55 protein-coding genes (2 of these 55 running past the window's edge) are annotated in these 56462 nt (G+C 58.7%); 20 read left to right on the top strand and 35 right to left on the bottom strand.

Annotated elements, in window-relative coordinates; all coding sequences use genetic code 11:
* The 9 genes from KGB25_RS11570 to KGB25_RS11530 form a co-directional block, all read right to left on the bottom strand.
* Positions 1-37, bottom strand: partial view of a hypothetical protein gene (locus KGB25_RS11570; RefSeq protein ID WP_223434999.1) — the beginning only. It extends 1016 nt beyond the left edge of the window; the window shows 37 of its 1053 coding nt (coding positions 1-37); it begins with the start codon at positions 35-37; its stop codon lies off the left edge, out of view.
* A 22-nt stretch (positions 38-59) separates the two neighbouring features.
* Complete coding sequence (locus KGB25_RS11565; RefSeq protein WP_317850747.1) at positions 60-1154, bottom strand: DUF6708 domain-containing protein; 1095 nt, start codon at positions 1152-1154, stop codon at positions 60-62.
* 26 nt (positions 1155-1180) lie between these two features.
* Positions 1181-2233 carry a DUF6708 domain-containing protein gene (locus KGB25_RS11560; protein ID WP_223434998.1) on the bottom strand — a complete coding sequence of 351 codons (1053 nt, stop codon included), beginning with the start codon at positions 2231-2233 and terminating at the stop codon, positions 1181-1183.
* 22 nt (positions 2234-2255) lie between these two features.
* Complete coding sequence (locus tag KGB25_RS11555) at positions 2256-3353, bottom strand: DUF6708 domain-containing protein (RefSeq protein WP_310650443.1); 1098 nt, start codon at positions 3351-3353, stop codon at positions 2256-2258.
* A gap of 4 nt (positions 3354-3357) precedes the next feature.
* A complete protein-coding gene (locus KGB25_RS11550) occupies positions 3358-5112 on the bottom strand; it encodes a hypothetical protein (RefSeq protein ID WP_223434997.1) in 1755 nt (584 codons plus the stop codon).
* 183 nt (positions 5113-5295) lie between these two features.
* Positions 5296-6708, bottom strand: coding sequence for a toxin VasX (locus KGB25_RS11545; protein WP_223434996.1), 1413 nt, complete (start codon positions 6706-6708; stop codon positions 5296-5298).
* Positions 6705-7604 carry a DUF4123 domain-containing protein gene (locus KGB25_RS11540; protein ID WP_223434995.1) on the bottom strand — a complete coding sequence of 300 codons (900 nt, stop codon included), beginning with the start codon at positions 7602-7604 and terminating at the stop codon, positions 6705-6707. Before KGB25_RS11540 ends, KGB25_RS11545 begins: the two co-directional genes overlap by 4 nt.
* The gene (gene tssI, locus KGB25_RS11535) at positions 7597-9639 is read right to left on the bottom strand and encodes a type VI secretion system tip protein VgrG (RefSeq protein ID WP_223434994.1); all 2043 of its coding nucleotides are present in this window, start codon (positions 9637-9639) and stop codon (positions 7597-7599) included. The genes KGB25_RS11540 and tssI overlap by 8 nt, the downstream gene beginning before the upstream one ends.
* A gap of 131 nt (positions 9640-9770) precedes the next feature.
* The gene (locus tag KGB25_RS11530) at positions 9771-10286 is read right to left on the bottom strand and encodes an Hcp family type VI secretion system effector (protein ID WP_007919523.1); all 516 of its coding nucleotides are present in this window, start codon (positions 10284-10286) and stop codon (positions 9771-9773) included.
* 409 nt (positions 10287-10695) lie between these two features.
* Between KGB25_RS11530 and KGB25_RS11525 the strand changes: the two genes are divergently transcribed.
* Positions 10696-11373: a type 1 glutamine amidotransferase domain-containing protein gene (locus KGB25_RS11525; RefSeq protein ID WP_223434993.1), complete on the top strand. Its 678-nt coding sequence runs from the start codon at positions 10696-10698 to the stop codon at positions 11371-11373.
* Between the two features lie 101 nt (positions 11374-11474).
* On the opposite strand, the gene KGB25_RS11520 is transcribed toward KGB25_RS11525, so the two are convergent.
* From KGB25_RS11520 to KGB25_RS11510, 3 genes are all read right to left on the bottom strand, one after another.
* Positions 11475-12851, bottom strand: a complete 1377-nt coding sequence (locus tag KGB25_RS11520; RefSeq protein ID WP_223434992.1) for a VOC family protein — start codon at positions 12849-12851, stop codon at positions 11475-11477.
* Positions 12852-12960: 109 nt separating this feature from the next.
* Entirely contained in the window at positions 12961-13917 is a 957-nt protein-coding gene (locus KGB25_RS11515) for an alpha/beta fold hydrolase (protein WP_008044917.1), read from the bottom strand.
* A gap of 22 nt (positions 13918-13939) precedes the next feature.
* A complete protein-coding gene (locus KGB25_RS11510) occupies positions 13940-15394 on the bottom strand; it encodes a flavin-containing monooxygenase (RefSeq protein ID WP_223434991.1) in 1455 nt (484 codons plus the stop codon).
* A gap of 186 nt (positions 15395-15580) precedes the next feature.
* On the opposite strand from KGB25_RS11510, the gene KGB25_RS11505 reads away from it, so the two are divergent.
* On the top strand, positions 15581-16654 hold the full coding sequence (locus KGB25_RS11505; RefSeq protein ID WP_008026745.1) for a diguanylate cyclase: 1074 nt from the start codon (positions 15581-15583) through the stop codon (positions 16652-16654).
* A 124-nt stretch (positions 16655-16778) separates the two neighbouring features.
* On the opposite strand, the gene KGB25_RS11500 is transcribed toward KGB25_RS11505, so the two are convergent.
* From KGB25_RS11500 to KGB25_RS11480, 5 genes are all read right to left on the bottom strand, one after another.
* On the bottom strand, positions 16779-17420 hold the full coding sequence (locus tag KGB25_RS11500; RefSeq protein ID WP_223434990.1) for a transposase: 642 nt from the start codon (positions 17418-17420) through the stop codon (positions 16779-16781).
* Positions 17417-18196 (bottom strand): hypothetical protein, encoded by a 780-nt coding sequence (locus KGB25_RS11495; protein ID WP_008044921.1) that lies wholly within the window; start codon positions 18194-18196, stop codon positions 17417-17419. Before KGB25_RS11495 ends, KGB25_RS11500 begins: the two co-directional genes overlap by 4 nt.
* 627 nt (positions 18197-18823) lie before the next feature.
* Positions 18824-19693, bottom strand: a complete 870-nt coding sequence (locus tag KGB25_RS11490) for an oxaloacetate decarboxylase (protein ID WP_008026744.1) — start codon at positions 19691-19693, stop codon at positions 18824-18826.
* 146 nt (positions 19694-19839) lie between these two features.
* Positions 19840-20874, bottom strand: coding sequence for an arginine N-succinyltransferase (gene astA / locus KGB25_RS11485; RefSeq protein WP_008026743.1), 1035 nt, complete (start codon positions 20872-20874; stop codon positions 19840-19842).
* 61 nt (positions 20875-20935) lie between these two features.
* Positions 20936-21952 carry an arginine N-succinyltransferase gene (locus tag KGB25_RS11480; protein ID WP_223434989.1) on the bottom strand — a complete coding sequence of 339 codons (1017 nt, stop codon included), beginning with the start codon at positions 21950-21952 and terminating at the stop codon, positions 20936-20938.
* A 542-nt stretch (positions 21953-22494) separates the two neighbouring features.
* Between KGB25_RS11480 and KGB25_RS11475 the strand changes: the two genes are divergently transcribed.
* Both KGB25_RS11475 and cobF read left to right on the top strand, forming a co-directional pair.
* On the top strand, positions 22495-23067 hold the full coding sequence (locus tag KGB25_RS11475; RefSeq protein ID WP_223434988.1) for a histidine phosphatase family protein: 573 nt from the start codon (positions 22495-22497) through the stop codon (positions 23065-23067).
* Entirely contained in the window at positions 23067-23822 is a 756-nt protein-coding gene (cobF, locus tag KGB25_RS11470; protein WP_008044931.1) for a precorrin-6A synthase (deacetylating), read from the top strand. The genes KGB25_RS11475 and cobF overlap by 1 nt, the downstream gene beginning before the upstream one ends.
* 117 nt (positions 23823-23939) lie before the next feature.
* On the opposite strand, the gene ftrA is transcribed toward cobF, so the two are convergent.
* Positions 23940-24914 carry a transcriptional regulator FtrA gene (gene ftrA / locus KGB25_RS11465; RefSeq protein ID WP_223434987.1) on the bottom strand — a complete coding sequence of 325 codons (975 nt, stop codon included), beginning with the start codon at positions 24912-24914 and terminating at the stop codon, positions 23940-23942.
* 101 nt (positions 24915-25015) lie between these two features.
* On the opposite strand from ftrA, the gene KGB25_RS11460 reads away from it, so the two are divergent.
* Positions 25016-25444 carry a rhodanese-like domain-containing protein gene (locus KGB25_RS11460; protein ID WP_223434986.1) on the top strand — a complete coding sequence of 143 codons (429 nt, stop codon included), beginning with the start codon at positions 25016-25018 and terminating at the stop codon, positions 25442-25444.
* Between the two features lie 108 nt (positions 25445-25552).
* On the opposite strand, the gene KGB25_RS11455 is transcribed toward KGB25_RS11460, so the two are convergent.
* A complete protein-coding gene (locus KGB25_RS11455; protein ID WP_223435008.1) occupies positions 25553-26212 on the bottom strand; it encodes a type 1 glutamine amidotransferase in 660 nt (219 codons plus the stop codon).
* 174 nt (positions 26213-26386) lie between these two features.
* Here KGB25_RS11455 and KGB25_RS11450 point away from each other — a divergent pair, with 174 nt between their 5' ends.
* The 3 genes from KGB25_RS11450 to KGB25_RS11440 all read left to right on the top strand — a co-directional run bounded on the left by KGB25_RS11450 (position 26387) and on the right by KGB25_RS11440 (position 29395).
* Positions 26387-27166, top strand: coding sequence for an ABC transporter substrate-binding protein (locus tag KGB25_RS11450; RefSeq protein WP_008026734.1), 780 nt, complete (start codon positions 26387-26389; stop codon positions 27164-27166).
* Positions 27167-27379: 213 nt separating this feature from the next.
* Entirely contained in the window at positions 27380-28492 is a 1113-nt protein-coding gene (locus KGB25_RS11445; protein WP_223434985.1) for a succinylglutamate desuccinylase/aspartoacylase family protein, read from the top strand.
* 186 nt (positions 28493-28678) lie between these two features.
* A complete protein-coding gene (locus KGB25_RS11440; protein WP_223434984.1) occupies positions 28679-29395 on the top strand; it encodes an alpha/beta hydrolase in 717 nt (238 codons plus the stop codon).
* A 3-nt stretch (positions 29396-29398) separates the two neighbouring features.
* Here the strand turns inward: KGB25_RS11440 and KGB25_RS11435 are convergent, their stop codons facing one another.
* On the bottom strand, positions 29399-29959 hold the full coding sequence (locus tag KGB25_RS11435; RefSeq protein WP_223434983.1) for a hypothetical protein: 561 nt from the start codon (positions 29957-29959) through the stop codon (positions 29399-29401).
* A 490-nt stretch (positions 29960-30449) separates the two neighbouring features.
* Here KGB25_RS11435 and KGB25_RS11430 point away from each other — a divergent pair, with 490 nt between their 5' ends.
* Complete coding sequence (locus tag KGB25_RS11430) at positions 30450-30821, top strand: DUF6124 family protein (protein ID WP_192228760.1); 372 nt, start codon at positions 30450-30452, stop codon at positions 30819-30821.
* A gap of 49 nt (positions 30822-30870) precedes the next feature.
* Here the strand turns inward: KGB25_RS11430 and KGB25_RS11425 are convergent, their stop codons facing one another.
* From KGB25_RS11425 to KGB25_RS11415, 3 genes are all read right to left on the bottom strand, one after another.
* The gene (locus tag KGB25_RS11425) at positions 30871-31197 is read right to left on the bottom strand and encodes a putative quinol monooxygenase (protein ID WP_192418420.1); all 327 of its coding nucleotides are present in this window, start codon (positions 31195-31197) and stop codon (positions 30871-30873) included.
* A gap of 29 nt (positions 31198-31226) precedes the next feature.
* Complete coding sequence (locus tag KGB25_RS11420) at positions 31227-31901, bottom strand: glutathione S-transferase family protein (protein ID WP_008026724.1); 675 nt, start codon at positions 31899-31901, stop codon at positions 31227-31229.
* Between the two features lie 84 nt (positions 31902-31985).
* Positions 31986-32777 (bottom strand): hypothetical protein, encoded by a 792-nt coding sequence (locus KGB25_RS11415; protein ID WP_008044943.1) that lies wholly within the window; start codon positions 32775-32777, stop codon positions 31986-31988.
* A gap of 157 nt (positions 32778-32934) precedes the next feature.
* On the opposite strand from KGB25_RS11415, the gene KGB25_RS11410 reads away from it, so the two are divergent.
* Both KGB25_RS11410 and KGB25_RS11405 read left to right on the top strand, forming a co-directional pair.
* Positions 32935-33468, top strand: coding sequence for a chalcone isomerase family protein (locus tag KGB25_RS11410; RefSeq protein WP_192228764.1), 534 nt, complete (start codon positions 32935-32937; stop codon positions 33466-33468).
* 227 nt (positions 33469-33695) lie between these two features.
* Positions 33696-35015 (top strand): Nramp family divalent metal transporter, encoded by a 1320-nt coding sequence (locus tag KGB25_RS11405; protein WP_223415672.1) that lies wholly within the window; start codon positions 33696-33698, stop codon positions 35013-35015.
* A gap of 91 nt (positions 35016-35106) precedes the next feature.
* On the opposite strand, the gene KGB25_RS11400 is transcribed toward KGB25_RS11405, so the two are convergent.
* Positions 35107-36000, bottom strand: a complete 894-nt coding sequence (locus KGB25_RS11400) for a LysR family transcriptional regulator (protein WP_223434982.1) — start codon at positions 35998-36000, stop codon at positions 35107-35109.
* Positions 36001-36112: 112 nt separating this feature from the next.
* On the opposite strand from KGB25_RS11400, the gene KGB25_RS11395 reads away from it, so the two are divergent.
* Positions 36113-36715, top strand: coding sequence for an NADPH-dependent F420 reductase (locus KGB25_RS11395; RefSeq protein WP_223434981.1), 603 nt, complete (start codon positions 36113-36115; stop codon positions 36713-36715).
* Between the two features lie 180 nt (positions 36716-36895).
* Here KGB25_RS11395 and KGB25_RS11390 read toward each other — a convergent pair whose 3' ends face one another.
* Genes KGB25_RS11390 through KGB25_RS11380 form a run of 3 tightly spaced genes read right to left on the bottom strand, consistent with a single transcriptional unit; the run spans position 36896 to position 39489 of the window.
* Positions 36896-38077 carry an acetyl-CoA C-acetyltransferase gene (locus KGB25_RS11390; RefSeq protein WP_207286150.1) on the bottom strand — a complete coding sequence of 394 codons (1182 nt, stop codon included), beginning with the start codon at positions 38075-38077 and terminating at the stop codon, positions 36896-36898.
* 11 nt (positions 38078-38088) lie between these two features.
* Positions 38089-38754 carry a CoA transferase subunit B gene (locus tag KGB25_RS11385; protein WP_008026717.1) on the bottom strand — a complete coding sequence of 222 codons (666 nt, stop codon included), beginning with the start codon at positions 38752-38754 and terminating at the stop codon, positions 38089-38091.
* A gap of 36 nt (positions 38755-38790) precedes the next feature.
* Positions 38791-39489: a CoA transferase subunit A gene (locus KGB25_RS11380; protein ID WP_008026716.1), complete on the bottom strand. Its 699-nt coding sequence runs from the start codon at positions 39487-39489 to the stop codon at positions 38791-38793.
* A 228-nt stretch (positions 39490-39717) separates the two neighbouring features.
* Here KGB25_RS11380 and KGB25_RS11375 point away from each other — a divergent pair, with 228 nt between their 5' ends.
* On the top strand, positions 39718-40617 hold the full coding sequence (locus KGB25_RS11375; protein ID WP_223434980.1) for a LysR family transcriptional regulator: 900 nt from the start codon (positions 39718-39720) through the stop codon (positions 40615-40617).
* A gap of 12 nt (positions 40618-40629) precedes the next feature.
* On the opposite strand, the gene KGB25_RS11370 is transcribed toward KGB25_RS11375, so the two are convergent.
* From KGB25_RS11370 to KGB25_RS11360, 3 genes are all read right to left on the bottom strand, one after another.
* The gene (locus tag KGB25_RS11370) at positions 40630-42345 is read right to left on the bottom strand and encodes an amidase (RefSeq protein WP_223434979.1); all 1716 of its coding nucleotides are present in this window, start codon (positions 42343-42345) and stop codon (positions 40630-40632) included.
* A gap of 134 nt (positions 42346-42479) precedes the next feature.
* The gene (gene mug / locus KGB25_RS11365; protein ID WP_207286180.1) at positions 42480-42998 is read right to left on the bottom strand and encodes a G/U mismatch-specific DNA glycosylase; all 519 of its coding nucleotides are present in this window, start codon (positions 42996-42998) and stop codon (positions 42480-42482) included.
* 8 nt (positions 42999-43006) lie between these two features.
* Entirely contained in the window at positions 43007-43630 is a 624-nt protein-coding gene (locus KGB25_RS11360; protein ID WP_207286147.1) for a TetR/AcrR family transcriptional regulator, read from the bottom strand.
* 226 nt (positions 43631-43856) lie between these two features.
* Here KGB25_RS11360 and KGB25_RS11355 point away from each other — a divergent pair, with 226 nt between their 5' ends.
* The 5 genes from KGB25_RS11355 to KGB25_RS11335 all read left to right on the top strand — a co-directional run bounded on the left by KGB25_RS11355 (position 43857) and on the right by KGB25_RS11335 (position 49971).
* On the top strand, positions 43857-44993 hold the full coding sequence (locus KGB25_RS11355; RefSeq protein WP_223434978.1) for an HlyD family secretion protein: 1137 nt from the start codon (positions 43857-43859) through the stop codon (positions 44991-44993).
* Positions 44993-46486: a DHA2 family efflux MFS transporter permease subunit gene (locus tag KGB25_RS11350; protein WP_223434977.1), complete on the top strand. Its 1494-nt coding sequence runs from the start codon at positions 44993-44995 to the stop codon at positions 46484-46486. The genes KGB25_RS11355 and KGB25_RS11350 overlap by 1 nt, the downstream gene beginning before the upstream one ends.
* A 19-nt stretch (positions 46487-46505) precedes the next feature.
* Positions 46506-47984 (top strand): efflux transporter outer membrane subunit, encoded by a 1479-nt coding sequence (locus KGB25_RS11345; protein WP_223434976.1) that lies wholly within the window; start codon positions 46506-46508, stop codon positions 47982-47984.
* Between the two features lie 31 nt (positions 47985-48015).
* A complete protein-coding gene (locus tag KGB25_RS11340; RefSeq protein WP_223434975.1) occupies positions 48016-48966 on the top strand; it encodes an aldo/keto reductase in 951 nt (316 codons plus the stop codon).
* Positions 48967-49032: 66 nt separating this feature from the next.
* Complete coding sequence (locus KGB25_RS11335) at positions 49033-49971, top strand: LysR family transcriptional regulator (protein WP_223434974.1); 939 nt, start codon at positions 49033-49035, stop codon at positions 49969-49971.
* Between the two features lie 48 nt (positions 49972-50019).
* Here KGB25_RS11335 and KGB25_RS11330 read toward each other — a convergent pair whose 3' ends face one another.
* Entirely contained in the window at positions 50020-50292 is a 273-nt protein-coding gene (locus tag KGB25_RS11330; RefSeq protein ID WP_223434973.1) for a DUF2790 domain-containing protein, read from the bottom strand.
* Positions 50293-50539: 247 nt separating this feature from the next.
* Between KGB25_RS11330 and solA the strand changes: the two genes are divergently transcribed.
* Both solA and KGB25_RS11320 read left to right on the top strand, forming a co-directional pair.
* Positions 50540-51700: an N-methyl-L-tryptophan oxidase gene (gene solA / locus KGB25_RS11325; RefSeq protein WP_223434972.1), complete on the top strand. Its 1161-nt coding sequence runs from the start codon at positions 50540-50542 to the stop codon at positions 51698-51700.
* Positions 51701-52211: 511 nt separating this feature from the next.
* A complete protein-coding gene (locus KGB25_RS11320) occupies positions 52212-52547 on the top strand; it encodes a hypothetical protein (RefSeq protein ID WP_008033343.1) in 336 nt (111 codons plus the stop codon).
* Positions 52548-52598: 51 nt separating this feature from the next.
* On the opposite strand, the gene KGB25_RS11315 is transcribed toward KGB25_RS11320, so the two are convergent.
* The 4 genes from KGB25_RS11315 to KGB25_RS11300 all read right to left on the bottom strand — a co-directional run.
* The gene (locus KGB25_RS11315; RefSeq protein ID WP_223434971.1) at positions 52599-53018 is read right to left on the bottom strand and encodes an organic hydroperoxide resistance protein; all 420 of its coding nucleotides are present in this window, start codon (positions 53016-53018) and stop codon (positions 52599-52601) included.
* A 219-nt stretch (positions 53019-53237) separates the two neighbouring features.
* Positions 53238-54794, bottom strand: coding sequence for an amino acid permease (locus tag KGB25_RS11310; RefSeq protein ID WP_223434970.1), 1557 nt, complete (start codon positions 54792-54794; stop codon positions 53238-53240).
* Between the two features lie 108 nt (positions 54795-54902).
* Positions 54903-56063, bottom strand: a complete 1161-nt coding sequence (locus KGB25_RS11305) for an iron-containing alcohol dehydrogenase (protein WP_223434969.1) — start codon at positions 56061-56063, stop codon at positions 54903-54905.
* A 3-nt stretch (positions 56064-56066) separates the two neighbouring features.
* Positions 56067-56462, bottom strand: partial view of an aldehyde dehydrogenase family protein gene (locus KGB25_RS11300; protein ID WP_223434968.1) — the 3' portion only. The gene runs 996 nt beyond the window's last position; 396 of the gene's 1392 nt are visible here — the last part of the coding sequence; the start codon falls outside the window, past its right edge; the stop codon is at positions 56067-56069.

The raw sequence follows: 56462 nt of genomic DNA, 5'->3' as shown, positions 1-56462 counted from the left end.
CTCCGGCATGAGGTAGTCGGTCGTATTTATGCTTCAAGGACGTGGCTCATCGTTTCCATTCAGTTATTTATCGATTCTTCTGTCTTGTTTGCGTTTAGATTTGCCTTGAAGTAAGTCATGAAATCTTGTCCCTGAGCAAAAGCCTTCTCGATCTTGGCGCTTTGCTCTTTCAAAGCTTGGCTCGGCTTGGCCCATTGCTCAGACGGTAAAGGTTTAGACCACTCAGCAATGGATTCAGGTAGAGACTTCATGCTGAAACGATGGTCCCATTCCGCTACCCAGTACGGAAAACGCCACCAAGTGATCAGGTGTGTCAGGTACCACCAGCCAACGCCTAAAGCGGAACGCTCGTTGTGCTGGTATTCCTCATGCATGTCTTGTCGTTCTTTATCGAAGGTGTGACGACCCTCGTAGGGTGCTTTGCCAGGGCAGAATTCTGGACCTTTTTCCATGTAGACACGTATGGCTTCCCATTTGCCTAGTCCATGAATAGGAGTCATGACCTCTTGTACAAAAAAGTGCACCGTATCGGCCTTGGGATTATCTATGGCCATGCCAAAGGTGTAGCTACTGATTACGCCTACTCCTGTAAATCCGGTGCTGACTGATATCCACGCAACCGTGTCTTCCCAAGGCTGGATCATTGGTTCGTCGGAACCATCCGGGAAGTAACAGACCTCTCGGCGTTGACGGTTAAATCGAATAGGTCGGGTACGGGCTTTGCTTCTGGTGGTGCTGATAATCGCGTACAGGCCGATCAGCGCTGCTCCTCCTCCACACCAGAGCGCTAGTGATAGTCCAAACTCAAAAAAATCGCTGAAGTAAAACCAAAAGCTTCTACCGAATGGATTTATGAATGCTGCGAAGCCCATCAAGGTTGGGAGAACAAACAGACAAACGAGAACTACGACTGTAGGAAGCGAAACAGCTAAACGTGCTTGGAAAGATTTGGTGGGGTTGCTGCTGCCCAAGTCCAGGTAGGTGTCGTTGACTTCAACGAAGCTGCCGCCGAGATCCATTGGGATTTGCCCGGTAGGCACCGGCAGTGGCGAAAAAAATAGAGCCTCTCCTGTAGCAAAACGACGAGTTTCACCGGCAGCAGGGCGCTGCTGTTTAATATCGAACTCGTCGTGCTGCGCAGAGATAGGTGTCATTCGGAAAGCCATAAACGGTATTCGGCCTAGGATGCATCCACTGTGGGCTCGTTAGCCGGTTCGGAAAATTTCACCTTGAAGTAATCCAGCAGGTTTTGCCCTTTGGCAAAGGCCTTCCGGATTTCAGCGCTTTCCTCGAGCAACGCTTCGCTCGGCAGAGCGTGTTGCTCAGTGGGGAGAGGTCTTGACCATTCCAGGACTTCTTTAGGAAAACCTGCTTTTGGCCGACGGTTCACCCAACCAGATATGTAGCACGGTATTGTCCAGCCGCTAAAAAATTGTATTGTCAAAAAGCCCCAGGTGTAACGTAGAAATGAGTGATTTGCTCGATAACTACGACGACACAGATGGAAGAATTCGACGGAGCCTTCCTCTAGTTCGTCCGATTGATCTGGGGGGAGGGCAGACATACCTTCCTCCATATAGGCACGAATTGCCTCCCACTCAGAAACGGCAAGGCTCAAATTACTGCTGGGTATAACGGACCACAATACATTTCCGGTGCCGGCATCCCGCAGGCCAATCATAAGTTTGTATTCTGGCATCACTGCATATTGGGTAATGAGTTTTCCCACTGAGACACAGGCTATAACATCTTCCCAAGGTACATATCGTGGTTTATGGCCCTTTTGAGGTACAAATACGACTTCGCGGCGCTGCCTGTTAAAGCGAACAGGTGGGTGTGCTGAAACTTGTCGAGCGGCTTGATGGAAGAAATAAATATAGGTAAGTGCGATAGCGCCAATAATCAACCAAAGTACAGGGTTGAAAAAAAAGCTGAGCCAACCACTCAAAAATGGCTCTGCGTTTCTTCTAAGGTAAGAGGCGAAAGCAGAGAAAAAAAATAGCAAAGTGACAATGAGTATGACCGCGCCGATACCAATTCTAGCCATAAATTCAAAATTGCCTTGCCCGACAGCAAAGTCTAGAAAGGTTTCATTGGTGTTACGGTGCAGTTGGCGCGCACTGAAAAGCGGCAGACCTGTAGGGACGGGCCTAGGTGATAGGTAGACAATCTCTGTGCCGGATTCACTTTCAAAGTCTCCGGCATGAGGTAGTCGGTCGTATTTATGCTTCAAGGACGCGGCTCATCGTTTTCATTCAGTTATTTATCGATTCTTCTGTCTTGTTTGCGTTTAGATTTGCCTTGAAGTAAGTCATGAAATCTTGTCCCTGAGTAAAAGCCTTCTCGATCTTGGCGCTTTGCTCTTTTAGAGCTTGACTCGGCTTGGCCCACTGCTCAGGCGGTAGAGATTTTGACCATTCAGCAATGGAGTTAGGTAAGGACTTCATGCTGTAGCGGTGGTCCCATTCCGCTACCCAGTACGGAAAGCGCCACAAGGTGATTAGATGGGAAAAGTACCACCAACCAACTCCAAGCGCGGAGCGGTCGCCTTCGCGGTATTCCTGACTAATGGTTTCGCGTTGTTGATCGAATGTGTGTCGACCTTCATATGGCGCCTTGCCGGGGCAAAATTTCGGGCCTTTTTCCATATAGATACGTATTGCTTCCCACTTGCTTAATGCATGCGTCGGCGTCATAACTTGTTGGTTAACGAAGTGCACTTTATTACGTTTTTGGTCGTCGAATGCCATTCCAAAAGTGTAATTGCTCATGACGCCTACACCTGTAACACCCGTGCTGACGGAAAGCCATGAGACCATTTCTTCCCATGGCTGGATGACCTGCTCGTCGGACCCGTTGGGAAAGAAGCAAACCTCACGTCGTTGTCGATGGAAGCGGATTGGACGGCTTCGAGTTTTATTAAAAGTACTGCTGAGAATTACGTAAATCCCCATAGCTGAGAAACCCAAGGCCCCCCACATAGCAAATTCCAATCCTGGAAAGAAAAACTCTAAAAAATTATCTGAAAAGCTTCGGCCATAAGGATCCCCAAAAGCTGTTAGGCCAATGATAAGGGGGCCGATCACAACGCATGTAATTATAAAAGCCATGACGAGTCCAATCATGGCTTGTGTTTGAAATGCCTTGTTGAAATTACTGCTTCCAATGTCGAGAAAAGATTCATTGATTTCTATGAAACTTCCGTCTAAGTCCATAGGGGTGTCGCCAGTAGGGACGGGGAGTGGAGCCAGAAATACGGCCTCACCCGTCGCAAATTTACGTACTTCTCCGGCTGTCGGTCTTTGAAGTTTTATATTGATTTCGTCGATTATGTTATTGTCAGGTGCTGGCATCTGATTAACCGGATATTTGAGATTGGGTGGATGTACTTAAATAGTCATGGGTTATGAGTGCCCAAGGAGAGTTTTCCTTGCGAGTCCGCAAAATCGATGTTGGGGGTATTTCCTTATCATTGCCAGCATTCAATGTCAGTGTCTCGAATTTTTTCTCTCGTATAACATCCGAGCTTGGAAGTGGTCGATAGCGAAGCTTAATAGCAAGACCGCTCTGGGCATTTGCTTCATGCTGAAATATTTCCAAGCCTAACTCTAGTGGTGCATCTTGGTCGCTGATAAGGTTTAGCTGATATAGCATCGGCTCAGTCCAGGCCTCCCAGTCGTTTCGCTGGAGATTATTCATCCAGTAGGCGGAAATTCCAAGACCTGCTGCATCTAACTCTCGAGCCGTCATGCTTGGGATGCTAAGCACAGCCATCGATTGATTATTGATTTTTCGTAATGTGACTTTGGGGGCGCCAGTAATGTCCGCTAAGAGTAGGCGCTCCTTATCTAAGCTGTTATTGTTGCTTTTTTTTCCCCAGGCACCTTTTTGTAGCCAGTTATCTAATTCAGTTTTGTTGTTGCGGTTATAGATCCATTCTCCGCCCAACTGCAAACCTGTCAGCACTAAACCGATTAAGTTTGCCCTTGCTGCGATGCTCAATACCCTTGCTCCTGCAGTTGCCCAAGCCACCGCTCTAGCTTCATTAAGTGTAGTAGTTGCTTTGAATAGACTATGAGCTGTCTGAGTCGTTGCCCAACCGTTTACCACAACTTGTCCAGAATCACCAGCCAAAGTCATGCTTGCACCTGCCAGCTTGGCACTATCGCCAGTTCTCATTGCTTCAGTCCATCTTGCAATCGACCCTTTTTCTCCTGATAGGCTAAGTACAGCTGCTGCTGTGCTAAATCCATAGCCTCCAAGCCCCAGGAAACCAGTCAGCTTGCCAAGGCGCGCGGCATACTTAATTTTTCCTGCAACACTAGTGTAATTGTTTACCGCGACCGAAAGGCTGGTACTTGCTATACCTTGAAGCGCTGCAAATCCTCCCCCAACGGTGGAAAATAGCGCATTAAAAAATGATATGACATCTGATCTATCCCTGGTTTCTTTTCTTCTTACTTCTCCGAGAACTACAATAAAATTAATCGCCTGCATAACAAAGGCCGCAGAAGCGAACAAGTCGCCGCCAGCGGATTTGTAGACATCTGCGCTCAGGCCTTTGTATTGCTTTCTCAGTCGGCTATCTTCAGCCATTCGGTGGAATTCAGTTACTTGTGAACTATTTAGACCGGCTATTTTTATTCCGGTCTTTCCTGGTGCTTCTCCAATCGGACTCATAGCTTGCGCTACTTTTGATTCCAATGGTGCTACTGACTGTTGTATCGCTTTTCGTTGAGAAACTAGCGAACGATGACTACCTTTGGGAGCTCTCCCTTTTCGTTCGCTTGCTAAAGTTTGTTTGATTTTGTTTTTGAGAGTTGACATCTCTTGACGAAGCTCCGAGAGCTTTTCCATGTCGGCTTCGAAGCGTCGAATTTGATCGGCGGAAGCAAAGGATAGTGTGATTCCACCTTGATTAAATGCTCGGAATATATCAATCCAAGCAGCGCCGGGAATCCGTCGAAGGAATTTGGCGGGGTCAATGGTGCGTCCGTTACCAAGGCCCTGCATGGCCTCTTCCATTGCATCTGCAAGTTTCAATTGCTTCGCTGGGTCATAGGCAGTGTTGCGGAGTTGATCAAAGGTAATGCCGTCAGGACCCAGATTCATAGTTGCAGCTAGTTTGCTGCTTACTAGTTCTTTGTATTCTTCTATGGTTTTTTGTGCTGCTTTAAAGTCTTTGTTTGCTTTCCAGCCATCCCGTGCATATTTGAAAAGTGATGCTAGTTTGGCTTGAAAGTCTTTTCGATCAGATAGGCTAAGTGTGAAGAACGTAGGAACGGTAAAGCCAGGCTATTTTTCTATTAGGTCTGCAATTGCTTTGGTAGCTTTGTCGGTTCGACAAATATCTTTCATGCATGCATATTCAGCACTCAAGGAGCTTTCCAATTGGTTGCTGAAGTTTGGGTCATAATACCAGGCGGAACGATAGAATCGACCTTCGCAAACTAGCTTGATTCGATCGTCGGTGATTAGGTCGAGACGATTATTCCAACGATTGAGTTGAGCCCTTTGTTGTTTAAGGAATGCCTCCATTGCAGGGCGGTCAATCAGGTCATTGATGCCTTGTTGCCCCATCTTGGCGCCATTAAGTGCATCATCAGCATTATCTTCGATTGATTCAATCAGATCCTCGTAACGAGGATACAGGGGGCCAAGATTTGTGCGCATCCGCATTTTTGCAGTGGTGATAGCACTTTTATGAGTACCTACACCAGACCATTGTGTTTGGTTTTTTACATTCACGTAGTCGACGATGTTTTGTCGCTGCTCAGGGCTTGTCTCGTCATTAAGCTTTGCGAAGCGAGGATCTGCTTTTGCGGCATTGGAGAGATTTGCGGTCGTAACGGTGTACAACGATTCGATGTAGCAACCAAACACATACTTCTTTTGATTGGCCTCAGCGTCACTCCAGTCACTGATCCAGCCAGTTACCAAATCCTGATGCTCGGCAAGGTCGCGCAGAACACCTAAATCGTCTTGCACAACCAGGTACAGGTGATCACGCTCGTTTTCCGCGTTCACTTGTTTTTTCAGCGCACCCAGCTGAGTTTTCTTGAAGTGCGACGCTTGTTCCCAGAGATAGTCTTTGCTTTCCTCTGGTTTAGCCCCTGCAGCTGCCGGTGATTTGCTCGGCTGCTCCGCCACTTCCGCAATCCACTTCTCCGCCTGACTCGGCGTCAGCAGATTAGCCGCGCCTTTCTCCGGATCAGCCTTGGTCAGGTCCACTGCCTGCATGAAGTATTCACGCTCGGACTTGTGCTTGATGACCTGCGCGCATTTGGCGGCGGTCCATTGCACTTCGGAGTAGTTGACGTAGAGCTTGCTCGAACGCGGGAAGACCAACACGGCTTCGCCTACGTTGCTTTCGCGTTTGTTGGCGGTGATTTCGCCTTTTTCCCACAGCAGTTGGGTCACGATGCCGTTCTGGATGCGGTATTCGTGCATGACGGCTTGAGGTTTTTTGTCGACGATGACGTAGAGCCAGCCGTCGCGGATCAAGCGAATGCCCAGTGGACGGGAAGTGGTTTTGTATGGCATCGCCAATGCACTGGATGGGTCGAGCCGTTCGACGAGGCCATAACGCAGCGGGATGAGCTGGATCTTGGCCTTCATCAGGGGGCAGCCACCCAGGGAGCACTTGCCGTCGTCCTGGCTTTTTGCAACGTTGTTTGGGCTTTTGCCGGCCGATGTTGGCGTGGTCATCCTTGATTCCTGTGCAGGGTTTCGGCCCGTTCCTGGGCAATATCAGCGACCCGTTCGAGTCTCTGAGCGGGCGTTTGTTCCGACGGGGTCTTGAGTATTGCATCCAGGTCCGGATGCTCCTCCAGCGCTCGCTCGCCGAGGAACCCGTGAATGTTGGCGTAGAGGGTGATGTCGAGTTCGCTGTTGAAGCCGCGATCGTAGGAGGTCGAGGCCAGTGCGTGCAGGTGTTCCCAGCGGTGCAGCGGCATCGATTGTGCCTGATAGGACGGGAAGTATTCGTGCATGTGCTGGTCGAGACGCAGGACGATGCTGCGGAAATTCACTTCATCCAGTTGGCTGAGTTGCTCGTCGCTCAAGCGATAGCGTTTGCTGTGGTTCGGCTCAGGGGCTTTGCCCGGTCGCTGGTTGATGTGCCAGCAACCCAATGCCGCGTCGGCGGCGACGATCTGCGAGCAGGGGCCGAACAGGGTAGGGTCCTTGATGCTCTCGGCGTGACTGAGCAATGCGTGGGCCACTGCTGGGTCGGCGATGCGCAGCAGGACTTCTTCACCCTGAGGGTGCATGACGCTGGTCAGCCAGCGGAAGTGCTCGACCATTTGTGTCCAGGGTTGATCGCTGAACACCAGGTAGCCCCACTCTTGGCGGGGCTCGGCGAGAAACTTCGCGAGGATGGGGTTGTTCTGTGCATTTATCTGAACCAGGCACGGCGAGACGTCGCCCAATTCCGCCCACTGTGTGCCGAGGTAGAGCGGCTCGAACACCGGGTCATCCGACCATTGATAAAGGTGCTGGGGCAGTTTCTCGACGCTGACGCCATCCAGCAACAATCCGACGGTGCCATTCCACGGCAGGCCTTGGGGCAATCCGTTTTCCAGCGTCCAGTCGGACTTAAGCATTTTGCGCCTCCAGTTTGGCCTTCTCGCAAATCGCGCAGATCGGCTTCTTCTGCATCAACGCTTGGCGCTGCGCGGGCACCAGCAATTGCCCGGCCTTATCCGCATCCGCCTGCTTCAACGGCCCCGGCAATATCGGCGCCGCCCCCGTCCCGCTGCCCGGTCCGCCACCGGAGTTCATGTTGATCGCCGGCCCGCTCAGGGTGACGCCACCTGCATCGATCTTGATGAAGCTGCCGCCGCCGATCAGGGTCAGTTCGCTGCCGGCTTCGAGCACGATTTTCATGCCGCTGCTCAGGTGGATTTCCTGGCCCGCGTCGATGAATTGCCCGGTGCCGATCTTGATGTGCTGGTTCACGCCCACGGTCAGGTGGTCGTTGGCGCGGGCTTCGACTTTGCGGTCTTCATAAACGGTGTGGTGTTCTTCGGCCTTGAATTCGCTGTAGCTGTTCTTCTCCACGGTGTCGTGGCGTTCGTTGCCGACGCGGATCTTCTGGTCGTGTTCGACGTTTTCGTCCCAGTCGCGCTGGGCGTGGAGGAAGATCTGTTCCTGGCCTTTCTTGTCTTCGATGCGCAGTTCGTTGAAGCCTGCGCCACCCGGTGAACTCAGGGTTTTGAAGGTGGTGCGGGTCTTGTTCGCCGGCAGGGCGTACGGGACGACGTTTTCCTTGTGGTACAGGCAGCCGCTGATCAGCGGCTGGTCGGGGTCGCCTTCGAGGAACGTGACGAGCACTTCCATGCCGATTCGCGGGATGGCGATGCCGCCGTAGTGCGCACCGGCCCACGCAGAGGAGACGCGCAGCCAGCAGCTGGTCTTGTCGTCGGCCTGACCTTCGCGGTCCCAGTGGAATTGCACTTTGACGCGGCCGTACTGATCGCAGTGGATTTCTTCACCTTTGGGCCCGGTGACCACGGCGCTCTGGCTGCCGAGAATGCGCGGTTTCTTCTGCGTCAGCGGCGGGCGGTTCGGCACGTCCCACGGGGTGGCCTGGAAGCGGTTGCGATAACCCTGATGGAAGTCGTCTTTCAGGTTGGTCGTGCTGCTGGTGACCGACTCTTCCAGCACTTGCGGCTGTTTGCCTTCGTGCAGGACTTCGGTCAGCAGCCACAGGTCGTTCCATTTAGCTTTCGGGTGTTGGGTCAGGGCCAGGAAATGGCCACTGACCAGTAACGGCTGATCGCTTTTGCCTTCGGCCAGCTGGAAGTCGCTGCGGTGACGTTCGAGGGCACGTTTGGCCAGGTGCTTGCCGCGTTCGCGGTCGATGAAGCGACCAGGGTAGTCGTAGTCTTCGAGGTCGGGCAGGGCGTCGCCACGGTGTTCGCTTTCGAGGTTGATGCGCGGTTTTTCGAAGTCGTAGTCGCGGCGGGTGATGCGGCTGGTGCGGGTTTCCAGGCGCAGGTCGAAGCGCTTGATCACCGGGTCGCTGGCGACCATGCCGGAATCTTGCTGATAGGCCACGGGCGCGAGTTTCGGGAACACCGTCTGGTCATCGCCGAACACCAGTTTGTGGGCCGTGGCGCTGTGCTCGAAGTGGTAGTGGATACCTTCTTCCTCGCACAGGCGCTGGACGAATTGCAGGTCCGATTCATCGTATTGAACGCAGTAGATGCGCTCGGGATAAATCGCCCCGACTTTGAATTGGTAGGCATTGCTCTGAATGCCGTGCTCTTCGAGGACCAGGCCGATGATTTTCGGTACCGTGAGGTTCTGGAAGATGCGCTGGTTGATGCGGTGCGCGAGGTAGGACAGTTGCGGGCGCAGGGTCACCGCGTAGCGGGTCAGGCGTTTGCCGGAATCACCCTGGGCGGCGCGATAGATCTGGCCATGAATGCCGCTGCCGTCGGGCGAGAGCTGCAAAAAGGCCGGTTTGTGCAGCAGGCTTTCGAGGTCCAGGGACGGCTTTTCACTGACCAGTTCCACCTCAAACACAAACGGCTGGCTGATGGCTTCCCGACCTTGCAGGGATAAAACCTGGAAGTCGCTGGAAAGACCTTCGATGGTCAGGGCAAAGTGAGTCTGATTGGCCGGCGCGAACATCCCTTGTTCCTCGTGCTGTGGAGCGGCGTTCGTCGACAACCGCAAAGCGGATCAACGCACGCGAAATTCTGGAGGGGCGTAAACAACATCGACCAGCAGAGCTGGCCGATGCTTGTAACGATCAGCCGTAATTAAACGACTGGAGCACGCCAGTCATCGGAACCCGAAGTACCGGATACTTCGTGGGTCCAGGTGATTTTGCGGTAGGTGAACTGCACTTCTTCCAGGTGGGTGAAGTGCGAGTTGCCTGGATCCTGGCAGTTGTGCATTTTGTTGTTGATGGCGACGATGATCGCGTCTTCCAGTTTGGTGGTGTAGTAGTGCTCTTGAGTACCTTGAGCCGAAGTACGGAACCACTGGATAACGATTTCGCTCATGCGCTCGCCGGAGGTCAGAGCCGCTTGCAGCAGAGGCGAAGCCTTGTCGTAGACCTTGGTGATCACGACTGGCTTGTGTACGCGCTGACCGGTCGGTTGGCCGGATTGCGGGTCACGCGGGATGATCACGTCGTGGCTGAAAGCCTGAACCATGACCTGGTCTTCGTGGCCTTCCTGGTAGGTGTTGCCAACGGAGTCGGCAGTGAAGGCGCCGGCAGTGATCAGGCCTTGTTTTTCGCCAGTGACGGACATGTACGCTGGTGTTGCCATGGATGCTCTCCTTGCTGAATAAATAAAGGTGCCCGGGAGGCGGTATCGCCCGGTGGGTGCATGACTGTTATCAAGGTCCGTGCCATAAACGATAAAAGCCATATAAAACAAAGCTTTGAGATGGTTTTGCGACTGTTTTTGAAACGCCGCGCAAGGATCTACGCGTAATGTGCGCAAGAAGTTGCGCAGCACTGCGCAACTTCTTGCGCACTCGGCTGGAGGCCCTGATTAGCCGGATGTTGTGCAGTGAAACCGGAGGATTTGCTCGGTCGATTGCGCAACTTCTTGCGCATCAAGGCGGTTGGCCATCACTGAGAGAACCCGTGTAACAAGTGCAACGAACTGCGCAGCCGGGTGGTCAAAACTGCGCTGAGAAAACCGTACATTTCCCACATTCAAGGAGCGCGACATGAAAATCCTGATGGTTTTGACGTCCCACGATCAATTGGGTAATACCGGTAAGAAAACCGGCTTCTGGCTGGAGGAATTCGCGGCACCGTATTTCGCTTTCAAAGACGCCGGCGCTCAGCTGACGCTGGCGTCGCCCAAGGGAGGCCAGCCGCCACTGGACCCCAAAAGCGATGAGCCCGATGCGCAGACCGCTGCGACGGAGCGTTTTCGCAAGGATTCTGCAGCCCAGTCCGCATTGGCGTCCACCGCGTTGCTCGGCAGCGTGCGAGCCGAAGATTACGATGCGGTTTTCTATCCGGGCGGGCATGGCCCGTTGTGGGATCTGACTGAAGACAAGGTTTCGATCGCATTGATCGAGGCGTTTTACAAGACGGGCAAGCCGGTTGCTTTGGTCTGCCATGCGCCGGGCGTGTTGCGTCACGTCAAGGGCGCGGATGGCCAACCGCTGGTCAAAGGCAAGCGTGTGACCGGTTTCACCAACTCCGAGGAGGAGGCGGTGCAACTGACCAATGTGGTGCCGTTTCTGGTGGAGGACATGCTCCAGGAGAAGGGCGGGATTTATTCCAAGGGGGATGACTGGGCGAGTTATGTGGTGACCGATGGTCTGCTGCTGACCGGGCAGAATCCGGCGTCGTCCGAGGCGGCGGCTGAAGCGCTGCTGACGAAGCTGAAATAACCACGAACCTTGTAGGAGCCGGCTTGCCGGCGATAAGGCCCTGAAGAGCAATACAAATCCAAGGGCCCCATCGCCGGCAAGCCGGCTCCTACAAGGGGGGATTAACGGAGCGTTGCGAAGCATTCCTCGATCGAGCGCCGTTGCGTCTCGGCATACAACCCCAACTCATCAATGGTCGATCGTCCCAGGGCTTGCTCGAATGCTTGCCGATTCGAATGCTCGCCGTAGTGAGTTTGTGCAGCATCCCCCAGGTTCGACTGGAAAATCCCCGCCGCGCTGACCGGCAGGAAATCTTCGTAAACCAGCGGTTCAACCCGCAAATAGCCTCCGCTGAGCAGATCTTCCAGAGACGAGGATTTAAGCGCCGGCGCTCCGACGCCTTTCTCCGTCACGAAATAGCGAAAGTACGCCAGTTCCTGTAGGCGCATGCCCTCGACGGTGTCAGGGAATTCGCTGAAATGCTGCATCATCAGCGCGTTATAGCGTGCGGCGTTGCCTTCGTTGGGGAAGTCCCCGAGTTCGTCGCGAGCAGCATTGAGCAAACGGTCATACAGCGCTCGTCCTTTAGGCGTGAGCGCCGCGCCGCGCTGCTCGATTTCACCGAAACGAGCGCTGTGGCTGCCGCGACTTTCGGCCTGATCGGTGAAGGCGACAGGCTCGTCCAGCGCCTTGAAACTGGTCTGACGCAACAGGATCGGGCACTGCCGGCGGGGCGGGCCTTCGATCACCGCTTTAGGGGTAATGCCGTGGGCCGGCATTTGCGCCTGCACGATGTCGATGTCCAGCGTGCGCGGCGTCAGGTGGTTGATGTGCGGCCCCTTGAACGCCACCACGTCGGCGATCAGGCGATGCTGAGCGCTGAGTTTCTGGTACTGCTCGGCGGTGACCGTCGCGCTGTGGTGCCAGCGGAAGGTTTCCAGCGCTTGCTCGACGAAGTCCTGGGCCTCGGGCTCGGTGAGGCCACCTTCGGTTTCGGCACGATCAATGAGGTTCAATGCTTTTGGCGTGAAGATCGAGCGCTTATTCAGCACCGATTGCGCAAAGGCGCGCAGCTCAAGGTCTTCGATCAATTCCAGACGCAGCAACGAGGTGAACACTCGAAACGGGCTGACCTGCAGTGCGGCTTCATGCACCGCGCGGAACGCCGTGGAATGCACCGGCACGCCGGCCGGGGTCAGGTCGTAATAGCCGACCGGTTGCATGCCCATCACCGCAAACAGCCGGGCGAGGGTGGCCAGTTCAGCGGCGGTGCCGACGCGGATGGCGCCATGACGCTCCAGGTCCAGACGCTGGATTTCACCGGTGCTGTTCAACTGCCGGGCGATCTGCGGGTCATTCTCCAGTACATGGCGGTTGGTCTGTTCCACCAGTTCCATCAGCGCGCCGTACAGCGGCACTTCTTCGCGGTACATGTCGGACATCGCTTTGGAGAAGCGTTGGCGGATCAGGTCAGGGCTGACAAAGCTCGGGTGGCTCATGAAAAAATTCCTGGCGCGGTGACGTAAAGGATGCGGAAAAGATCGCAGCCTTCAGCGTCGCCGACAAACGAAGAATCTTACGGACTTCATTCTTTCAAGGACTGCTTGCTCAATGCATCCTCTGGTCCTGAGGGCTTTCCGAGCGTTGGGATGCCAAAAACTCCCGATATAACCGCGCCGTGCTCCCTGGCTCTTCGACCATCGGCATATGGCCGATGCCGTCCCAGATTTCTACACGCAGATCCTCGATGCCTTTGCTCCAGATCGCCACGCTACTGACATCGATCAAGCGGTCCTTGCGCCCCCACAGCAGCAGCGCCGGGCACTTGATGTCGGGCAGTTTTGGCTCCATCGGCGGGCTGGCGCGAAAGTCGCTGAAGATTTCTGCCAACTCATCCCGGGACTGTTCATAACGCTGGGCGATGGCGTCCAGCACCACGCCGGGCACCCACGGTGGTTCGGCCATGGTCATGGCGTAGAAGCGCCGAAATTCTTCTCGGGAGTGAACCAGGAACGGGTTGTGCCCCTGGGCCAGGTGGCGTTCCAGGTCACTGATTTCGGGTGCGGTGACACCGGCCGGGTCGATCAGCGCGACCGACGCGATGCGCTCCGGGTAGGTGGCTGCGAGCCAGGCCGCCATGTAGCCACCCATCGAGTTGCCGATCACGTGGACCTTCTCGACGCCGCAGACGTCGAGCAACTGGATCATTCGTTTGGCCTGCAAGGGAATGTCATAACCGCCGCCGGCCTTGAAGCCGGTTTCGCCATGCCCCGCGATGTCGGGGATGATCACCCGGTAGGTGCCGACAAAGTGCCGGGCGAAACGCAGCCAGATGTTCTTGTCGGCACTGTAGCCGTGGAGCATCAGCACACTGCTTGATGCTTCATAAGGCCCGCCTTGCCAGGTCGAGACGGTCATTTCGGCGATGGGCACGACGATTTTGTGTAGCCGATACAGCTTGGCTTCGGCCGCCATGTTCAAGTCATAGAGCCAATAACCGATGGCCGGGTAGCTCAACCAGCTCCAGGCCGCGAAAACTGCGATAGCGACAACCAACAAAAGCATCAGGCGTCTCCCTTCTCTCTGATCAGGACAGCATGTGATCGGCGGGTTTCAGTGCCCGGGTCAATCGGTGGTAGCTGAAACTGAACCCCGGAAACATGGCGATTACATGACCGCTCTTGCTTTGATACCAACTGTGGCAGCCTCCTGACTTCCATACAGTGCGTTCCATCTCCCGGTGGATCATTTCAGTGTAGGTACGTTCTGCCTCGGGGCGTACTTCGATGCTGCGCAAACCCTGTTCTTTTAACGTGCGAATGCAGTCGAGGATGTAATTCATCTGCGATTCGATGATGAACAGCGCCGACGTGTGGCCGATGCCGGTGTTGGGGCCGGTGACGATAAACAGGTTGGGGAAGTCCGGCAGGCTGGTGCCGAGGTAGGCGCGAGGGTAGGTCGCCCAGAAATCCCTGAGTTGCTTGCCGTTTTTTCCGCTGACCGGGTAGGAAATGACGCCGTCAGTGGCGTCGTAACCGGTGGACCAGACAATCAGGTCCACGTCGATGTGCTGCCCGTCCTGCGTGACGATGCCGGTTTCGTCGATGGCGGCAATGCCTTGCTCGCGGCTGTGCAAGGTCACATTGTCGCGGCCGAGTGCCGGGTACAGGGTGCTTGAAACAATGACTCGCTTGCAGCCGATGGCGTAGTCCGGTGTCAGTTTTCGTCTGAGTTCAGGGTCGGGCACTTGTCGTTTGAGGAAGCGCAGGGCGTGTTGCTGGACCATGCGGATGGCCGGTTTCGAATATTTGAAGGCAATCACCCGGGTTTCGAATTGCCAGTAGATCATCCAGCGCAGCAGCTTGTAGGCGGGTTTGAGGCCGAGCAACCAGCGCTGGAAAGGCCCAAAAGTGCGGTCGCCCCGTGGCAGCACCCAGTGCGGTGTGCGCTGGAACACATGCAAATGCGCGACGTCCGGAGCAATCGCCGGAATCACCTGGGCCGCGCTGGCGCCACTGCCAACGATGGCGACGCGTTTATGCCGATAGTCGTAGGCGTGATCCCAATGGTTGGTATGAAAAGTCTTGCCCTGAAAGCGCTCCTGGCCCTCGAAGCGTGGGACGACGGGCTGGCTCAGCGGCCCTGTGGCGTTGATCAGGAACTGCGCGTAGAACGTGCCTTTGCTCGCGGTGTGCACCGCCCAGCGTTTGGCGTCGTCGTCCCATTCGACGCGTTCGACGTTCGCCTCCAGTTCCACCCTGTCGCGCAGGCCGAACTGCTCCACCACGTGCTGCGTGTAGCGGTGCAATTCGGCTTGTTCGGCGAACATTTGCGTCCAGCGATAGGGCGCAAAGGACAGCGAATACAGCGGCGAGGGCACATCGACGGCGGCGCCGGGGTAAGTGTTCTGGCACCAGGTGCCGCCGAAGAAGTCCCGACGTTCCAATAGACGAAAATCATCGATGCCGGCCTTGAGCAAATTGATCGCCGCGCACTGGCCGCCGAAACCGCTGCCGATGATCAACACTTGGAAAGTCTGCATGGGCCTCCTTTTTTTCTCGTTATTTGTCTCTTCAGGTATAGCCAAACATTTGGGGCTCGCCTCCTGTCTATACCGCGGTATTCAGACTGCTGGCCGGTGATGGCTATTTGACGTTGCCCTGTTAGACTTCGAGCACACCCGCAACCCCAGGTGTGATCAGGTTCCGTTCAGCGGTACAGAGGCCTTATGGGAAAAACGGGAGGAAAAGGACTTTCACTGGCCAGGAGGCTCTATGCATCGCGAAGCCTGGGGCTAGCCGCGGGACTGGTGTGTGTGGCCGCCGCGATGTACCCGCTTGATCCGCCATTGTGGGTCTGGGCGATGATGCTCTTCAACGGAATCTTCTGGCCACACGTGGCCTACCAATGGGCGCGTCGGGCGAAGGTTCCCTACCACGCCGAACACCGTAACCTGCTGGTCGATGCCTTTCTCGGCGGCTTCTGGGTCGCCGCCATGCAATTCAATCCGCTGCCCAGCGCAACCACCATTGCCATGATGGCGATGAACAATGTGGCCATTGGCGGTTTGCGATTCCTGCTGGTGGGCACGGTTGCGCAACTTCTGGGCGTTTGCGTCGGATACTTTCTGTTTGCGCCGGCCTTCATTCCTGAAACCAGTCAGCTGCAGCTGTACGCCTGTTTACCCTTGCTGTGTCTGTATCCGTTGGCGCTGGGCTGGATCTGCTTTCGCCAGGCCACCACGCTTGGCCGGCAAAAGCGCGAATTGCTCGCCCTGAGTCGCACCGATAGCCTCACCGGCCTGCTCAACCATGGTGCCTGGAAGGACCAGTTGGAAGTCGAATTCCAGCGCTGTAAACGCCAGAATCGGGGTGGGGCTATTGCGTTGATCGACGTCGATCACTTCAAAGCCATCAACGACACCTACGGGCATGTCGCCGGCGATATCGTCTTGCGGCAGTTGAGCAAGGTGCTCAAACAGAACCTTCGGGCGACTGACGTGGCCGGCCGCTACGGCGGTGACGAGTTCTGTGTGATTCTCCCGGACCTTGCGCTCGGCAGCGCCGCGGCGGCCATGGATGCCCTGCGGGATCGTTTCGCCACTCTCAGTTACGAACAGAGCCCGGCGCTGAAAGTCAGCCTGAGCATCGGCCTGGCCGCTTTCACCCAAGCGCACACAGACGCGACGCTCTGGCTCAACGACGCCGATCAGGCGCTTTACCAGGCCAAGACTACCGGTCGTAATCGCGTCATCTGTAGCGGCGAGGGCGAGCCTCGTCACGAACTGTTCGACCCGGTTTGAAAGCCTGCACAAATCCCCATGTGGGAGCGGGCTTCGGTCGGTAGAAACCGGGGACATCCTTTACGTTTTAAACCGCTGCCTTCGCCGAACCGCACAAACGAGTTCTCGCCGATTCTCAATCTGACTATTCCAGACCCAGCAGCGACAACGTCTGTTCGTAGAACGCTGTTTCCTGCGTTGCAATGCCGGGATAGGTCGGCAGGTAGTCCTCGTCGAAACACCAGGCCTGGGCGGAGGTTGTTGACGGCTGAGCATGAATGATCAGGCTTAGTGAGGAAGACATGCACTGGGGCGGCAGTTGTCGATGTACTTCGTAATAAGGTTGCATGTGCAGTACTTCGTCCTGGGCAAGTTTAAGTGTTGTTTCGTCGCCTAAGGGAGGTCGGATACCCACACGCAATGGCGCCTGATCAAGTATTTTGCGTATAACGGTGGTGTAGCCGTCGCCGCTGTAACCCACCGCATAAATCTCAAAATCGTGGGTGTGGTTCAAGTTGTAGATGAACGTTTCGCTCTCATCCTTGCTCGTCACTGGAGCCCAGAAACCCAGGCGGACGGTGTAGGCATCCGAGTAATGCAGCACAAAGGCGTAGGCGTTATACAAACTGTTTTTGGTGCTGTAACCGTCGCGTTGGAGGGTGTTGTAGAGATGCTCGCTCAGTAATGTTTTGTGGGTAGCGAGCTCGCGCAGGTCGGCAATGATTTGTGGTTTGTCACGATCCGGATCGTACCCTTCTATGCGCTCGATAAAAGTCTTCAGGTTCATGCGACTTCATCCAGGTGCTGGTCAAGCAAACGGTTCAGATGAGTATTTTGCAGCTTCCGCAATTGCGGCACGTATCTCCGAGCGTTACAGGGATCAGCGCCATATATGAGCTGGAACGCCTTCCACGCAACTGCGGGGTGATAGTGATAAATCAACTCTTCAGCCACTTTGCTAGAATCTGGGTCTTGTACGGCCTCAAGCAGTTCCAGACTGACCAGATAATGTGCGGCACTTTTGTCGTGGGGGAACCAGGCACATTTGCGTAATGACCTGCGTTCGAAAACACGGATATCGGCACTCTTATCCGGAAAGTTAAGGCTGCCGATAAACGCTGGGTGCCCGTTCCCTGTTGGATTGCTGTCAAACAGAACTTTTGTGCCGTCGATGAGCAGGGGGTTATCCGCGTCGACCGTGACTTGTGGTCCGAGTATCAGGTAGTCATCCGCCACTTCGTAAAGTTGAACGCGATACGACTGCGCATTGATTGCGAACAGAATGCTGTTACCCGGCACCGTATAGAGTTGCGGTGAAACAGGGGCATTGTCAGGTGCCTTCAAGCTGATATTGCCACTTGCGTTATAGTACAAAGTCAACGTTCCGGTATGGATGTTGGTTGAGCTCAAGATTGCTGCTCCCCTGGACAGTTCGGGGTCGTCAGCAGTTTTCTGATGCAATAAAGCGGCTAAGTGTTTTACTTCGGTGGTCAGATCCAGTGTCTTGAGAGTGTTAATAATTTGTTCTGGATGAAGGTCTGATCTGATAAGGGTCTTGATCATAGGCGTATCCATTGACTCAAAGTGTGTGAGTGAATGTGGGCGTATAGCCGCCATCAGCGATCGGGCGTGCAGTACAGGCTTTTGCTGGAAAAAAATGTGTGTATTGAGACTTTGGTGGTTAGACGTTGAAACTTGATTTAGTAGGGGGGGCTGGCGTTGCAAACTACGAAAGCCAAGCACTTGGTCGGACGTGTTGGTAGTGTTACTTAATAGATTGCGGTGCTTCAGTCAATTGCCAGTAACGTTTGATTTCGTGGATATTGCCCACGTTGAGGCGAGGTGTATATCCGGACATGCAAGACAGTGCAGTAAGTTTATGTGTCGATGTGTTGATGATGTTGGTTTGAGCGTGAAATAGCGGGGTGCTACACCAGTTGTTGGTTGTTGTTTTCATGGTGGTCTCGCAAAATAATAATGGGTTGGTTTTGTTGTCGTAGTGACGTAAAGATAGTTGCACTGCTGGTGATGCAGGGCAAGGCTGTAGCTGTAAATGAATGTGAGTGGTTGTGTGTAAGTGTTGTGATGGAACTGACTTAAGAGGGTTTTATAGTTGGGTGTAGTGAGGGGGATTTATAATAAGTTGATGCCTGGCGTCACCTTGATGACGACGCCAGACTCGACTGAATGTCACTCTTTAACACTCATAAACTCTTCTGCCCAACGGATGTATTCCTCAGGCTGCGTATAGGTATGCGTCAGTTCCGTAGCGCTCAAGTCCGAGGTCTGAGTGAGGATCTGCCGCTGTTCGCGCAGGCTGTCGTAAGTCGCCTTGATCGCCGCAAAGTAAGCGCCATGACCGTCGATGGTGACCCGCACGCCCAGCTCCGCCAGACGTTTGTCGTCGCGCAGCAGCGGGTTGCCGTAGGTGACCAGCATCAGTGGCACGCTCAGGTGTTCGGCGATCTGTTCGAGGTGGTCGAAGTCCCGCACGCCCACCATGCAAATCCCGTCCGCACCGGCCTTCTGGTACTGCTGGGTGCGGCTGATGATTTCCTGTACCGGCAGGATGCCCGCGTGGGTGCGGGCGATGATGGCCATTTCCGAGTCGACCCGGGCTTCCAGCGCTGCGCGGATCTTGCCGACACCTTCGGCGACACCGATCAGGTCGGTGGACTTGCGGCCAAATTGCGCCGGCAGCAGGGTGTCTTCGATGGTCAGGGCGGCGATGCCGGCACGTTCGAGCTCGACGATGGTGCGCATCACGTTAAGGGCGTTGCCGTAGCCATGGTCGGCGTCGGCGATCACCGGCAATTGGGCGACACGGCCGATGCGAGTGGCCTGCTCGGCGAATTCACTGAGGGTGATCAGGGCGAAGTCGGGTGCACCCAGCACCTGTAGCGACGCGACGGAACCACCCAGGATCCCCACTTCAAAACCCAGGTCTGCGGCAATGCGTGCCGACATCGGGTCGAAAACCGATGCGGTGTGATAGCAGGTTTTGGAAGCGAACAGTTCACGGAAGTTACGGCGCAAATCTTGATGTGAAAGCCTGGACATATGAGTTCCACCAATGGAATGGAAGGGCTTGAGCAAAAGTGTCAACGCCGAAAAAACAAAAGGCTATCACGCTAAGGGGGGAAGAATGATGACGAATTTGCAGAGCGGGCCTGATCGAAACCGCCATTGAGAGGCGTGAGGTTGCTTCAAGCCGCCGCAGCCTGCTGCTGTTGATTGAGCAGCGGCACCGCGCGTACCGAGTTGCCGGGTTGCAGTTGCAAGCGTTTGGCGGTGAGCCGGTCGACGATCAGGCTGTTGCCCACCCGCCTGGCAGGGGCGGCGGTGATGCGGCAGTTTTCCAGTCGGCGGTTGTGGATCAGCCAGACCGGCGCCTGGTCGTCTGGCGTGCCGATGACCAGCGATAGCGCCTGGCTGTCGCGCACCGTGCGGATTTTCGACAGCGGTGCTTCGATGACCGGGCCGGCGTCGAAGATGTCGATGTAACCCTTGTGCGTGAAACCTTCGGCGGTAAGGATTTTCAATGCCGGTTCGGTATTCGGGTGAGCCTTGCCGATCACGGCCTGGGCCTGTTCGGTGAGCAGGCAGGTATACAGCGGTTGGCGTGGCATCAGTTCGGCAATGAACGATTTGCTGCCCAGCCCCGACAAGTGATCGGCATGGTTGAAGTCCATCTTGAAGAAGTGCCGGCCCAGGCTGTCCCAGAATGGCGAGCAGCCTTGCTCGTCGGCGCTGCCACGCAGTTCGGCGATGAGCTTCTCGCCGAACAGGTGCGCAAACTCGGCAGCAAACAGCAAGCGCGCCAACGACAACAATCGACCGTTACTGCCGTGGCGTTGATCGTGACGCAGGAACAGGGAGCAAATCTCCGATTGCCCGGTCATTTCGTTGTTCAGGAACAGTGTCGGGATTTGCCGCCGGATGCCCAGATCCGGTGACGCACTGACTGTCAGTCCCACTCGATAGTTGTACCAGGGCTCACGCAGGCCAACGGCCCCTGTCAGGGCGCTGACACCCACCACTTGCTGATCGTCGTCTTCGAGCACGAACAGGTAGTCGGCATCGGCGCGTTCAACCTGTTCCGCGAAAGTCCGTTGCGCCCAGCGCACCCGGTGCGCCAGGCGGTCCTCGCTGGCGGGCAGGGTGGTAAAGCCGGGGCCGGCCTGCCGGACCAGCGCCAACAGGGCGGGCAGGTCGGTGATCTGGACCGGACGGACAATCATGATGCAGCTCCTTCTACGCGCAGGCTCGAGCGCTGTCGTTGGGCACTGGACGCGAGGATGCTCACAGCGCGATCACCCGGATCGGGCTGCCGTCGGTGACATTCAGTGCCTCGCACATCTCGGCGCTGAGGACCACGGGTTGCCCGGCGGTGTAGTCCAGATCGGCGACGATGGCGCGATAGTTTCGCAGTGAATCGTTGCTCACCAGATAGCGTCCGCGGGCATCGATGGTCGAGCCCGGTGTGGCGGTGCCATTCTGGCTTTGCGCGATAGAGCGGATGTTGGCCAGACGTGCATACAGGGTCGGGCCGCCGTCGAACAGGTCGATGTAGCTGTTGGTCTCGAACCCCTCGCGTTCAAGGATATCGAAGGCCTCCTGGCCGTCGGGGTGAATACGGCCGATGCAGTCCCGTGCGGCCTGGGGCAGCATCGGCACGTAGATCGGATATTGCGGCATCAGTTCGGCAAGAAATGTCCGGCTCTCCAGCCCGCAAAGCCGCTCGGCCTCGGTGTAGGGCAGGTCGAAGAAGTGTTTGCCCAGTGCATCCCAGAACGGCGACCGTCCTTCTTCATCGCTGAAGCCGACGATTTCGGTGATGACCGCTTCGGCAAAGCGCGGCAGGTGCGCGGCGATGAACATCAGGCGCGCCCGTGACAGCAATTCCGAGGACGGTGTGCGCACCAGTGCCGCATCGATGTGAAACCCGCGCAGCAAGGTGTGGCCACTGAGGTCGTGGCACAATGAAAGCGCCGGCACGCCGTGCTCGATGTTCAACTCCCGCGAGGCGCTGGTGAAGTGTCGGTTGCGCAGGCTGTAGAAGGGTTCGCCGAAACCGGCAGTGGCGAGGATTTCCGAACAGCCCGCGAGGTGCCGGGTGGTCAGGTCCTCCAGCACGAAGAAGTAGTTTTCCGGGCCATGCTGTTGCACGTTTTTATCGAACGAGGCGCAGGAGTCGAGAATCCGCTCGCGCAAGCGTTCGGTGTCGTCCGGCAGGGACGTCACGCCGACCAGGCTTTCTTGCGCCAGTCGCTGCAACTGGGGCAGGTCGGTTAACTCCACTGGGCGTAAGACCAGCATGGATGCACTCCTGTATCAAAGGGTTCGGCGGTTGGCACGAACCTGACTATCACTGTCGGTTTCCACGCATTGAATCGGCGGTCGCTTGATGCTGTTTGCCAGGCGCCACTCTTTTTCTTATCCAGTCAGTCGCTGCTTGCCGCAGGCAGCGTCATGCTGACACTGTCGGTCGGGTTCTGGGTGCGGAGGCGGTGTTGCATGTTGCTGGAAGCGGGCATCCGGGCTCCTGCTGGATGAAGGTGTTGTTTAGATTAGCCGTTACGGCAGTATTTATGGAACGATCGCCCCATGTCTAGTGAATTTTTGCGCGGTCATTTCTGGCTCCAAAATGGGGCGAAATGCCCGTATGTCGGGGGCTACACCAAAGTCGCTCAGCCTTGTAGGTCCTCGCTTACAGGGGTGTCGGAGATAGCGGTTTTTTAAGGGCGACAAGCGTTGACAAGGGGTAAAACGAAAAGCCCCCAATCGTGTTTCTTACGGCACAATTGCGTGATTCTTGGCGGCGTGACGCTGTTTTCCTTTCCTTTACCGAGTGATCCTTCGTGCAGGCGACCCGTTTGACCCTGATGTGCCACGCTCGAACCGTCGCACAGAAATTGGCGCGTTTTCCTACGGATGAGCCGGTGGAGATGGATTGGCAATTGGCAAGAGGTTCGTTGGGTTCCCGACTCAAGAAGGCATCGCGCCTGTTCTGCGGTCCGGAATTGCGGACCCGGCAAACCGCCGGGTTGTTCGCCGATGACGTGGAGATTGTCGAGGCGCTGAGGGATTGTGATTTCGGACGCTGGAATGGCTTGCGGATCGACGACCTGCAGCGTTCCGAACCCGAGACCTTGCAGGCCTGGCTCGATGATCCGCGTTCGGCGCCTCACGGTGGCGAGTCGGTAGCGCAACTCGGCGAGCGGGTGGCCGCCTGGCTGAAAACTCTGGAGGCAACACCGGGGCACAGCGTTGCCATCACCCACCCTTTTGTCATTCGCGCCGCGCTGACCCATGTGCTGCAAAGTCCCGCGTTCAATCTGATCGATGTCGAACCGCTGTCAGCCATCGAATTGCGCTTCAATGGTCGCTGGCGCTTACGTGTGTTGGGCACAGACCTTGAGGGAGCCTGTTGATGAAAAAACTGATGGTCATCGGCATCGGTGCCGGCAACCCCGACTACATCACGATGCAGGCCGTGAAGGCTCTGAACCTCGTCGATGTGTTTTTCCTCATGGACAAGGGCCAGAGCAAAGACAAACTGATCGACCTGCGCCGTGAGATTTGCCAGCGCTACATCACTGATCACACCTACCGTTTCGTTGAAGCCCACAGCCCGGAGCGCGAGCGCGGAGAGGTGGACTACAAGGCCAGTGTGGAAGACCTGAACCTTGCCAAGCAGCTGACCTTCGAACGGCTGATCAATGAGGAAATGTCCGACGGCCAGTGTGGCGGATTTCTGGTGTGGGGCGACCCGGCGTTGTACGACAGCACCATTCGGATCTTGCAGGCGATTCTGGCGTCCGGCCGCTGCGTCTTCGAGTTCGACGTGATCCCCGGTATCACCAGCGTTCAGGCATTGGCAGCCCAGCATAAAGTGCCGCTGAACCGGATTGGGCGCTCATTCGAAATCACGACGGGCCGCCGGCTGGCGGCAGGGCAGGTGAGCGATGCCGACAGCCTGGTGGTGATGCTCGACGCGGAAGATTCCTACCATCAGGTGGCGGATCAGGAGACAGAGATTTACTGGGGGGCTTACCTGGGGACACCGGATGAAATCCTCATCAGCGGCAAGCTCAAGGACGTGGCGGACGAGATCGAGCGAGTGCGCAAGGCGGCGCGGCTGGCTAATGGGTGGATTATGGATACGTACCTGCTGCGCAAGCCTTGAGAGATTCGGTGTCTGACCTGACGTCATCGCGGGCAAGCCCGCTCCCACAGTAGATCTCCAATATCCACGGCCCCCTGTGGGAGCGAGCCTGCTCGCGATGAGGCCCTTGAATGCACCTCAAACCGTCGTGCTGGCCTCCCGCCCAAACCGCTCCCGATACACCGACGGCGGCACGCCGACCACGTTGCGAAACGCCACCCGGAAACTTTCCACCGAGCGATAACCACACTGCTCGGCGATCTGGTCGGTGTTTCTGCTCGTGCTCTCCAGCAATTCACGGGCCCGCGCCAGGCGTTCATGCTGCAACCACGCTTTGGGCGGCATGCCTGTGGCTTCGGTAAACCGACGCAGGAATGTCCGCTCACTCATGGCCGCCTCGCTGGCCAGGTCGCGGACCTCCAGCGGTTCATGCAAACGCTCCCGAACCCACTGCATCACGCGGGAAAGATCGCTGCGCGGCGTAGGACTGACCGGTGTCGGAATGAACTGGGCCTGGCCGCCGGTGCGTTGCGGCGACATCACCAGCCGTCGTGCCACCGAGTTGGCCACCTGGGTGCCGAAATCCCGTGCCACCAGATGCAGGCACGCATCGATACCAGCAGCACTGCCCGCCGAAGTGATCAGTTGGCCCGAGTCGACGTAGAGCACGTCAGGGTCCACCAGGATGTTCGGGAAACGCGCCGCCAGTTCCGAGGTGTAGCGCCAGTGTGTGGTGGCACCGTGACCGTCGAGCAAACCGGTCGCTGCCAGGACGAACACGCCTGAGCAGATCGACAGCAACCGTGCGCCCCGCGCATGGGCCTGGCGCAGGGCGGTGATCAACGCTTCAGGCACCGCAGCGTTGCGATCACGCCAACCGGGAATGATGATGGTTCGGGCGTCGCCGAGCAGTTCCATGCCGCCATCGGCTAGCACCTGAATGCCGCCCATGGCGCGCATCGGGCCCTGATCCACGGCGACGATCCGGTGCTCGTACCACGGGAAATCGAACTCCGGGCGCGCCAGGCCGAAGATCTCCACGGCGATGCCGAATTCGAAGGTGCAGAGGCCGTCGTAGGCCAGAATCGCGACTAATCCAGGGTTGGGTTGCATTTGGCGGAAAATTCCCGGTAGGTGTCTTGTGCGCCACTTTAGCCGCAAGTGCACGGCGGATAAAGTCTTCTCACACCCACCAACACGTTGGAGTACCGCTCATGACCAGCCTGGTCCGCAACATTCCCGCCGCCCCATCGGCCATTGCCCTGATGCATTTCAGCAACCGTCTGACCTTCGAGACCGATTGTTCCGACGTCCACAGCAGCCAGCAGGCAGGTGAAGTGGATTTTGTGCTAATGGACGTGCGCGGTCCGCTGGCGTTTGAGCGTGGTCATGTGCCGGGCGCGATCAATTTTCCGGGACGACTGCTGACTGCTGAAGGGTTGGCAACCTGGGCGAAATCCACGCTGTTCGTGGTGTATTGCGCCGGGCCGCATTGCAATGGTGCCAACAAGGCCGCGGTGAAACTGGCGGCTCTGGGCTATCCGGTCAAGGAAATGATCGGCGGAGTGACCGGTTGGCTGGATGAAGGGTTTGAGTTGAGCACTGAGGTGCAACGGCCAGCTGCCATCGGCTGCGAATGCTGAAAACGCAGTTCCAACATGAAACGCATTCCCTTGTAGGAGCTGGCTTGCCAGCGATGGCGGCCTCAGGATCGACGTAAGTTTCCAGAGCTTTCGCCAGCAAGCTGGCTCCTACAAATTTGGGGTGTTCTTGCGATCTTTGGCTAATGCCCACCACTCATCCAGCGTCGCCTGCAACCATTCAAAAACGGCGGCATGGGCGGCGCTGTCCGGTGCTCCCCGAGGCAGCGGCGATTCATCGGCAAAGTGCGCATTGAGCGTTGCCACCGATTCGGCATTCCACTCCGGATGAAACTGCAAACCCACCCGCGCAGGCCCTGCGCGATACATCTGCTGCTCGCACTGATCGCTGCTGGCCAGTAGCTGCGCGCCGGGCGGCAAGTCGATGGCGTCTTCGTGCCATTCCAGCACCTTCAATACCCGGCCATCGGAAAAGCGCACTGGCGTCCAGCCGGTTTCGGTCCGATCCATTCGCCGCACATTCCCGCCCAGACTCAGCGCCAACAACTGCGCCCCCAGACAAATCGCAAACACCGCCGCGCCCTGTTCCAGGCTACGCGCCAGCCACTGACGTTCAGCCTCCAGCCACGCGGGGCCGGCGTTGGACTCATAGGGCCCGCCCAATAAAACCACCGGTTCCGCGCTGACTGGCGGCAATTGACCGAGGTCGGCGCGGTAGACGTTCAGCGACAATCCCCGGGAGGCAGCCCAGTCGGCAATTGCGCCCGGTCCTTCGGCGGGGTGGTGCTGGATCAGGTTCAAGGTGCGAATCTCATCGTTCATTCAGCTCGCCTTTTCTATAAGTATTTGTCGCATATGCACAATTTACGCGCCTGAAGCCGCTCTAGACTGCCCGCCACTTCGGTTTTCTCCAACAAAAAAGCGCTGACCGAACGCTACCAATCGAACGCTGCCAATAAAAGCCTCCGCCCACAGGAGTTATAAATGAAGAAGCTAGTGATGTTCGGTGCCCTGGCACTGTCGATGTTGTCCCTGACCGCTGTGGCCGATGACGCCAAGCCGATCCGCATCGGTATCGAAGCCGGTTACCCGCCATTCTCGATGAAAACCCCTGACGGCAAACTCACCGGTTTCGACGTCGATATCGGCGACGCGCTGTGTGAGCAGGCGAAACTGAAATGTACTTGGGTCGAGCAAGAGTTCGACGGCCTGATCCCGGCCCTGAAGGTCAAGAAAATCGACGCGATCCTGTCGTCCATGACCATCACCGACGACCGCAAGAAAAACGTCGATTTCACCATCAAGTACTACCACACCCCGGCGCGCTTCGTGATGAAGGAAGGCACCGACGTCAAAGACCCGCTGACCGAGCTCAAGGGCAAGAAAGTCGGTGTACTGCGCGCCAGTACTCACGACCGCTTCGCCACTGAAGTGCTGCAACCGGCCGGTATTGTCCTGGTGCGTTACGGCTCGCAGCAGGAAGCCAACCTGGACATGGTCTCCGGTCGCCTCGACGCGATGCTGGCCGACTCGGTCAACCTCGACGACGGTTTCCTGAAAACCGACGCGGGCAAGGGCTTCGCTTTTGTGGGTCCAACCTACGAAGACGCCAAGTACTTCGGCGGCGGCGCCGGCATCGCTGTGCGCAAGGGTGATAAAGAGCTGGCGGACAAATTCAACACCGCCATCACTGAAATCCGTGCCAACGGCAAGTACAAGCAAGTGCAGGACAAGTACTTCAATTTTGATGTTTACGGCGAGTAATCCAGCCGTATAAGAAAGTGGCAACCGTGAAAGCGGTTGCCACTTTTTTTATGTGCCGGTGTTTTTTTTGCCAACATATTTCCCTGTAGGAGCTGGCTTGCCAGCGATGACGGCCGCACATTCAACATCAATGTGACTGTTGGATCGCCTTCGCCGGCAAGCCAGCTCCTACAGGTTTCGTGATCCTGAGCGTCGGTTTCGACAGGAGTTTTTATGCAACGCATCGACCACCCATTGCCCTGGAGCCACCTGGGCTCCGAACGCACCCTCAGCGTATTTCGTTACGGCACGGGCTCGCGCAAGGTCTACATCCAGGCCAGCCTGCACGCGGACGAACTGCCGGGCATGCGCACGGCGTGGGAGCTGAAAAAACGCCTGGCCGAACTCGAAGCCCAAGGTCAGTTGCAAGGCGTGATCGAGTTGGTTCCCGTGGCCAATCCCATCGGCCTGGACCAACACCTACAAGGCAGCCACATGGGCCGTTTCGAACTCGGCAGTGGCAAGAATTTCAACCGCTCGTTCGTTGAACTGAGCGCGCCGGTCGGTGAGCTGATCGGCGATCAGTTGGGCGCCGATGCCCAGGTCAACATCGTGTTGATTCGTCAGGCCATGGGCCAGGTTCTCGACGGTTTGCCTGCACCGAAGTCGCAGCTGGAAGCCATGCATCGCTTGCTGCTGCGCCATGCCTGTGATGCCGACATCACCCTCGACTTGCATTGCGATTTCGAAGCGGCGATTCATATTTATGCGCTGCCGCAACACTGGTCGCAATGGAAGTCCCTGGCGGCTCGGCTGAAGGCAGGCGTTGCGCTGCTGTGTGAAGACTCCGGCGGCAGTTCTTTCGATGAGTCCTGTTCTTCGCCATGGTTGCGCCTGGCCAGGGCATTCCCCGAGGCGGCGATTCCACCGGCGAACCTGGCGACAACGCTGGAGCTGGGCAGCATGGGCGATACCCGGGTCGATCAGGCTCAGGCCAATTGCGAGGCCATTCTCGGCTTCCTTGCCGAACAGGGTTTTATCAAAGGCACCTGGCCGGCCGCACCGAGTGAATGTTGTGAAGGCATGCCGTTTGAAGGCACGGAATACCTGTTTGCGCCGCATCATGGCGTGGTCAGTTTTCTGCGCGAGGCCGGTGAATGGGTCGAGAAGGGCGATGCACTGTTTGAAGTGGTTGACCCGTTGAGCGACCGGGTGACCACTGTGTGCGCCGGCACCAGTGGTGTGTTGTTTGCGATTGATCGCGGGCGGTATACGCAACCGGGGACGTGGCAGGCGAAAGTTGCGGGGCGCGAGCCGATCCGCGTTGGGAAGTTGATTAACGATTGACCGGGATGCTTTGGTGTCGCTGATACCGCTATCGCGAGCAGGCTCGCTCCCACAGTTGAAATGCATTCCCCCTGTGGGAGCGAGACCGGCTTGCCGGCGATAGCGGTATCAGCAGCACTGCGAGTGCATCGGCAACAGGAGATGTTAGGCTCAACCCCGAATCCTGCGCTCTGTGAAGGAAGGTTTATGTTGAAGGTTCTCGCTCTGCTGACACTTCTGGCGTCCGCCGCCGTCCACGCTGAAACCCCGCTGCACACCGATCTGCCGCTCAAATACCTGGAGCAGGCCAACCCCGAATCGGTCAATCAACCCCTGGTGATTTTCCTCCACGGCTACGGCAGTAACGAGCAGGACCTGTTCGGCATCAAGGATGAATTGCCCGCCCGCTACAACTACCTGTCGGTGCGCGCGCCGATGGTCATGGAGGAGGGCAGCTATCAGTGGTTTCGCAAGAAGGGAGAAGGTGCCTACAACGGCGAGACGGATGACCTGAAGGCCAGCGGCCCGGTGTTGCTGGATTTCGTCGCACAGGCTGCGAAGAAATATCACACAGTACCGAACAAGGTTTTCCTGGTGGGCTTCAGCCAGGGCGCGATCATGTCTTACGAGGTCGCGTTGCGTCATCCCGAAGCCGTGGGCGGGATCGCGGCGTTGAGCGGGCGGATCTTGCCGGTGCTCAAGTCCGAGCTCAAGCCCGATGAAAAACTTCAGAAACTGGCGATTTTCATCGGGCATGGCACGGCGGACAAACGCCTTCCCTTCAACGACGGCACCGAGGCCAACAGCCTGTTGCAGAGCCTGTCACTCAAGCCCGAATTTCATGCCTATCCAGGCGTTGGCCACAACATCAGCGCCGCCGAAATGCAGGATTTGAGCGCCTGGTTGCAGCGCCTCAACCCCTGAGCCTTACTTGCCGCTGACGATCTGTTTAACCAGCGCTTCGTGGCCGGCATTGTCGCTGAGACGGGAAATCACCTTTACCAGCGCCATGCGCGTGCCCGAGGCGGCCATCAGCGTGGTATCGAGCGTCTTGCCGCCGCCCTGGGTGGCGATGCTGTCGATCTCCCGCAGACCGAGGCCGGTGCCTTTCTGGGTCAGGCTTTTCTCACTGAGCTTGGTGAAATCCGGCAGCGCCTTGGCTTGTTGAGTGGCGAAGTCGGACGCCGTGGCGTCGAGGAACTCACCGTCGTTGTCCTTGGCGTTGACGCCACCAGGAATGGTGTTTTCAGCGGCAATCACCACAGTTTTCGTGGTTGCGTTGGTGTACATGGTGCCGCTCGCACCGGTCGCGTCCGCCGGCAGCGGGTTGGCAACGAAGCCCTTGGGCAGGTTGAATTTGAATTTTCCGCCCAGCATCGAGACGTTCTGCGCTGGCGCTACCTCTTTAGCCGCCTGTGCATTCAAAGCCCCCAGGCTGGCAGCCACTGCCAGCAGCAGGACAACGGCTTTTTTACTCAACAGTGACATTCAAAATCTCCAGGGTGGTCTCGCGGTGGGGGCGATCATCCCATGGAGGTCGTGACGCATTCCAGTGCGGGCTAACGGGCGGTCGGGTTCTGGTGAGCGAAAAGCTTTTGAACCTCGCGTTTACGGCTAATCAACGTATTTACGAAGGCTTGTTTAACCGCGCTCAGCGTTACTTCATGAAAGCTACAACACCTTGCGTCGTTGCCTACAGGTACGTAAGAATCCGCCGGCTTGTGCGCTTTTGGGGTGGGTTCTATTGTTTTCCGGTCGCTGAAAACACAGTGATCGGGTTTGGTAGACCCTCAGCATCGACGCATAGCGTCACCTCGTTCGGCCCTTTCTCAGGGCTGCGTTTTATGGTGGCCATGCGCAGGGCTCCTTCGGGGGCGCCGGTTCCGATGCCCGGTCTACCAACCTTCGTATGGCCGCCACCCTCCGTTTGGTAGCGAGAGGTTGATGGCTCCTTCTAAGTAGCATCGGAGCTCCATCTATGCCCAAACCAACACCCAATCCCCCCAGCCCGGACCTGTCCGCTTCAGCCCAAAGCGCTGACCAAGAAAAGCTCGAAGAGACCATCAAACTCGCCCTCGACTTTTACGCCAATCCTGCCGCGCACATTGCACTGATCAACGCCACGCCAAGGCAACTCGACAGCATGTTCAGCGTCAACCCGGAACTCGATGTCCAGACCCTGCTCAGCCATGCGTGCGAGTCGCTGGCATCGGCCAATGTCATGGCCATGGACCTGGCGGATCATATGGAGGGGACCCGTCGCAATTCGCTGTTGGGCATTGCGCAAGTCATCATGCTTGGGGAGCTGGCGGTGAACCAGGCGCTGGATAAACTCGACGCTGCCGAGTAATAGGGATGCCCGTGGTGAGAGGCTGGCCCTCACCACGGGGATTACGCTGTTACACGTCGCGGCGCACCGGATAGCTCTCGATCACGTCCAGAAACTCGATCCGACGGTCGCTGGCCAACAGCTCCGGCAACAGCTTTTCGTAGTCCTGGCGATACGGCTTGCTCAGGTGACGGGTGATGAAGTCTTCCTTGCTGCAGTTCCAGGTTTCGTAGAGCACCAGAGTGTTCGGCTCGTCCTGCAACTGGTGGACCCAGGTGTTGACGAAGTCCGGCTCGGCCGACATCTGGTGCACCACGTCCAGCAGGCGCTCCTTTGTTTCGGCGAAGCGTTCCGGTTTGGCTGGCAGGTAAACGATAAACGCGACTTGATCACTCATTTCATCACCTTCGCATGCGGGGGAATGGATTACTGCGCCTGGTTCTGCGGGAACAGATTGCGACGGGTTTCTTCGTCGAATTCCGCTTTCAGTACCAGCTTCTCTTTGAGGCCGTGAGCACGTACGGCCGCCGGGCGAGCGCTGATTTCATCGAACAGGCGCTTGACGTTCGGGTACGCCGCCAAACCGTTTTCGCCGAGGATGTATGGCGCGTAATTGGCCCAGCCCCACAGCGCCATGTCGGCGATGCTGTAGGTGTCGCCGGCCAGGTATTGATGGTCGGCCAGGCGCTGATCGAGCACGCGGTAATGACGTTCGACTTCCTTGAGGTAACGGTTTTTTGCGTAGGCCAGGTCTTCCGGTGCGTGGTGCAGGAAGTGCACTGCCTGACCCGAGAATGGCGACAGGCCGGTGGCGATGAACATCAGCCACGACAGCAGTTCGGCCTGGCCGGCAACGGAGGTCGGCAGGAAGCGCTGATGTTTTTGCGCGAGGTGCAACAGGATCGCCTGGGAGTCGAACACGGTGGCGTCGCCATCGACCAGCGCTGGCACTTTGGCGTTCGGGTTGATCGCCAGAAAGGCTGGCTGGTGTTGCTCGCCCTTGAAGGTGTCGACGCCGATCAATTCGTACGGCGTTTGCAGTTCTTCAAGCAGCAGGGCGACTTTCATCGGGTTTGGCGAAGGGTGGAAAAAGAATTTCATGGTGTAGGCCTCAGTCAGTGGTTGGTCAGGAACTGAGGCTGATAGTGGGCGAAACCTGTTCGATTGACGTACGGGGTTGTTGTTCTACTCGTTCGAAATAGTTGAACGGGTTGCGGGCGTTGCCACCGGTTTGGCCAACAGGCGCCGGGTGACGCCGAGCATGGCTACCGACACCGCGACGCCCAGGCCAAAGGCCTTCAGGCCCATGCCCGGCAAGGTCAGCGCCAGGACCAGGCAGAACGCGCTGAACGAATACATGCCGGTGGCCGTGGCGCGCAACAAGGCGGCGGTAAACGCCGGGCCACGGGTTTGCTGGGAAAACACCGCCATCACGCTGCCCAGCACCGGGAACACCGCGAGCAGGCCGCTCCAGCGTTCGCCGACGGTGCTGGCGAGCCAGGTGACCGCGAGAGTGAGAAGGGCGCCGGCAATCATGCGCAGCAGCAATTTGTCGGACTTCGGTGCCGGGCCGGAGACGATCGGCTGCACCTTGGGAAACAGGTAAGGCGCCGCCAGCAGCGCGGTCGCGGCGGCGATCACCGAGAACACCAGGGACGGTGGAATCACCGACAGCACCACCGCCGCTGTGGCCCAGACCAGCAGCGAAACCGTCAGCGCCCAAGGCCATCCCGCGCGTTGGGCGACCTGGGCGTAGGTTACGCAGAAGGCAATCATCGCGAACATCGCGGATAACGCGGCGGTCGCCGATTGCGCGGCAAACACTTCGCCTTGTTCGATAGCGAGGAAAAACAGAATCGGCCCGACCACCACCGGCAACCCCGAAAGCCAACCGGCGACACTCGGGCCCCAGCGTTTGCCCGCGAGGGAGATCAGTAAGAGAAACCCGGGAATGACCAGCAGTTTGAGCAGCAGCACGTAGGCGCCTCCGACCTGAGTGAAGCGGCAACGTTAGCATTGCGACAAGTAGATTGCTCTAAGGATTGGCTGTTTTTGTATATAAAGTTGAAAGCTTGTACAGCAACACTTTATGCGTATAAGTAACAGAACCCATACGCGTTGAATCGAGCCGATCATGACCCGACCACGATCACCTCTGCGTCATACCCTGTGGCTGTTGGTATTGCTGGGCAACCACGCGTTGGCCAATTGGCAGGAGTCTTTACCCGGTGCTCAAATCATTGGCACCGGTGAGTTCCGGATGTTCGGTTTCGATATCTACAACGCTCGTCTGTGGAGTGCCGCGCAGCCATTTGCGAGCGACCAGCCGTTCGCCCTGGAGCTGATTTATCAGCGCAGGATTTCCCGGGACGATCTGGTCCAGGCCAGCGTCGAAGAAATCAAACGACTGTCGGGCGCATCGGTGAGTGCCGGGCAACTCGCGGCATGGCAGGCGCAGATGCAGCAGGCGTTTGTCGATGTGCAGGCCGGGACCCGACTCATCGGGGTTTACTTGCCGGGGCAGGGCGCGCGCTTTTTTGTCGGCCCGCAGTTGCAGTACGAGGTGACGGACCCGGTGTTCGCCCGGGCATTTTTTGATATCTGGCTTGACCCGCGCACGAGCAATCCCGGGTTGCGGGAGCAGTTGTTGGGCATTGCCAAGCCCTGAACATCACCCGCCGTTGCTTTTGCCTTTGTAGGAGCAGCCGGTCGACGCTCGATTGCTCGCGATGGCAGCACCTCGGTGATCCAGACGTTCCGCGTCATCGTTTATCGCGAGCAAGCTTGCTCCTACAAAAGCAAAGGCCGCAGCGGCGATCTTTGCGTTTTGTCTGTACACCGAAAAGCGCGAAACGTCTAAGCTGCGCCCTCCCGCCTGTTTTCTGGAATGTTTGCGTGAAATTCAGTTTGCCCAAAGTCGCCACTGCGCCGTTTTGTCCGCCGGAAGTGGCGGGCAGCGTTGCCGTTGACCCTCGCGCGTCATTTTTCAAGCGTGTCCTGCGTTTCGCCGGCCCGGGCTTGCTGGTGTCCATCGGCTACATGGACCCGGGCAACTGGGCCACCGCCATCGAGGCCGGTTCGCGGTTTGGTTACAGCCTGTTGTTTGTGGTGTTGCTGGCGAGTCTGGCGGGGATGGTGGTGCAGTGTTTGTGCTCGCGCCTGGGCATCGCCACGGGGCGCGATCTGGCGCAGTTGTCCCGCGAGCGCTACAGCACGCGGACCGCACGGACCCAATGGGTGCTGGCGGAAATCTCGATCATCGCCACCGACCTCGCCGAAGTGCTCGGCTGTGCGCTGGCGTTCCATCTGCTGTTGGGCTGTTCGCTGAGCGTCGGCATCGCCCTCACGGCGTTCGATACGCTGCTGGTGCTGGCCCTGCAGAACCGTGGCTTCCGCCGACTGGAAGCGATCATGCTGGTGCTGGTGAGCACCATCGGTGTGTGTTTCTTCGTTGAATTGTTGTTGATCAAGCCTTACTGGCCGGACGTCGCACGGGGTTTCACGCCGTCACTGTCGGCCATCGGCGATGCGGCGCCGCTGTACCTGGCCATCGGGATTCTCGGGGCCACGGTCATGCCGCATAACTTGTACCTGCACACCTCGATCGTACAGACCCGGATGATCGGCAAGGACCTGGCCAGCAAGCAGGACGCGGTGAAACTGGCGCGCATCGACACCATCGGTTCCCTGGCGCTGGCGCTGCTGGTGAACGCGGCGATCCTGATCCTCGCGGCCGCGGCCTTCCACAAGACCGGACACACCGATGTGGTGGACATTCAGGACGCCTATCACTTGCTCGACCCGCTGGTGGGCGGCGCGTTGGCCAGCGTGCTGTTTGGCGTCGCGTTGCTGGCGTCCGGTCAAAGTTCGACGTTCACCGGCACCATCGCCGGGCAAGTGATCATGGAGGGTTACCTCAACCTGCGGATTCCCTGCTGGCAACGGCGCTTGATTACCCGGGGGCTGGCGTTGATCCCGGCGTTTATCGGTGTCTGGCTGATGGGGGATAACGCGATTGGCAAACTGCTGGTGTTGAGTCAGGTGGTGCTGAGTTTGCAGTTGCCGTTTGCGTTGTATCCGTTGATTCGCATGACCAATGATCACAAGTTGATGGGGCCGTTTGTGAATCGATTGCCGACGCGAGTGTTGGCGTGGGGGTTGTTTGCGGTGATCAGTGGGGCGAATAGTTGGTTGATTCTGCAGTTTTTTGGGTGATTTTTCGGCCGCCATCGCCAGCAAGCCGGCTCCTACAAGGACATGGTGAACCTGTAGGAGCCGGCTTGCCGGCGATGAACGATGACGCGGTCTACCGCTGAAACGCCTCAACCACAAAATCGATAAACACCCGGGTCTTGGCCGGCATCAGCGTCCGGCTCGGGTAATACAGCGAGATCGGCCCCGCATCGGCGTGCCAGTCCGGCAGCAGGCGCACCAGTTCCCCGCGCTCGATGTTCGCTGCCACATCCGGCAATACCAGCAGCGTCACACCCAGGCCCAGGAGCGCTGCCTCACGCATGGCGGCTGGATCGTTGAGCACGATGTTTTCGGTCAGACCGGCGCTCTCTTCATGGCCCGCTCGATCGTGCATCACCCACTGACGAATCCGCCCGGTACGAATGCCGCGCATCACAATGCCGGTGTGTCCGATCAGGTCGGCCGGCGTACGCGGCAGCGTGCGTCCTGCCAGGTAGGCCGGTGAGGCCACCGCGACGATATCCGCCGCCGCCAATGTCCGTGAGATGACCCCTGGCGTGAGTTCGAAGCCGCCGCCGATGGCCGCGTCATAGCCTTCAGCAATCAAATCCACCTGGCGATTTTCGAAGTGCCATTCCGGGCGAATCAGCGGATAACGCGCCAGGAACTGCGGCAACAACGGCAGCACATGACCGATGCCAAACGTCGGCGCCAGGCTGACCTTGAGCACACCGGCCGGCTCCCCGCGATCGCTGCTCACGGCACTGATCGCCGCTTGCAACGCCTCCAGGTTGCCGCCGATGCTGGCCAGAAAACCCTCGCCGGCTTCAGTGAGCGACAGCTTGCGGGTCGAACGCTGGAACAACCGCACACCCATATTGCGTTCCAGCATCGCCACGTTGCGGCTGACCGCGGCGGGTGTCAGCGCCAGCAAACGTGCCGCGGCGGAAAAACTGCCCGTTTCAGCGCTGCGTACAAAAGATTCGAGGTTGGCGAGGGTTTCCATGTCTGGCACCTGCTATGAATGCTTGAAAAGCATTCAAGTCATTACCCGCTAATCAAGGGCTAATGACAAGCGCAGTATTCACGCCAACGACAACCCCTTGGAGTGAATCACCATGAGTACTATCGGCATCATCGGCGCTGGCGCCATTGGTTCAGCGTTTGCCAGAGCCTTGTCCCGTCAGGGCATCGAAGTAGTCATCGCCAACAGTCGTGGTCCGGAGACCTTGGCCGCCCTGGTGGCGGAGCTCGGTCCGACGGCACGCGCCGGCACCCGTGAAGAAGCGGCCGCCCAGCCAATCGTTCTGGTGGCGGTCAACTGGTCGAAGTTGCCAACAGCACTCGCTGGTTTGCCGGGCTTCGGCGGGCGGATCGTGATCGACGCCAATAACTCGATTGAGGCGCCGTTGTTCAAGGCTGTGGATTTGCAGGGCCGTATGTCCAGCGAAGTGTTCGCTGAATGGGTGCCGGGGGCGAGAGTGGTGAAGGCGTTCAATCACCTGGCGGCGCGCTTGCTGGAGAGTGATCCGGCGGCGGAGGGCGGTCGGCGGGTGCTGTTTGTGTCGGGCGATGATGCCGAGGCGAAAGCTCAGGTGGTTGCATTGACCGAGCGCTTGGGCTTCTTCGGGATTGATCTTGGGGAGTTGAGTGTCGGCGCGCGGTTGGCGCAGTTTCCGGGTGGGCCGTTGCCGGTGTTGAACCTCGTGAAGTTCGCCTGAGCGCAAATCTGTAGGAGCCGGCTTGCCGGCGATGGCGGTGGAACAATCGACATTGATGTCGCCTGACACGCCGCTATCGCCAGCAAGCTGGCTCCTACAAAGATGCCCCTCGCTCAGGAGTGAGGGGTGTTGCCGGATGGCGCGGATCTTCGTGGGTCCCCGCGCCGTCCGTTGAACGCGTTAAGCCCGTTCGATCGCCAGTGCCACGCCCTGACCACCACCGATGCACAGGGTGGCGAGGCCTTTCTTGGCGTCGCGCTTGATCATTTCATGCAGCAAAGTCACCAGCACACGGCAGCCCGACGCACCGATCGGGTGACCGAGGGCAATGGCGCCGCCGTTGACGTTGACCTTGTTCAAGTCCCATTCCAGGTCCTTGGCCACCGCCAGGGATTGCGCGGCGAAGGCTTCGTTGGCTTCGATCAGGTCCAGTTGGTCGATGGACCAGCCGGCTTTGCTCAGGCAACGGCGAGTGGCCGAGACCGGGCCGATGCCCATGATCGCCGGGTCCACGCCTGCGTTGGCGTAAGCCGCGATTTTTGCCAGCACCGGCAGGCCCAGGGCCTTGGCTTTGTCCGCGCTCATCAGGATCACGGCGGCGGCGCCGTCGTTCAGCGACGAGGCGTTACCGGCGGTCACCGAACCGTCCTTCTTGAAGGCCGGTTTCAGTTTGCCCAGGGCTTCGGCGGTGGTGCCGGCGCGAGGCTGTTCGTCGGTGGCGAAGGACAGCGGATCGCCCTTGCGCTGCGGAATCAGGATCGGCGTGATTTCATCGGCAAAACGCCCGGCTTCGATGGCGGCCGTGGCTTTCTGCTGCGAGGCCGCAGCGAAGGCGTCCTGTTGCTCGCGGGTCAGGCTGTACTTTTCAGCCAGGTTCTCGGCGGTGATGCCCATGTGGTAATCGTTGAACGCATCCCACAGACCGTCGCTGATCATGGTGTCGACGATTTGCGCGTGCCCCATGCGCAGACCGGTTCGCGCACCGGGCATGACGTAGTTGGACAGGCTCATGTTTTCCTGGCCGCCGGCAATGATCACCTCGGCGTCGCCGCAGCGAATCGCCTGGGTGGCCAGGTGCAGGGCCTTGAGGCCCGAGCCGCAGACCTTGTTCAGGGTCATGGCCGGCACGGTGAACGGCAGGCCAGCCTTGATCGCGGACTGACGCGCAGGGTTTTGCCCGGCGCCGGCGGTCAACACCTGGCCCATGATCACTTCATCGACTTCAGCCGGGTTCAGGCCGGTTTGCGTCAGCAACTGACGGATCACCGCAGCACCGAGGTCTACGGCGGACACATTGGCCAGCGAGCCCTGGAAGCTGCCGATGGCAGTACGGGTGGCGGCGACAATGACGACTTCTTGCATGGAATGATTCCTCACTGGGCAGCGAACTGCATTTCCGGAACGTGATCCGGCACGATCAGTTTACCGGCAGTCTTGGCGACGATCTCTTCGACGCTGACGCCCGGCGCACGCTCTTTGAGAATGAACGCGCCGTTTTCGATTTCAAGATACGCCAGGTCAGTCAGTACGCGCTTGATGCAACCGGCACCGGTCAGCGGCAGGCTGCATTGGGACAGCAGCTTGGACTCACCGTCCTTGGACGCGTGGGTCATGATGACGATGATGTTGTCTGCGCCGGCCACCAGGTCCATCGCGCCGCCCATGCCCTTGACCAGCTTGCCAGGGATCATCCACGAGGCGATGTTGCCTTGTACGTCGACTTCAAAAGCGCCCAGCACGGTCAGGTCGACATGACCCCCGCGAATCATCGCGAAGGACTCGGCGGAGGAAAAGATCGACGCGCCGGTACGCGCGGTCACGGTTTGCTTGCCGGCGTTGATCATGTCGGCATCGATGGTTTCTTCAGTAGGAAAAGGACCCATGCCGAGCAGGCCGTTTTCCGACTGCAGCATGACTTCCATGCCTTCGGGAATGTAGTTGGCGACGAGGGTCGGAATGCCGATGCCCAGGTTCACGTAGAAGCCGTCCTGCATTTCGCGGGCGACGCGTTGAGCCATTTGTTCGCGGGAAAGTGCCATTGTTGTTATTCCTTCATTCGGTCCGGGGGCAGGGGATCACTTACGCACGGTGCGCTGTTCGATGCGCTTCTCGAACGTGCCGCAAATGACCCGGTCGACGTAGATGCCAGGGGTGTGGATCTGCGCCGGGTCCAGCTCGCCGGGTTCGACGATTTCTTCGACTTCGACCACGGTGATCTTGCCGGCGGTGGCGGCCAGCGGGTTGAAGTTCTGGGCGGTGTGGCGGTAGATGACGTTGCCGAAATGGTCGGCTTTCCAGCCTTTGACGATGGCGAAGTCACCGGTGATGGATTCTTCCATCAGGTACTTGCGACCGTGGAATTCGCGCACTTCCTTGCCTTCGGCGACCGGGGTGCCGACGCCAGTAGCCGTGAAGAATGCCGGGATGCCAGCGCCGCCTGCGCGCATTTTTTCGGCGAGGGTGCCTTGGGGCGTCAGGACGACTTCGATTTCGCCTTTCAGCAGTTGGTCTTCGAACAGCTTGTTTTCGCCAACGTAGGAGGCCACTACTTTTTTGATCTGCCGGTCTTCCAGCAGCACGCCAAGACCGAAACCGTCGACGCCGCAGTTGTTGGAAACCACGGTCAGGTCACGGGTGCCTTTGCGCTTGATCTCGGCGATCAGGTTTTCCGGAATGCCGCACAGGCCGAAGCCGCCAGCGATTACCGTCATGCCGTCTTCAAGACCTGCCAGAGCTTCCTCGTAGGAACTCACGCGCTTGTCGAAACCTGCCATATGCACCTCTTTTATTCTTTGTGGGCGGCTGGCTAGCCGTATGGGATGGAGTGTCGCGCTGGAGGATTTATTTGTTAAGTTGATTTTTAAGGTTGATTGATAGATAAAACTCACCAATTAATCCTGTAGGAGCATGGCTTGCCCGCGATGACGATCTCCAGGACGCCATCGCAGGCAAGCCATGCTCCTACAGAAAGCACCTGCGCTCATTACTGGAGCAGTTAGCCTATGACAGTCAAGCAGATCAGGGCTTTTTTAGCCGTGGCCCAGAGTCTGAGCTTTGCCGTCGCCTGCGAACGATTGCACCTGTCGCAATCGGCGTTGAGCCTGACCATCAAGGCGCTGGAGGAGGGCCTGGGCGGGCGGCTGTTTACCCGCAACACGCGTAACGTGGCGCTGACGCCCGAGGGGGAGTCGCTGGTGCCGTTGGCCCGCCGATTGATCGCGGACTGGGACAATGTCGAGGACGAATTGCGCCAGCGTTTTACCCTGCAGCGCGGGCGCGTGACGCTGGCGGCGATGCCGTCGTTTGCCGGCAACCTGCTGCCGCCGATCCTCAAGACGTTTCGCGCGCGCTATCCCAAGGTCAACGTCACTGTGAATGACGTGATCAACGAGCAGGTGCTGGAAATGGTGCGCGATCGGCAGGTCGAGTTGGGCGTAGCGTTTGAACCGACGCAAAGTTCGTCGCTGCAATTCACGCCGTTGTACCGGGACCGGTTTGTGGCGGTGGTGCCGTTCGATTCGCCTTTTTCAGAACGCGAAGACATTGATTGGCAGACGTTGCTTGAAGAGCCTTTCATTACCTTGCAGCGACCTTCGACGGTGCGGGTGATGCTGGAGGAGCACTTGCAAGCGCGGGGGATGAAGTTGCCGGTGGAGTTTGAAAGTCATCAGTTGGCGACAGTCGGGAGAATGGTCGCCAGCGGCCTGGGGGTGAGCGCGGTGCCGGCGTTGTGTGCCGGGCAGATGCGCGAGTTGGGCGCGCGGTGCATTACCCTGCGTGACCCGGTGGTGGAACGGGCGATCGGGGTGTTGACCAAGCCTGGGGTGGAGTTGTCGGCGGCGGCGCAGGCGTTGTTCGATATTCTCAAGGAAGAAAATTTCGACCAACGCCTAGCCCTGTGAAACCGCTCGGTTCTACTTTTTAGCGGCCGACAACGGTGGGGTTCGAGGCGGGATCAGGCGCTTGGTCCCCGTCGACTCAAATGCCGAGGCGAAGCGCAGCAGCGTCGAATCGTCGTAGGCGCGACCGGCAAACGTCAGGCCGACGGGCATGCCGATGTCCGGCATCACGCCCATCGGTACGGTGACCGTTGGCACCCCCAAATGCCGGATGGCGAGGTTGCCGTTGGCCACCCAGATGCCGTTGCTCCAGGCGATGTCCGCAGAGGCCGGGTCGACATCGGCATTCGCCGGCGCAACGTCGGCCACCGTCGGGAACAGCACCGCATCGAGCCCCAGCCGATCCATCCAGTCTTCCAGGTCGATTCGACGGGTTTTTTCCAGCCCGCGCAAGCCATCAGGCACTGTGGAAATCTGATCCCACGGGGTGATGCCGCGCTCGGCCATCCGCACGTATTCGTCCATGCCGGCGACCAGGTCGCCCTCGCGGTTGGGCAGGGTTCCCGGGTCGTGCGGGAAAATCAGCGGCCCGTCGACATCGACCAGACGGTTCAATTTCGGGTCGCCGTTGGCCCGCAGGAAATCATCGAATGCCCAGGCCGTCAGGTCCCACAACTCATGGTGCAGGAACTCTTTCGACACCAGGCCTCGGGTAAACACCGTCGGCGCACCCGGACGATCACCCTCGCAATTGGAGACCAGCGGGAAGTCGACTTCAATCACTTCGGCGCCCGCCGCTTCAAGTGCCTTGCGGGCCTCTTCCCAGAGCCCGATCACCGATGGACGCGTGTTGATGCGCTGCCCCGTCGGCCCACCGATGCCCGGTGCGTCGCTCGTGCCCGCGTCGGGATCGGCGTTGATGTACATGCGCGGAACGCCGAGGCGTTTGCCGGCGAGTGCATCGGTGTTCGCCGCAAGTTCGGCATAGGACGCCGGGCGCACCGAGGCGACGCTCGGGATCGGCACCCAGGGTTGCAGCCGCCACAGATCGCCGCGGGTGTCGGGATCTTCCGCCACCACCACGTCGAGCACTTCAAGCAGGTCGGCCATGGTTCTGGCGAAGGGCACGACGACGTCCATGGTCGGCGTCAGCGGCCAGTTGCCGCGCACCGAGATCACCCCGCGCGACGGCGTGTAGGCGCACAAACCGTTGTTTGAGGCCGGACCGCGACCGCTCGACCAGGTTTCTTCCGCGAGACCGAAGGCCGCGAAACTGGCGGCGGTCGCCGTCCCGGCGCCATTCGACGAACCCGAAGCAAAAGGGGCGGTGAGGTAGTCAGCGTTGTACGGGCTTTCGGCACGGCCGTAGACCCCGCGCTGCATGCCGCCGTTCGCCATCGGCGGCATGTTGGTTTTGCCCAGGCAGATCGCACCCGTGGCGCGAAGCCGTTCGATGGTGAACGCATCGCGATAGGCAATCAGGTGGGCGAAAGCGGGGCTGCCAGAGGCGGCGGTCAGCCCTTTGACCAGATAACTGTCTTTGGCGGTATAGGGAATGCCATCGAGCGGCCCGAGCGTTTGACCTTTGGCCCGACGGGCATCGGACGCCCGCGCTTCATTGAGCGCCTCGGGATTGCGCACCACCACGGCGTTGAGCGCGGTGGCGGTGTCCGGGCCATCGTAGGCATCGATCCGGGCCAGGTAAGCCTGCACCAGTTCGACGGCGGTGGTCTGCCCGGATTCGAGCGCCGCGCGCAGTTCGGCAATGGACACTTCAGTGACTTCGATCATGCGCTTACCACCGGCTGCTGAGGGGTGACGGGTTGAATGTTTCCATCACGCGGGAGCGTTGGCTCAGGGGCATCACTTTTCTCAAAATGGGTTCTCATATCCGTTCTCGTTGCACTGCATTACGCGACAGCGTGCTATTTAACACCAAGTTGGGCCAGATAGAGTTGTCGATACGCGTCAACCAGTTGATCCAGGGTGAAAGCGCGATTGCGGCCACTGGGGTTGGGCAAGACCCAGACCGAGGCGTTACCGAACGTTTGCGACTGAAGCCCCCAGGTCACGTTGCGCTGGCCGGATAACGCGCCATAGGCGGCCTTGCCGAGAAAAGCCACAAAACGTGGCGCATAGTGCGCGATCTTCTGTTCAAACTGCGCAGCGGCGGCGATGAATTCATCCACCGACAACTGATCCGCACGCGCCGTTGGCCGCTCAACCACGGCCGTTAATCCACAGTGATACTGCACGATTGTCCGGTCATCTTCCGGGCGAACTTCCTGCGGCGTAAAACCGGCCAGATGAAGGGTGCGCCAGAAGCGATTGCTGCGGCCCGCAAAATGATGCCCTTGGGCGGCGGCCATCATGCCGGGGTTAATGCCGCAAAAAACCACCGCCAGATGCTTGGCCAGCCTGTCTTCGAGTCTGTTGCCCGTCATGACGTCGCTCAACCGCAGATCACATTGACCGCATTGCGTGCCAGCCCGGTCAGTTCCGCCCGGGATTTGCCCGCCCGCGCACGGATGGAAATGCTGTGCAGCAGGGAGGAGGCGAGTACGGCGAGGGCCGCAGCGTCGACATCGTCCTTGAGCTCTCCTTTATCAATGGCCACGCGCAGACGCGCTTCAAGGTCGGCATCCAGTCGGCTGAGTCGATCCGACAGTACATCGCGAATTTCCGGATCCTCGACGGCTTCGGTGGTCGCCGTGCCAATCGCAAAGCAACCACGGGGTTGGCCGTCACCCGAGAAGTAGATCGATAACTGCCCCTCGTAAAACTGCATCAATGCCTGGCGCAACGTCAGCTCTTCGCTCGTCAGCGCCTCGTGCATGGCGGCGGCGGCAAACTCCCAATACTGCTCAAGCGCTTTGATATAGAGCGCGTGCTTGTCACCGAATGCGGCGTACAGGCTCGGCCGGTTCATCCCGGCTGCGCTGGCGATGCTGTCCAGAGACGCACCGGAATAGCCAGTGTTCCAAAACACACCAAGCGCTTGTTGCAAGGCGGTCTGCGGGTCATAGGCGCGAGGACGGCCGCGTCCTTTGCCTTCGGTAGTTTTATTTTGTGCCATGTCGTACAAAATCCTTGAGTCTGGGGGTGGCGTGGCTATATTCTTACACCATCGCACAAAATTAAGGAACCAGAAATTCCTTGCTTGCGGGTTTGTTGTAGCGGAGCTCGATCGGGGTATTGCGGCTACGAAACAGGTGCGGCGGAGCGATCCTCCCGACCGCACACGGTAAGGCGCTGTTCCAGTGGGTGTTAGCCCGATTTCCCGGTTAAAGGTGTATTCGATCATGACTAAACAGTTCGATCTCTCAGCGACACAGACCCTCGGGCATCCCGGTCCGAACCCGGCTGACGCGCCCGTGAAGAAACCGTTCAAAGCGAAAATGCGGCCCCTGCTGATGGTCGGTGTGCCGCTGCTGTTCGCCGCGTTTGGCTACGCACGCTATCAGGCGGGCGAGCCCTTTGTTTCGACCGACAACGCCTACGCCCGGGTGGCCAAGGCCTCGATCAATGCACGTGTTTCCGGACAGGTCGTCGAGATTGCGGTTCAGGACAATCAGCCTGTGCACAAAGGCCAGGTGCTGTTTCGCCTCAACCCGGAGCCGTTTCAGATCGCGGTCAACCGTGCAGAAGCACAGTTGAGCGTCGCGCGGTTGCGCATCGATGGGCTCAAGGCCAGTTACCGGCAGCAGCAGGCCGAGTTGCAGTCCGCCAGGGAGTCGGCGGATTTCGACCAGAAAGAGTTCGCCCGCAAGAAAGCGCTGGTCGCCTCCGAGTTTGTCTCGCGGGCCGTTTACGAGCGGGCGGACACCGACCTGAAAGTGGCACGGCAGCGCATTGCGTCGATCGAACAACAGATCGCCAGCACCGTCGTCGCGCTCAGCGGCAACCCGAACATCGACGCGGACAGTCACCCGACGGTGCGCGAGGCCAAGTCTCAACTGGACGAGGCGCAGCTCTACCTCGGGTATGCGACGGTGTACGCGCCGGACGATGGCATTGTCGCCAAGGTCGACGACTTGCAGGTGGGCAACTTCGTCAGCAACGGCGCGCCGGCCTTTGCGCTGCTGTCCGATCGTGAGATCTGGATCGAGGCCAACTTCCGCGAGACGCAGGTCACCCATATGCGCCCCGGGCAGGCAGCGACCATCAGCATCGATACCTATCCCGATCACGTGTTCAAGGCCCACGTCACCAGCATGAGCCCGGGGGCCGGCTCGGACTTCGCCCTGCTGCCGCCAGAGAACGCGACCGGCAACTGGGTCAAGGTGGTGCAGCGCGTTCCGGTGCGCCTCGAACTCGATGAGGCCGATCCTGCCCTGGCGCTGTTCTCGGGCACCAGCGCCACGGTCAAGGTCGATACCGGTTATCGCACGCCGTGGTGGCATCCGCTCAAAGCATTGTTGACTGCGGGTGGCGCCTGATGAACAGCCAACAGAGTGGACACCCGGCGGGAGAGGGTGCGCATGCGCTGAGGTTCGCGGCGCTGCTGGCGACGTACATGCAGTCGGCGAACCTGCCTGTTCCGAACGCGGTACTCAGGTTGATTCAGGGCAGCCTGTCGATGACCGACGATCAGGCAGGCTGGATCTTCACCTCGTACCTCGCCGCGAGCGCCATCACCCTGCCGGTCGCGCAATGGCTCGCCGGGCGTTATGGCTTGAAGCTCGTTTATCAGACCGCGCTTGCCTTTTTTGCCCTTGGCTTGCTGCTTGCGACGCTGGCCACGACGCCGCTGGAATTCGTCGGCGCGCGGATCATCCAGGGGCTCGCGAGTGGCGTGCTTGCGCCGTTGTCGATGGCGATTTCAATGGAGACCCTGGCCCTCGAGAAGCGTGCGAAGTTTGGCGCGACGTGGACCGCCATCGTGCTGTTCGGCATCGTCAGCGGGCCGAGCATTGGTGGCTGGGTCGGCGAACACTTCGACTGGCGGCCAATCTTCTACATCAGCCTGCCGTTGTCGGCGTACATCTTCCTGGTGATGGCGCTTTTGCTGAAGGAGAAGAAGGCCGAGCAGCGGCCGTCATTCGACTTCTTTGGCTTTGGCACTTTCACGCTGGGTTTGATCAGCCTGCAAATGCTGCTCGACCGTGGTGAACGCCTGGACTGGTTTACCTCGACCGAGATCTGTCTGGAAGCGCTGGGCAGTGCACTGGGGTTCTATCTGTTCGCGGTGCATGTGCTGACGGCGAAGGTGCATTTTCTCAACAAGCGTTTGTTCGACGACCGCAATTTTGTGCTGTCGACGATCATCTTTTTCGCCGTGGGTTTCGTGCTGTTGTCGACCATGGCGCTAACCTCGCCGATGCTCGACGAAATTCTCGGCTACCCGCCGGACACCACGGGGTTCCTGACGATCCCGCGTGGCGTCGGACTGGTCGGCGCGTTCCTGCTGATGGGGCGTGTTCCCGAGCGCTTCGACCGCCGCGGGTTCGTGGCGGCAGGCGTCACCCTGGTGGTCTATGCCAACTGGCTGATGCTCGGTTATTCGCCGTTGATGGACGAGTGGCCGGTGGCGGTAGCCGGTGCGGTTCAGGGCATTGGCATCGGCGTGCTGATGCCGTCGCTGACCAAGGTTGCGTTCAGCACGCTCGACCCCGCGTTGCGTCCGGAAGGCACCGGTTTGTTCAACCTGTCACGGGTGTACGGCAGCACCCTGGGCGTTGCGATTGTGCAGTTGTTTTTCTTCAACAATACGCAAGCGATGCACGCGGCGCTGGTCAGCAACCTGACGCCTTATCGCGCGGCTGCGCTTTCCGTGCCGACGTCCCTGCAAGCCCTGGAAGGGCTCAACGAAATGATCACGGGCCAGGCGGCTTTTATCGCGCTGATCGGTCAATTCAAGATTTTGCTGGTGGTGATGCTGGTGGTGAGTCCACTGGTGGTCTTTCTTCGCAAGCCGGCTGCGGCCAACTAGTTTTCGTGGAGTGTGCCAAATGAAATCCCATGCGCTCGCAATCAACAGACAGACGCTCAAAACCACGTTCGGCGCGGCGGCAGTGCTGGTGTTCCTGACCGCGTGTACCGTCGGCCCCGACTACCAGATGCCTGCGCCGAGCCAGTCGCAGCACTACGATCAACAAGCCGAACAGCGTCTCGGTCAGCGTGGCAACAAGCAGATTGACCTGGGCCAGAAGGTCCGCGGTGACTGGTGGACGGCGTTCCGTTCGCAGAAGCTCGACACGGTGGTGCGTCGGGCCATTGCGGGCAATCTTGAACTGGTGGCGGCGGATGCAACCATTCGCCAGGCGGCGTCCTCGGTGACAGCGGCGGAAGGTGCGTTGTACCCGCAAGTCGATTTTGGCGCCCAGGCGGGCCGTCAACGGGTTCATAACGCCAAAGAGCCGGCCGTCTCCAACTTCTATGCGATCGGGCCACGGGTCGGTTTTGACCTGGACGTGTTCGGCGGCAACAAGCGCTTGGTGGAGCAACAGGAAGCGTTTGCCGATCTGCAAAAGCATCGTTACGAAGCGGCGTACCTGACCCTGACCGGGAATGTCGCCAGTCAGGCGTTGCTGGTGGCGTCGGCGAATGCGCAGATGCAAGCCGTCGAAAAACTGCTGGCCAACGACGCGAAAAACCTCGACCTCGTGCGCATGGCCCACGCCAATGGCAGCACCACGCAGATCGAAGTTTCGCTGGCCGAAACCAGGCTCGCTCAAGACCGCACGTTGTTGCCGCCTCTGGCTCAGCAGCGCGATTCGGCACGCCACGCACTCTCGATTCTGACGGGCAAAGGCCCGGGCGACTGGATCGCGCCGGACTTCGACCTGGCCGAGTTTGTATTGCCGGCCAATGTGCCTGTCAGCTTGCCTTCTGAAATGGCCCACGACCGGCCGGATGTGCGCCAGGCAGAAGCAGAACTGCACATGGCCAGCGCTGCCGTCGGCGTCGCGACCGCGAACCTCTATCCCCACGTCACGTTGTCCGCGTCGCTGGCACAGGTCGCTTCGGGCAATGGCGGCGCCGCACTTTGGGGCTTCGCGGCAGGGCTGGCGGGGCCGATCTTTGATGGCGGAACGCTCAAGGCTGAACGTCAGGCTGCCATCGACGGCTACAACGCGACACTCGCCGGTTACCAGCAAACCGTGATCAGTTCGTTCGGCCAGGTCGCCGACACGTTGCAAGCCATCAACCATGACGCCGAGGAAAACCTCGCCCAGGAAGACGCATTGCGCGCGGCCGAAACCAGTTTGCGCTTGAACCAGCAAGCCTATGCGCAAGGCGAAAACAGCATTCTCCAGGTGCTGGAAGCGGAGCGCGCTTATCAGCAGGCGTTGCTGGGCCGAATCCGGATCAGGACGGCGCAATACCTCGACACGGTGCGCCTGTACGTCGCGCTCGGCGGTAATTCCGTTGGCGCATTCGAGCAACGGGTGGCCACACGCGAAGCACAGAACCCTGCGTATCAATAGCGGCTGCGGCCCCGACAATTGGAGTAAAGAGATGCCTTACGAAGCCTTTCACGATGCACTTCGCGATCAGCGTTTTGCGCTCAACCATGGCGCGGGTGAAATGCCGGCGGTTGGGTTCGGCACGCTGTTTCGAGATCTTGCGGTCACCACGCAAGCGGTCAAGGAGGCTCTGCACGCGGGCTTTCGTCATTTCGATTGTGCAGAACGCTATCGAAATGAAGAACAGGTCGGCGTTGCCCTGCAAGAGGTGATGGCGACCGGAACAATCCGCCGCGAAGACCTGTTCATCACCACCAAGCTGTGGAACACCAACCATCGCCCCGAGCGGGTTCAACCGGCGTTCGAGGCCAGTTGCCGACGGCTGCAAGTGGACTATATCGACTGCTACCTGATCCATACGCCGTTTGCCTTTCAACCCGGTGAAAACCAGGACCCGAGGGACGAGCAAGGCAACGTCATCTACGATTCAGGGGTCACGTTGATCGAGACATGGAGGGCACTTGAGCGTCTGGTGGATGAAGGTCGGTGCAAGTCCATCGGCTTGTCGGACATCACGTTGCCGGCATTGCAGGCGATTGTCGCCGAGGCGCGGATCAAGCCCGCCGTCGTGCAGGTCGAGTCCCATCCTTATTTGCCTGAATGGGAACTGCTTGAGTTTTGTCAGCAACATGGAATTATCGTCCTGGCGTTTGCACCACTCGGCCATGGCATGGAGCCCAATGTGCTGGAAGATTCGGTGATTACCGGGATCGCCCGGCGCGTGCAGAAGACCCCGGCGCAAGTGGCGCTGGCCTGGTCGGTGCAGCGGGGCGTGGCGTTTCTGACCACGTCGGCGACACCGAGCCACATCCGGGAAAACTTCGATCTGTCCACGCTGCCACACCGGGCGATGCTTGAAATCAAGGAAGAGATCACCACTCGGGTACGGTTCAACTCGGTGGTGGAAACCGGTGTTCCCGGGTTTATTGCGCGCAAGAAGTAATCCGATTCGAGAGGGGCGGCTTTCTGTGAGGTCGCCCTTTTTTATCCAGACCCTTGAGGCCTAGCGATGGACATTTTCCAGACCATGCGTTTTTTCGTGGCTGTCGCCCAAACCGGCAGTTTTACAGCGGCGGCGCAGATGCTGGACACCACCACGACCAACGTTTCCAAAGCGGTGACCAGTCTGGAGGCCCGGCTTCAAACACGCCTGATCAACCGGACCACTCGACGCCTGGCATTGACCGAAGCCGGTGTGCGCTACTTGCAGCGCTGCGAGAAAATTCTTGAAGAGGTGCGTGAAGCCGATGAGGAGGCAGGAACCGCTCACATCACGCCGGTGGGCCGGCTGAAGATTCACGCGATGTCCGCCATCGGCAACCATTACGTGATCGATGCGATTGCCAAGTACCGAGAGACTCACCCCTCGGTGATGTTTGATCTGACCCTGACCAATCGGCTGCCCGATCTGCTGGAGGAGGGGTATGACATGTCGATCGTGTTAGCGCGGGACCTGCCCGATTCCGGGTTTGTCGCTCAAAGGCTGGGCATCACTTACAGCATCCTCTGCGCTTCGCCGGCGTACTTGAAGAAACGCGGACATCCTGATTCTCCAGGGTCGCTTGGCGTACATGATTGTCTGCGGATTGTGAATACGGTCATGCCGGTTGAAAACTGGGCATTCGAGGGGCCGGATGGCGTGGAGACGGTGAACGTTCCGATCTCTCCCTTTCACGTCAACACCGCCGATGCGATGACGGTCGCGATAAAGAATGGAATGGGGATCGGTATTCAACCCATTGCGTCCGCCGTGGACGGACTGAGAGCGGGCACGTTAGTGCGCGTATTGCCGGATTATCATTTCGAGGAATTCAACTTGTTTGCCATCTACCCGTCACGAAAGTTCGTGGATGCGAAGATCAAGACATGGGTGGAGTTTCTGAAAGACTACATTCCGGGTCTGTTGGCCTCCGATGAGGACATTGTCGGTTCGCCAGCAAAACCCTGACAGGCGCGGCAGGCATGGAGTGTCGACCCTCCATCGTCCGCACGCTACTCAACCGTTCGAGCAGCCTGTGCCCATGACTTGATATTGCAGGATATGCCGTTGACCGTGAGAGTCCTCATACGTCATTTGGGCCGGCACCGGCGCGCATTCGTTTGCAATGTCCGACACCGTAATGATCTTCTGAATATCGAGCTTCATTCCGTAGGTGTAACTTTCAACGGGTAGCTGGCCGGCTTCTGCATTGTCGTGACTTTCGTCTGCAAAGGCCTGTGCGGTTAAACTTCCAAGAGCAAGGAACAGCGCAGCTTTTAAAACGTTCATGGTATTCACCTTGGCATCGACTATTTCGGGGTTGTTGCCTGGCGAGCAAGTTGCTGACAACTTCAATGGCTCGCTGGGTTGAGTCGATGCTAGGTGTTTATGGCTTGGCCATATATTGGTCGACCGGACAAACACTGTTGTCGGATTTCACATGAATCCTGGATCGGCAGGCTCAGGCCGCCTGTTTTCGTTCTTGAGTTTTCAGCGGCTTTCAGACTCAAATGGTCCTTTTCGGGACGGTGACGATATGGAACATCGGTGTGAAGTAGCTGTGCTCGGACTCGGCGCGATGGGCGCCGCGACGGTGTATCAACTGGCGAAATCCGGGGTCAGGGTCATCGGCGTCGACCGCCACCATCCTCCCCACACCCAGGGCTCCAGCCATGGGGACACGCGCATCACCCGGCTTTCGGTCGGCGAAGGTGCGGCGTACGTGCCCATTGTCCGCAACTCGCATCGGATCTGGCGTGAACTCGAAGCACTGTCCGGCGAGTCGCTGTTCGAGCAGTGCGGCGTGCTGGTGTTGAGCTCCAGCCCCGGCTATGACGCCAACGATGCCAACGACTTCACGAACCGCACCCTTCAACTGGCGAACACTTACGGCATCGAGCATGACGTGTTGTCCGCCGAACAGATTCGCCAGCGATTCCCGCAGTTTTCCCAGGTGCTGGACACTGCCGTCGGCTACTTCGAACCGAGTGGCGGTTACGTCCGGCCGGAACGCTGCATCGCGGTGCAATTGCAGCTCGCCGAGGAACACGGCGCCACGTTGTTCAAGGGCGAAACCGTCACACACATCCGCTCGGACGAGCAGGGCGTCACCCTCACCACCGACCAGCGCACGATCCGCGCCGACAAAGTCGTGGTCAGTGCCGGCATGTGGTCCCGGGATTTGTTGGGACAGCCGTTCGACCGCTTGTTGCGTGTGTGTCGGCAGAAGCTGTTCTGGTTTGAACAGAAAGAGCACGCGGAGTTTGCCGAGGTGTCACCGACGTTCATCTTCAGCCACGGTCCGGCGCAGTCCTTTTACGGCTTCCCGCCGTTACCGGGCGAGGGCAGCGTGAAAGTCGCGACGGAGCAATACACTGAAAACTCTTCGCCAGACACGCTGGACCGCACCGTCAGCGCCGCTGAAGAACACGACATGTTCGAACGTCAGGTGCGCGGCCGGATCGCAGGCGTGACTTCGCGTGTGGCCAAGTCGGCGGTGTGCGCGTACACCGTCACGCCGGATTCGCACTTCATCATCGACGAGCATCCGTCACTGAAAAACACCCTGGTGGTGTCAGCCTGTTCGGGACATGGTTTCAAGCATTCCGCAGCCTTGGGCGAGGCGGTGGCGCAGTGGTGCGTGCGTGGCAGCAATGACCTGGACCTGTCGGCGTTTTCGTTGAAGCGGTTTGCCTGACTTGCCGATCCCGGCCACCCCGCGAGCCATAGGAGCCAGGCTTGCCGGCGAAGGCGTCCGTGAAATCGCCATCGCCAGCAAGCCGGCTCCTACAGGTTTGGCGTGAACCCCCAATCCCGGGCATCCCCCCAATCCGTAGGAGCCGGCTTGGTGTGAATCCCCAATCCCGGACATCCCTGCGATCCGTAGGAGCCAGGCTTGCCGGCGAAGGCGTCCGTGAAATCGCCATCGCCGGCAAGCCGGCTCCTACAGGTTTTGTGTGAGCCCCCAATCCCGAACATCCCCCTAATCCGTAGGAGCCAGGCTTGCCGGCGAAGGCGTCCGTGAAATCGCCATCGCCAGCAAGCCGGGCTCCTACGGGTTTGGGGTGAATCCATCATCCCGGACACCCCACGATCGCAGGCGCCAGGCTTGCCGAGGTGGGCGAATTGATACTAATTGGCCATCATTTCCGGTAGAGTATGCCCCGCCCGAGAGACGGATCCCGGGCGTTTACCCAAGGAGTCATTCAGTGAATCACCTCAGCAAAGTTGTTGCCGTTACCCTGTTCGGCCTGGTTCTGGCGGGTTGCACCGGCGCCCCGATGAAGACTCAGCAATACGATGCAAGCCAATACACGGTGGTTGGCCACAGTGAAGCGAGCGCCACGGGCCTGATGCTGTTCGGCGTCATCCCGATTCGCCAGAACAGCCGTTTTGTTCGCGCGCAAGACGCAGCGATCAAGGCCAAGGGCGGCGATGCACTGATCAACACCCAAGTGCAGGAAAACTGGTTCTGGGCCTGGGTCCTGAGCGGTTACACCACCAAGGTTTCCGGTGATGTGATCAAGCTGAAAAACGTTCAGTAAGCGATCGCCAGTGCAGCCTGCCGCAATGGCAGGCCGCACTTGTCGTCCCGGTCAGATCAGGTTGATCACGACATCGATGTTGCCACGGGTCGCCTTCGAATACGGGCAGGTCTGGTGCGCGGCATCCACCACCGACCGTGCAACCGCCGGGTCCAGACCGGGAAGGCTGACGTTGAGGCGCGCCTGCAGGAAAAAGGCGTTTTCGGTCTTGCCCAGGTCTATTTCGGTATCGACAGACACGTCAGTCGGCAAAGTCACTTGCAACGCGATGGCTGCCTTGCCCATGGCGCCGATGAAGCAGGCCGACCAACCAGCGCCCAGCAGTTGTTCAGGGTTGGTGCCGCTGCCGGAAGAACCTATGGCGCTAAGCTTGACGTCCAGACGGCCATCGTCGCTTCGTGATTCGCCATTGCGGCCTCCGGTTGTGTGGGTCTTGCCGGTGTAAAGCACGGTGTCGATTTGATTGATCATGGCGGTTCCTGCTGAGGTTGGTGGGCGCTTCTAAATCGCTGTTCATCGGAAAACATCTGAATTTCCGATGTGGCCCACTTTTCCACTTCCATGTAATGCGGATGTGTCCTGAACCGGCGCTTGTGTATCGCCGTGTAAGATCACCCCGCAAAAATACACACTGATACAAATCGACAGTGACTGTAGGAGCGAGCTTGCTCGCTCCTACGGGTAAAGCCTTCACGCCTGCTTGTTCAACGCTGCCTCTGCCGCCGCAATTTCCGCCTGGCGCTTGATGATCAGGTCACCCATCGGCGGCCCCTGAAAGCGCCGCGCTTCAAAACCGAACCAGACGATGGCCGTCAGCACCAGGAAGCCGATGGTGATGTACAGCGCCCAATCGTTCGGTGGCTGGATGCCGATGACGAAGATCACCACCATCGAGAGCACCGAGAGCACGGCGAACAAGGAGTAAAAAGCGTGCCCCATGTTCCACGGCCCCATGGTTGGCCACTTCGAGGTTCCGTAGGCGAACAGGCCCAGCACGATGGGAATGATGAAAGAGAAAAACAGGAAGATCACCGTGCAGGAGACCACGATGGTGTAGACCGGTGTTGCCCCGATCGAGATCACCGACGAGCCCCAGTCGAACAAGACCGCCAGGGTCGCGCCGGTCCAGATGGCTGCCACCGGGCTGCGATATTTCGGCGAGACCGAGGCCAGTGCTTTCGAGCAGGGCAGGCCACCGTCGCGGGAGAACGCGAAGATCATGCGTGACACCGAGGTCACGGTCGCCAGCCCGCAGAGAAACTGCGAGATGAAAATCGCCACGTACAGCGCGAATTTCACGTTAGGGCTCACCTGGGCGTTCATGCCCCAGAAGAACACGTTCCAGCCCTGTTTCGCCGCTTCGTCCATGTTCGGCAGCATCAGCACGAACGAACAGAGCATCACCCAACCGAACAGCAACGACCAGATCACGGACATGACCATGCCGCGTGGCACCGACATCGCGGCATTACGAGTTTCTTCTGAGGTATGCGCCGACGCGTCATAACCGGTGATAGTGTAGATCGGCAACAGCAGGCCGAGCATGAACACCCAGCTGTTCGACACCTGTGGCCAGACACTGCCGCCGGCTTCACCGGAATAGTTGCCGAAAGTCCACAACCGGGCGAACTCATAGCTGGGTGCGGAAATCAGGCAGACGATGGTCAGCGCGAGCGCCGTGGCGAAAATCAGGTAGCCCGAGAAGTCGGTGAGTTTCGCGGTCAAGCCGATGCCCAGATGGTTACACAAGGCCTGGATGCCGGTCAGGATCGCCAGGAAAATCACCCTCACCGTGGTGGTGTCTTCCATTCCCAGCGCCGGTCCGAAGGCGCCGAAAAAGAAGTAATAGGTGCCGACGTTGATCGCGCCGAGCACCGTGACCAGTCCCAGCAGATTGAACCAGGCTGTCAGCCAGCCGGTGAAGCGGTTTCCGAGAATCGAGCCCCAGTGATAGAGACCGCCAGCGGTGGGGTAGGCCGAAGAAATCTGCGCCATGGCCAGCGCGAACACCCCGGAGATCAGGCAACCGATGGGCCAGCCGATGCCAATCGCCGCACCCCCTGCGCCCGAGGTGCCCTGGGCCAGTGAGTTAATGCCGCCTGAAAGGATGCAGATGATCGAAAAGGAAATCGCGAAGTTGGAGAAAACACCCATTCGTCGCGAGAGTTGCTGGGCGTAGCCCATGCTGTGCAGCACCTTGACGTCCTCGTCGTGCGCGTCGGTGCCGGGCTGGCTTGCTGGGTTCATGCTGTGTACCCCATCAGGTTTTGATTCAATCCATTGGCGTGTGCGCAATGGGCTGGCCTTCAACACCTTGTCGTACTGCTCCTTTTTCCAACCGATACTGCTCTGGATCTAAACGCGGCCGTGATAAGCCGCGTCGAAAATGCTGGCCACACCGAGCTTGGTCAATGGCAGGGGATTGCCGCTGGCCGAGGGATCGACAATCGCCATGTCCGCGATCAGGTCGGCCTGCCGGTCATCCACGCCCAACTCAACCAGCGTGTGCGGCACGCCGATGTCTTTGCGCAGCTTGAGCACGAAGGCCAGAAAACTGTCGAAGCCGGGGGAGGGCAGGCGCAGATAAGCCGCGAGGCGGATGATGCGTTCCTCGATGGCCGGGCGATTGAACTGCAACACATACGGCATGAACGTGGCATTGGTCATGCCGTGATGGGTGTCGTACAGCGCGCCCACCGGATGCGAGAGCGCGTGCATTCCACCGAGGCCTTTCTGGAACGCGGTGGCGCCCATCGCGGCGGCGGCGAGCATGTGTGCGCGCGCTTCGAGGTCCGAAGGTGTATGGACGGCGCGCACCAGCGCGTTGGCCACCAGGCGCATGCCTTCCACCGCAATGCCGTCAGCCAGCGGGTGAAATCCGGGAGCGCAATACGCCTCCAGGCAATGGGCGAACGCATCCATGCCGGTGCCGGCGGTGACTTTTGCCGGCATGCCCACGGTGAGTGCCGGATCGCTGATGACCACGCGCGGCATCATTTTCGGGTGGAAGATGATGCGTTTGGTGTGCGTGCGCTCGTCGATGATCACCGCCGCACGGCCGACTTCGGAACCGGTTCCCGCTGTGGTCGGCACGGCAATCACCGGGGCGATGTGGCTGTCGTCGGCTCGGGTCCAGTAGTCGCCGATGTCTTCAAAATCCCACACCGGTCGGGTCTGACCGCTCATGAACGCGATGAGCTTGCCCATGTCCAGGCCGCTGCCACCGCCGAAGGCAACCACGCCATCGTGCTGGCCGGTGCGCCAGGCTTCGAGCCCACCGGCCAGGTTGGCCTCGACCGGATTGGGCTTGAGGTCACAAAACAGCGCGACACCAAGGCCGGCGGCGCGCAACGCATCCACCGCCGCCGTGGTGATCGCCGCACGCCCCAGGCCGCTGTCGGTGACCAGCAACGGGCGCTGGATACCCTGGCTGCGGCAGACCTCGGCCAGCTCGGCGATGCGCCCGACACCGAAGCGAATGCTGGTGGGGTAGTTCCAGTTTCCAGTCAGGTTCATGGCCTACACCTCGTGGCGCAGATGAAAGGATTTGGCGCGGGTCAGGTGCTCGTAGCCCAGGCGCGACAGGGTGACGCCGCGTCCGCTGTTCTTGACCCCGGTCCAGGCCAGCGCCGGGTCGAGGTAATCGCAGCGGTTCATGAATACGGTGCCGGTGGCGATCTCGTTGCCGAGGCGTTCGGCGGCGGCGAGGTCCTCGGTCCAGATCGACGCGCTGAGTCCGAACTCACTGTCGTTCATCAAGGCGATGGCTTCTTCGTCGCCAGTCACCGGCATGATGCCGACCACAGGGCCGAAGCTTTCGTCGCGCATCACCGACATTTCATGAGTGACGTCCACCAGTACCTGCGGCGCCATATAGGCGCTGCCCGGTGCGTCGGCGGGAAACGCCTTCGGATC

It is taken from the genome of Pseudomonas sp. BF-RE-21 (assembly GCF_019947305.1).
GTDB classification, from domain to species: Bacteria; Pseudomonadota; Gammaproteobacteria; order Pseudomonadales; family Pseudomonadaceae; genus Aquipseudomonas; species Aquipseudomonas migulae.
Note: the sequence above shows the minus strand (reverse complement) of the source record. Positions and strands in the feature narration are given on the sequence as shown.

Bases quoted from the DNA above. Each gene is read 5' to 3' on its own strand.
- KGB25_RS11565 (WP_317850747.1), bottom strand. From the start codon at position 1,154: ATGACACCTATCTCTGCGCAGCACGACGAGTTCGATATTAAACAGCAG.
- KGB25_RS11555 (WP_310650443.1), bottom strand. From the start codon at position 3,353: ATGCCAGCACCTGACAATAACATAATCGACGAAATCAATATAAAACTT.
- KGB25_RS11550 (WP_223434997.1), bottom strand. From the start codon at position 5,112: ATGAATCTGGGTCCTGACGGCATTACCTTTGATCAACTCCGCAACACT.
- KGB25_RS11545 (WP_223434996.1), bottom strand. From the start codon at position 6,708: ATGACCACGCCAACATCGGCCGGCAAAAGCCCAAACAACGTTGCAAAA.
- KGB25_RS11540 (WP_223434995.1), bottom strand. From the start codon at position 7,604: ATGCTTAAGTCCGACTGGACGCTGGAAAACGGATTGCCCCAAGGCCTG.
- tssI (WP_223434994.1), bottom strand. From the start codon at position 9,639: ATGTTCGCGCCGGCCAATCAGACTCACTTTGCCCTGACCATCGAAGGT.
- KGB25_RS11530 (WP_007919523.1), bottom strand. From the start codon at position 10,286: ATGGCAACACCAGCGTACATGTCCGTCACTGGCGAAAAACAAGGCCTG.
- KGB25_RS11525 (WP_223434993.1), top strand. From the start codon at position 10,696: ATGAAAATCCTGATGGTTTTGACGTCCCACGATCAATTGGGTAATACC.
- KGB25_RS11520 (WP_223434992.1), bottom strand. From the start codon at position 12,851: ATGAGCCACCCGAGCTTTGTCAGCCCTGACCTGATCCGCCAACGCTTC.
- KGB25_RS11515 (WP_008044917.1), bottom strand. From the start codon at position 13,917: ATGCTTTTGTTGGTTGTCGCTATCGCAGTTTTCGCGGCCTGGAGCTGG.
- KGB25_RS11510 (WP_223434991.1), bottom strand. From the start codon at position 15,394: ATGCAGACTTTCCAAGTGTTGATCATCGGCAGCGGTTTCGGCGGCCAG.
- KGB25_RS11505 (WP_008026745.1), top strand. From the start codon at position 15,581: ATGGGAAAAACGGGAGGAAAAGGACTTTCACTGGCCAGGAGGCTCTAT.
- KGB25_RS11500 (WP_223434990.1), bottom strand. From the start codon at position 17,420: ATGAACCTGAAGACTTTTATCGAGCGCATAGAAGGGTACGATCCGGAT.
- KGB25_RS11495 (WP_008044921.1), bottom strand. From the start codon at position 18,196: ATGATCAAGACCCTTATCAGATCAGACCTTCATCCAGAACAAATTATT.
- KGB25_RS11490 (WP_008026744.1), bottom strand. From the start codon at position 19,693: ATGTCCAGGCTTTCACATCAAGATTTGCGCCGTAACTTCCGTGAACTG.
- astA (WP_008026743.1), bottom strand. From the start codon at position 20,874: ATGATTGTCCGTCCGGTCCAGATCACCGACCTGCCCGCCCTGTTGGCG.
- KGB25_RS11480 (WP_223434989.1), bottom strand. From the start codon at position 21,952: ATGCTGGTCTTACGCCCAGTGGAGTTAACCGACCTGCCCCAGTTGCAG.
- cobF (WP_008044931.1), top strand. From the start codon at position 23,067: ATGAAAAAACTGATGGTCATCGGCATCGGTGCCGGCAACCCCGACTAC.
- ftrA (WP_223434987.1), bottom strand. From the start codon at position 24,914: ATGCAACCCAACCCTGGATTAGTCGCGATTCTGGCCTACGACGGCCTC.
- KGB25_RS11460 (WP_223434986.1), top strand. From the start codon at position 25,016: ATGACCAGCCTGGTCCGCAACATTCCCGCCGCCCCATCGGCCATTGCC.
- KGB25_RS11450 (WP_008026734.1), top strand. From the start codon at position 26,387: ATGAAGAAGCTAGTGATGTTCGGTGCCCTGGCACTGTCGATGTTGTCC.
- KGB25_RS11445 (WP_223434985.1), top strand. From the start codon at position 27,380: ATGCAACGCATCGACCACCCATTGCCCTGGAGCCACCTGGGCTCCGAA.
- KGB25_RS11440 (WP_223434984.1), top strand. From the start codon at position 28,679: ATGTTGAAGGTTCTCGCTCTGCTGACACTTCTGGCGTCCGCCGCCGTC.
- KGB25_RS11435 (WP_223434983.1), bottom strand. From the start codon at position 29,959: ATGTCACTGTTGAGTAAAAAAGCCGTTGTCCTGCTGCTGGCAGTGGCT.
- KGB25_RS11430 (WP_192228760.1), top strand. From the start codon at position 30,450: ATGCCCAAACCAACACCCAATCCCCCCAGCCCGGACCTGTCCGCTTCA.
- KGB25_RS11425 (WP_192418420.1), bottom strand. From the start codon at position 31,197: ATGAGTGATCAAGTCGCGTTTATCGTTTACCTGCCAGCCAAACCGGAA.
- KGB25_RS11420 (WP_008026724.1), bottom strand. From the start codon at position 31,901: ATGAAATTCTTTTTCCACCCTTCGCCAAACCCGATGAAAGTCGCCCTG.
- KGB25_RS11410 (WP_192228764.1), top strand. From the start codon at position 32,935: ATGACCCGACCACGATCACCTCTGCGTCATACCCTGTGGCTGTTGGTA.
- KGB25_RS11400 (WP_223434982.1), bottom strand. From the start codon at position 36,000: ATGGAAACCCTCGCCAACCTCGAATCTTTTGTACGCAGCGCTGAAACG.
- KGB25_RS11395 (WP_223434981.1), top strand. From the start codon at position 36,113: ATGAGTACTATCGGCATCATCGGCGCTGGCGCCATTGGTTCAGCGTTT.
- KGB25_RS11390 (WP_207286150.1), bottom strand. From the start codon at position 38,077: ATGCAAGAAGTCGTCATTGTCGCCGCCACCCGTACTGCCATCGGCAGC.
- KGB25_RS11385 (WP_008026717.1), bottom strand. From the start codon at position 38,754: ATGGCACTTTCCCGCGAACAAATGGCTCAACGCGTCGCCCGCGAAATG.
- KGB25_RS11380 (WP_008026716.1), bottom strand. From the start codon at position 39,489: ATGGCAGGTTTCGACAAGCGCGTGAGTTCCTACGAGGAAGCTCTGGCA.
- KGB25_RS11375 (WP_223434980.1), top strand. From the start codon at position 39,718: ATGACAGTCAAGCAGATCAGGGCTTTTTTAGCCGTGGCCCAGAGTCTG.
- KGB25_RS11370 (WP_223434979.1), bottom strand. From the start codon at position 42,345: ATGATCGAAGTCACTGAAGTGTCCATTGCCGAACTGCGCGCGGCGCTC.
- mug (WP_207286180.1), bottom strand. From the start codon at position 42,998: ATGACGGGCAACAGACTCGAAGACAGGCTGGCCAAGCATCTGGCGGTG.
- KGB25_RS11360 (WP_207286147.1), bottom strand. From the start codon at position 43,630: ATGGCACAAAATAAAACTACCGAAGGCAAAGGACGCGGCCGTCCTCGC.
- KGB25_RS11355 (WP_223434978.1), top strand. From the start codon at position 43,857: ATGACTAAACAGTTCGATCTCTCAGCGACACAGACCCTCGGGCATCCC.
- KGB25_RS11350 (WP_223434977.1), top strand. From the start codon at position 44,993: ATGAACAGCCAACAGAGTGGACACCCGGCGGGAGAGGGTGCGCATGCG.
- KGB25_RS11345 (WP_223434976.1), top strand. From the start codon at position 46,506: ATGAAATCCCATGCGCTCGCAATCAACAGACAGACGCTCAAAACCACG.
- KGB25_RS11340 (WP_223434975.1), top strand. From the start codon at position 48,016: ATGCCTTACGAAGCCTTTCACGATGCACTTCGCGATCAGCGTTTTGCG.
- KGB25_RS11335 (WP_223434974.1), top strand. From the start codon at position 49,033: ATGGACATTTTCCAGACCATGCGTTTTTTCGTGGCTGTCGCCCAAACC.
- KGB25_RS11330 (WP_223434973.1), bottom strand. From the start codon at position 50,292: ATGAACGTTTTAAAAGCTGCGCTGTTCCTTGCTCTTGGAAGTTTAACC.
- solA (WP_223434972.1), top strand. From the start codon at position 50,540: ATGGAACATCGGTGTGAAGTAGCTGTGCTCGGACTCGGCGCGATGGGC.
- KGB25_RS11315 (WP_223434971.1), bottom strand. From the start codon at position 53,018: ATGATCAATCAAATCGACACCGTGCTTTACACCGGCAAGACCCACACA.
- KGB25_RS11310 (WP_223434970.1), bottom strand. From the start codon at position 54,794: ATGAACCCAGCAAGCCAGCCCGGCACCGACGCGCACGACGAGGACGTC.
- KGB25_RS11305 (WP_223434969.1), bottom strand. From the start codon at position 56,063: ATGAACCTGACTGGAAACTGGAACTACCCCACCAGCATTCGCTTCGGT.